The organism is Pandoraea pneumonica (assembly GCF_049918595.1).
Lineage (GTDB): Bacteria > Pseudomonadota > Gammaproteobacteria > Burkholderiales > Burkholderiaceae > Pandoraea > Pandoraea pneumonica_A.
The window spans coordinates 909305-966565 of record NZ_JBNCRZ010000001.1 but is presented as its reverse complement, the minus strand read 5'-3'; the positions used below and the strand labels follow the sequence as shown (position 1 = coordinate 966565).

The following is a 57261-nucleotide window of genomic DNA, read 5'->3' as shown; positions in this document are numbered from 1 at the left end:
GATGCCCGCTTCGCCGATCACGAGCGCGACAACACCATGACCGGCGCTCGCATCGCGCACGCAGGCGTGTGCGGCGGCGAGCTCAGCCAGGGCCGAGTCGCGTCCGAAGAGCATGGCGGCGCGGCGGCGGGAACGGCGCTCAGGTGTTGGGTCAGGGTTGACGCGAAAGACTGAAATAGTGCGATTGGCATGGCGCTCGCGCACGCTGCCGTGCGGGGTGCTGGCGAGGGCTACGCCAATCAGCCGTTGGGTGGCGTCGCACATCAGCACTTCGCCGGGCTGCGCCATCTCGGCCAGTTGTACGGCGGAGCGCGAGACGCGTCCACCGGTGTCGGGGCTGTCGTCGGCAGCCGAGCTGATGACGATGCCAGTGTGAACGCCCACACCGATGCTCACGCGCGCGGTGGTGGCTTGTGCACAGCGCATGGCGGCTTCGACGGCGTGACGGCCTGCGCCTTCGAGCGCGGTCGGGTAGCCGAAGTAGCCGAGCAAACCGCCGGTCGGCGTGCGCAGCGTGTAACCCCATGACTGGCGCAGGATCGTTTCACATTGCACCAGCGGCGGGCGCAACACGCCGACGAGTTGATCGGGGTCGTCGACACCGTTCGGGGCGAATTCGACGGCGACCACCGTTACCTGGCGTCGCTCGGGGCCGGTCGCGCGTTGTTCCATGCGAGCCGGCGGCGTTTCGAGCAATTGCGTCAGCGCTTCGCCTGGCAGCTCGCCGAGTTCGTCGCGCAGGATGTCGCACAAGCGGCGGTATTCGTTTTCGGCTTCGTCGCGACGCCCGGCACGCAACAGCAGTGCGAGCAGGCATTGCCAGCCCGATTCGTCGAAGGGGGCGAGCGAGACGAGTTGGCGCGCGTGGGCGAGCGCTTGATCGAGATCGCCTAAGCGCGCGTAGCCGTCGGCCAGCAGACGTTCCCCGAAAACCCGGCGGCGCTGGTATTCGTCGCGCTGCAATTCGATCCACTGATCGAGGTCGGGCGTATCGCGCACCGACAGGCCGTGCAAGAACGGGCCCTGATAGAGCGCTACCGCGTCGGCGAGTTGTTGTAAGTGAGCTGCGAGGTCAAGGCCGGTCACGCCATCGAGCGTGCGGCTCGCTTGCGTGATCATGCTCGCGAAGACGTGTGCGTCGATCCATAGCCCGGTCTCGGGACGCAGACGTACGACCTGGCGGTCCGACTCGAAGAGTTCGTCGCCGAGGGTGTCGCGCAGATGGAAGAGCATGCGCTTGAGCTTGTCGCGCCCGCCCTGACCGTCTTCATCGGGCCAGAACAGGTCGGCCAGCGCGCCGCGTGTGTGGAAGCCCGGTTGCAGGGCGAGATAGGCGAGCAGGCCGCGCGCCTTCGTGTACTTCACGGCACACGCTTGTTTGCCTTGTTCGACCCGCATCGGACCGAGCAGGTAGAGCGATCTGGTGGCTTGCATTGTCCCTGGACGGCAAATAGGCAACGCCGGCGCCCGCCCGGAGGCGAGTGCCGACGTTGCGAATTTCATGATGTCGTCGTGCCTGGCTATCGCGCAGTCAGCCCACGGTGCGTTTCCGGCGAACCCGGGAACCGGCGTGAGCGGTGCTGGGCGAATCTGGCACAACGCCAAGGGCCGTTCCGGGGGGGCTCCGGCCGTCTTTGTTCTCGTGTTGCAGGCCCAAGTATAAACACGTGTATGAATCTCGTCGGCAATACCCGAGAAATCCGCACGTTATTGCGAGCATCGGGGCCCGCACGCGTGGTTTTTGCAACAACTCACTGCGCACGAGTGCAACGGGCGAAACGACCACTGGCAAGGGCTGCAATGGCCCTAAGGCGCCGCGCTAGGGCGGTGCCGGTGGTCGGTCAGGCAGGGGCGTGCCAGAGGGTGGCGTCGGCGGCGTCGATGCGCTTGGGCAGCAACCCGGCTTGTGTGAAGACGTCGGCAATGCGCTGCTGCTCGGCGATGGCCTCGCGCACCACGGGTTGCACGTCGTAACTACGGCGGCGGTTCGCGGCTTCCACGATCGCCGCATCCAGCCCCCACACCGGCGCCAACTGCGCGGCGGCTTCGCGCGGGTTGGTGCGTACCCACTGACCGGTTTCGCGCAACGTTTGATAAACCGCGCGCAGCACGGTGTCGTGATCGCGCGCGAATGCCGGGGTGGCAAGGTAGTAGCGCTGATAGCCCGCCAGTCCGCGCGCCGTCGAGAGAATGCGCACTTTGTCCTGTTGCTCGACGCTCGCGAAGAACGGATCCCACGTGACCCATGCATCGACGTTGCCGCTGGCGAATGCCGCACGTGCGTCGGCGGGGGTGAGATAGGCAGGCTGCACGTCACTGAATCGGAGTCCGACACTTTGCAATGCGGCGATCAGCAGGTAGTGCACCCCGGCGCCCTTGGTGACCGCCACACGCTTGCCCTTCAGATCGGCCAGCGAACGGATCGGCGAATGCTGCGGCACGAGAATCGCTTCCGCGTCGGGCGACGGCGTCTCGCGAGCGACGTAGGCGATGCGGGCACCCGCGGCCTGTGCGAAGACGGGGACGGTGTCGGCCACGTCGGCCGAAAAGTCGATGCTGCCGACGTTGAGCGCTTCGAGCAGTGGCAGGCCGCTGGTGAACTCGTGCCAGGTGAGCGTGACGTTGTGCGGCGCCAATGCCTTCGCCAACGTGCCACGGGTCTTCGCCAGCACGATCAACGTGGACGACTTTTGGTAGCCGATGCGCAATGTCAGCGGCGCATCGGCCGCGTGTGCGTTCGCACTATGGGTGAGTGAACCCAAAGCGCCAGCGGCAGCGCCGAGCGTGCCGAGTGTAGACACCGCGCTGCCAGCCAGCAGCGTGCCGGCAGTGCGTTGGAGAAAGTGACGTCGATTCGTTGGCGTGGACATGATGTGTGAAGTCGAGGCGCGTTGCGCAAGCTCGACTTGTAACGCGATGCCCCGGCGATGCGCCAACAAGTTATTCGGATTTGCTTAGTGACTGCGTGCAGATATCGATATGCACGACCAAAACGGCGTGACGTCATCGCGTCGGTATTTACCGTCAACGTTCGTGATATCGCCAGATGAAACCGCCACGTCGACTCGGAACCCTCCAAAAACTGTCAGGCTTGCTCATAAATTCAGCAGCCGTTGCATCTGTGGTTCTAGGGAAAACCCGCGGGTTGCGAGGGCATGGCGCGGCAATAGCGACTTGGTGTCGAAAAAGCATTCTCCGTGCTTTCATTGCCTTACCCACTACACGCACGATGTTGGTGCAAACGTATTACGGCGTATTACAAAAAATCCCGCAATTTCATAGCGTTACCCCCCTTTCGGATGCTTGTAATGAAAATCATTCCTATTTATATTCGCGCCGCAATTAACGACTACGCTCACCGACTCCGATCATGATGCAACGCAAGCCGCTGGCCCTGGCGATGATGGCCCTCTTCGCGACCCCGCTCGCCACCACCTTTGCGACGCCCGCGATGGCCCAAAGCGCCACTTCCAGCACGGCGTCCAGCGCACCGGCTGCCGCTGATAGCACGCCGCCGGCGCCGGCCGCGAACGCGCCTGCGGCGGCGCTGCCGCAGACGGAAGTCTCGGGCACCTCGATTCGCGACGAATATCAGCGCGACATGTCGACCGTCGGCGGCAAGGTGCCGACCGCCATTCGCGACATTCCGCAGTCGGTCACCGTCATCGACAAAGCGGTGATGCAGGCGCAGGGTGCGACCTCGTTCGCAGATGCGCTACGCAATTCGCCGGCCATCACCATCGGCGGCGCGGAAGGCGGCCAGATCGGCAACAACATCAATTTGCGCGGCTTCACCGCTCGCACGGATATTTATCTCGACGGTTTCCGCGACCGCGGTCAGTACTATCGCGACACGTTTTATCTCGATTCGATCGAAGTGCTCGAAGGCCCGTCGTCGATGCTGTTCGGCCGGGGATCGACCGGTGGCGTTATCAATCAGGTGAGCAAGCAGGCGAACCTCAAGCCGCTCAACGAAATTTCGGGCACCATCGGCACGAACGATCGCTACCGCACGTCGTTCGACGTCAACCATCCGCTCTCCGACACGGCCGCGTTTCGTATCAATGGCTTCGCGCAAGACATTCACACCACGCGCGACGTGATGAGCAATCAGGACTTCGGCATTGCGCCGACGCTCAAGCTCGGTATCGGCACGCCGACGCAAATCACGCTCTCGGCGCTTATCGAGCATAACCACGACATGCCCGACTACGGCACCGTGGGCTACAACGGCCATCCGCTGCCGATTCAGAAGAACCAGTTCTACGGCCTGACTACCGATCGCACGGTGCAGGACGTGATGAGCTTCTCGGCCAAGATCGAACACAAGGTCGACGACAGCCTGAAGATCAGCAATCAGACGCAGTACAGCCGCTATGTCATCGACGCCATCGAAACGGCGCCGCATGCGGTGGGCGTGCCCAACGGCTCGGGCGGCTTCACGGCGCTGCCGGTCGGGCCGACGGCAGGTATTCCGTCGTACTCGCTCGATCAGCTTTGGGTGCAATTGCAAAGTCACGACCGCAAGATCACCGATACGTCGCTCTATAACCAGACCGACGTCGTGAAGAAGTTCGACACTGGGCCGTTCAAGCACACGCTGATCGCCGGTGCGGAAATCGGCCGCGATACGTACGAGAATCAGACATATCTGCGAACCGGGGCGGGGCAGGCGTCGGGTTACCTCGGTTGGATTCCGGCCGATAGTCAGGCGTATTACTCGAACCTGCCGAACGTGACGCAGTCGGTCGGCAACCTCGCGCAAGGCAGTGCCGAAACCGTGGCGTTCTACGCGAACGACACCATCGAGCTGAACAAGCAATGGAAGATTGTCGGCGGCTTGCGTTGGGATCGCTACAAGGCGCAGCTCTCGAACACGATCAGCGCGCCGGGCTACGCGACGCAGACCGTCAACTACACGAGCGTGCGCACGGGCTTGATTTATCAGCCGAGCGAAGCGCAGTCGTATTACTTCTCGTACGGCACGTCGTTCAATCCGTCGCTCGAACAGCTCACGGTCACGAACAACACGCAGGCGCTGCCGCCTGAGACGAACCAGTCGTTCGAAGTGGGCAGCAAGTGGAATCTGTTCGACGACAACCTCTCGATCAATACAGCGTTGTTCCAAGTCACGCAGAACAACTCGCGCACGCAGACTGGCACCAGCGGCGAATACACCGACGCGGGCAAGGTGCGCATTCGCGGCGCCGAGGTCGGTGTGACGGGCCACATCACTTCGAACTGGCAGGTGATGGGCGGCTATATGTTCCTGAACTCGCAAGTGCTACAGGCGAACGACGGCACGCAGGGCAACGTGCTCGCGAACACGCCGCGCCACTCGGTCACGTTGTGGTCGACTTACACGCTGGGGCATTGGGAAGTGGGCGGCGGCATGAACTACATGTCGATGCGCTATGCCGCGAATACCAATCTGATTCGCGTAGGCGGCTACACGCGCTGGGACGCGACCGTGGCCTATCACCAGCCGAAGTACGACATTCGTTTCAACCTGCTGAACGTGTTCAACAAGAACTACTTCGACGCATTGATTCCGTCGGACGGCGGGCGTGCGGTGCCGGGCGTGGGACGCACGGCAATGCTCACGGGTACCTATCGGTTCTGAATTTGACGGACAATACGGGGCGCGAGCCGGCGATGCTGCCGGGCTCGCGCCTTGCTATTTCACGAGGGATGCCCGCCGATGTTGCTGCATATTCCAAATGTTCTCAGCGCCGATCAGGTGCGCTGGGTCCGCGCCAAACTCGATAACGCAGGCGACGCCTGGGTGGACGGGCTGGCGACGGCCGGTTATCAGGGCGCGCCCGTCAAACAGAATCAGCAGATCGACGAGCGCTCGGCCATCGCGCGCGAGTTGGGCGATGTGATTCTCGGCGCGCTCGAACGCCATCCCCTGTTCATCAGTGCTGCGCTGCCGAACAAGGTCTATGCGCCGATGTTCAATCGTTACGGCGAGGGCATGCATTTCGGTAACCACGTCGACGGCGCGATTCGGTTGCAGCCGGGCAGCGGTATGCGCATTCGCACCGACGTGTCGGCCACGCTGTTTTTGGCGGGGCCAGACGAATACGACGGCGGTGAACTGGTGATCGAAGACCAGTACGGCGCGCATCAGGTGAAGTTGCCGGCGGGCGATATGGTGCTGTATCCGGCGACGAGCTTGCATCGCGTCAACGCGATTACGCGTGGCTCGCGCGTGGGTTGCTTCTTCTGGGTGCAGAGCCTGGTGAAGGACGACACGCAGCGCACGCTGCTGTTCGATATGGACAACGCGATTCAGCGGCTCAATTCGTCGGAAGCCGACGAGACGGCGCGCCGTACGCTGATCGGTTGTTATCACAACCTGCTGCGCATCTGGAGCGAGACCTAAGCCGCGGGACATAAAAAAACGCCCGGTCCCAATGGACCGGGCGTGTCACGAAGCGCCGGACTATCGCGTCCGGCTGCGCTGGCCTCGCGCTTATTGTTACTGAGCGGCCGGCGGCGTCGCTGCCGGGGCACCCGGGGCGCCCTTGTGCATCTGCTGGCGATGTTGCATCGCCTTGTCGTGCCAAGCCTTCATCTTCGACCAACGTGCCTTGATGGCGCTGCTTACGAGGGTCTTCTGACCGTCGTCGAGGCCGTTGTACACATTCAGCCAAGCGTCCTCGGTCTGGCTACGAAGCTGACGGTTCTGATCGAAAACCTTCTCGCGGGCGGCGCGCATGCCGGCCAGGTCGAGAATCTTCTGATCCTTCGCTTGCGCGATCATCTGACGGAATTGCTGGCCGTTCTGGCGCATCGCATCACGGTTCTGCTTCGACGTGGCGACGGCTTGCTGCCAAGCTTGTTCCTGCTGCGCATTGAGCTTCAGTTGATCGTGCAATTTCTTGATATCGCCCAGCCCCCACGGACCGTGTTCGCCGCGCATGTGGTGCATTGCGGCTTGCGGACCCGTGGCCGGCGCAGCGGCGTCGGCGGCATGGGCCACGCCAAGCATCGAGGTGGCGACGAGGATGGCCGACGCTGCGGCGATCTTCAGTTTGCGCATGGTGTTGACTCCTGTTGATACTGCCGGAATTGGCAGTTTCAGAGTAAGTCATTGCCCCGCTGAACAAGTTGCAAAGTGCAACGTCCGTATTACTTGACGTTACCAGCGCCCGCTCTCGCAATATTCCGAAACGACTCGGCCCGCCGGTGTCGTTTGTGTTCGACACCGGCGGGCCGTTGTGAAAATCGCATGACAGTTTGCAGCGCCTACAGTTCCCGAAATCTAGGGGCTTGGTGGCGTGAAGCTGTCATTCTGCCAACGCTCAATCCCACGCGCCGCGACCGCCCGACACGCTGTAGCGGCCAGCACCGAAGAGCATCACGCACAGGCCCATGAACAGGTAGAAGCCTTGCAGTTCGAGTGCCCAGCCGCCGGTGTTCGACAGTTGGCCCAGTTGCGATGAGTGCACGAGCGTGAACGCGACGAGCATATTGCCCACGACGAGCAGGCCACCCAGACGGGTCAGTACACCGAGGATCAACAGCACGGGTGCCAGCACTTCGCCGAGATAGGCACCGTAGGCGAGAAAGCTCGGCAAGCCATGCGAGGTAATCATGCCTTCGATGAAACCGACGCCATTGATCACTTTGCTCACGCCGTGAAACAGCAGCAGGATACCGAGGGTAAGACGCAGGATCAGTTTGCCAAGATCGTCTTTGGTGCTCTGCATGGTAAGGCTCCTTCCTTTCTTGCGGATGTGCGCAACGGGGGCTGATGGGTTCGAGGTTCCGTCGACACGCCGGGGTAGGGTGGCGCGCCGGTCAAATCGGCACCACTGTATCAAATCGTTACCGCGCTGTCTGCGGCAGTCCCAACCTTTTCAGGCGCTTAGCGCGAAATCTCCCGGGCGTGCCGATTACAGCCGGTTACTTTTGCGGCTAAGCCGTTACACGGCGGCTGTCGGCGCGCTGAGGGGCGACCCCGTTATTCGGCTTAAGGGCACGGCAAACGTTTCGGCAATCCCGCCGACGGTGCCAGCCCCGACCGGCATCGGGCCGACGTGGTGAGGCAGCCGCCCATCGCGCAAGCAAATAAGGAATCCATCATGAACTTCCGCAAAACTCTGATTCTGAGCGCCGTGACCGTTGCCCTCGGTGGTGTGTTCGCCGGGCAAGCCTTCGCTCAGAGCACCGCGACGGAAACCTCGCGCGACATCAATCAACAGCAACGCATCGAGAACGGCCTGAAGAGCGGTCAGTTGAGTACGAAGGAAGCGTCGAAGCTCGAGAAGGGCGAAGCCAAGATCGATCGTATGCAGGCTCACGCCGACCATACCGGCGACACGGCAGCCGAAAAGGCTCGCATCGCGGCGGCGCAGAATCACGAGAGCGCCAAGATTTCGCAGGCGAAGAGCAACGGTGTGGTGGCCAACCCGGATTCGAAGTCATCCGAGCGCATGCAGGCCGACGTGCAACGTAACGTGAATCAGCAAAAGCGCATTGCACAAGGGCAGGCGGCGGGTACGCTGAACAACCGTCAGGTCGGCAATCTCGAACACGGGCAGGCGCATGTCGATACGGCGGAAGCGCATGCGGGCCAAAACGGTCATGTGAGCGCAGGCGAGCAGGCCGGTGTTCAACACAAAGAGAATCATCAGAGCAACCGCATTCGTCACGATAAGACGAACGGATAAGGTGCTGCGTTCGAGCACGGCGACCTGGGTCGCGTAGTCTCACTTGGTCCGCCAAAATCACACGCTCAGGCTGGACGAACGCCGTACTGACATAAGCGCCGACAAAAGGCGCTTGCGCCACCCCTCACCGGGTGGCGCTTTTGTTTTGGGGCCCGCCCGGGGTGCGGATGGCGCTATCATCGTCGTCATCAATTAAGCAGCTAACGAAAAGGATGATCGCGATGGAGCTGGTGCAAGCGCAGAAGATGTTGGAGGAGCTCGTCTCCCCGTGGGTACGGCAACTGAATTTGCAGGTCGTGGCGACGGGGCCGGAACAAAGCGAGTTGCGAATGCCGTTCGATGTGGCGTTCAAACATGCCGGCGGCGTCATCTGCGGTCAGACGTTCATGGCGGTGGCCGATACCGCGATGGTCGTGGCGTTGTCGGCGGCGCTGGGCGGCTTTCAGCCAATGACGACGGTCACGCTGAACACGCAATTCATGCGCCCGGTGACCGATGGCGATCTGCGCGTGATCGCGCGTATTTTGCGCAAGGGAAAGAATCTGGTGTTCGGTGAGATCGAGATTTACGACGCGTCCGGCAAGATGGCGGCCCACGCGACAACCACATACGCGTTGCTCTGAGCGTAGCGTCGGGCGTTGCATCGATATGACATGCCATCACACCAGCAAGCGGTAGGGAGGTCACAGTGTTCGATCAGATCGTTTTTGCCGGTGGCGGAAATCGCTGCTGGTGGCAGGCAGGGTTCTGGGAGCGCGTGACGCGCGACGTGCCGTTGCGACCGCGCGTCATCGCGGGTATTTCTGCCGGGGCGGCGACGGCGTGCATGCTGCATATGCGTGCGTCGACGTGGGTGATGGATTACTACCGGCAAGCGCTGGCGGACAATCGCAAGAACGCCTATTGGGGGAACCTGTTGCGACGCGAGCGCGTGTTTCCGCACTACCGGATTTATCGTCAGGCGCTGCTCGACATCTACGATGGTCAGTTGGAGAAGTTGGCCGCAGGGCCGGAGATTCGTGTGGGGGTGTCGCACATTCCGCGTTGGCTCGGGCCGAGATCGGCGACGGCAGCGGGGCTTGTCGCGTACAACATCGATAAGCATGTGCGACGCACGCTGCACCCGACGCTCGCGCGCAGTCTGGGGTTCCGGCCGGAGTTTGTGAGGGCGCAGGATTGCGCGACGACGTCGGATCTGGCGGACTTGATGCTGCAATCGTCCTGCACGCCGCCGTTCACCCCAATTCTGCGCCGTGGCGGACGCGCCGTGCTCGATGGGGGCATGGTGGACAACGTCCCCGTCGATGCGCTGGATGCCACGCCGGGGCAAGTGCTGGTGCTGGTGACGCGGCGTTATCCGCGCCCGCAGATATTCACGCAGCATCACGCGGGGCAAGACCGGCTCTATGTGCAGCCGTCAGCGCCCGTGCCGATCTCGAGCTGGGACTACACGCGGCCCGACATGATGGGGCCGGCGTATGACCTCGGAAAACGGGATGGCGAGACGTTCTTGCGCCATCTGGAGACGCTGAGGTAGTCCCGCCCGTGCGCGACCTTCCGCGACCTTCCGCAAAAAACGACCGTTTAGCGCCCGAAGCCCAGCAAAGCGGCCGGGTTGGCCACGTGCGCGCGATCGCCGTTCAGGAAGTCGACGATGTTCTGGAACGCCACGCGGAAGTACAGCTCGTAGCTTTCGTGCTCGACATAGCCGATGTGCGGCGTGCAGACGCAATTCTCCAGACGCAGCAGCGGGTTGCCTTGCAGAATCGGCTCGCTCTCGAAGACGTCGATGGCGGCCATGCCGGGGCGGCCGCGATTGAGCGCGGTGATGAGCCCGTTTTCTTCCACCAGCTCGGCGCGGCTCGTGTTCACGAAGAGCGCCGTGGGCTTCATTTGCTGAAGGTCTTCGAGCTTGATGATGTGACGCGTCTCGTCGTTCAGGCGCAGATGCACCGAGAGCACGTCGCTTTGCGTGAAAAGTTCTTCCTTGCTGCCCGCCACACGCAGGCCATCGGCGGCCGCCGCTTCACGTGAGCCCTCACGGCCCCACACCATCACTTCCATCCCGAATGCTTTGCCATAACCGGCGATGAGCTTGCCGATCTTGCCGTAGCCCCACAGGCCGAGCGTCTGGCCGCGCAGCACTTGGCCAAGACCGAAGTTCGGCGGCATGCTCGACGACTTCAGGCCCGACTGCTGCCAGGCGCCGTGTTTGAGGCTGGAGACGTATTGGGGAATGCGGCGCTGGGCGGCCATGATCAGCGCCCAGGTGAGTTCGGCGGGGGCGATGGGGGAGCCGACACCTTCGAGCACGGCCACCCCGCGGGCGGTACAGGCGTCGATATCGATGTGATTGCCCGCACGCCCGGTTTGGCTAATGACGCGCAGACGGGGCAGCTTATCGATGAGTTGAGCGGTGATTGCCGTGCGTTCGCGAATCAGTACCAGCACCTCGGCTTCGCCGATACGGGCACTGAGCTGGCCGACGCCCTTGACGGTGTTGTTGAAGACTTTGACGTCATGACCGGCCAATAGGGAAAAGCAGTCGAGCTTGCGAACGGCGTCCTGATAGTCGTCGAGAATGGCAATTTTCATGGCAAAACGTAATCGGTTCGGCGCGCGGCTGGTGGGCGGTGCGCTGACGTAACAGTTATCGGAGGCCGCCGGGTTCGGCGGGCGCACTGGTCGTTGACTCGGCTGGGTCGGTACGGCAAAGCCCGGCGAAATGCCGGGCATAAATCGGGCAAAACCCGCGCCAGCCTTGTTGCGACGCAGCACCGGCGTATTTTGCTCGGTGGTATGCTGACGCCTCGTTTTGCATAGTATGGCAGGTGTCCTGGCAACCATGGCGAAACCGCCCAAACACGATGGCAAAAAATCGAACCCACCCCGCAAAAGCAAGTCGGACCCGGTGAGCGAGACGCCTGCTGCGCACTTACCCGTGCGCATGTTGCCCCCTGCCTTTCCGCGTGTGTCGCATGAGATGCGATGCATTCAAGCTTTCACGCGGCCCGTGCCGGTGGGCGCCGGATTTTCCGGTGCGCACGGCAAGCGTCGGTGCAATGTTGCTCGTCCGGTATCCCCAACCGGGCGCGCCGCCCCGACGCTCAGCGGTGCCCGCGCGTCGAACGCCAAACGTTCGCCCCGATTTACCGACTCTGCATGGAGACAACTCCCATGACGCAAGCCAGTAGCGCGACAGCGCTCAATACCCCCTCCTCGTCCAATGTCGTCACCCGTGATCTGCCCTCGTGGGTGCGTCACCGCAAGCTGATCGACTGGGTCTCGCAGATCGCTGCGATCACTCAGCCCGCGCGCGTTGTGTGGTGCGATGGTTCGCAAGAGGAATATGACCGTCTGTGCGAACAGATGGTCGCCGCAGGCACGATGAAGCGGCTCAACCCGGCCAAGCGTCCGAATTCGTTCCTCGCGTTGTCCGATCCGTCGGACGTCGCGCGCGTGGAAGACCGCACGTTTATCTGTAGCGAGAAGCGTGAGGACGCCGGCCCGACCAATCACTGGATCGATCCGCGCGAGATGCGCACGACGCTCGACGGCCTGTTCGAAGGCTGCATGCGCGGTCGCACGATGTACGTGGTGCCGTTCTCGATGGGCCCGCTGGGCTCGCCGATCGCACACATCGGTGTCGAACTGTCGGATACGCCGTACGTGGCGGTGAACATGCGCATCATGACGCGCATGGGCCGTGCGGTGTACGACGTGCTGGGCGACGACGGCGAGTTCGTGCCGTGCGTGCACACCGTCGGCAAGCCGTTGGCCGATGGCGAGAAGGATGTGGCATGGCCGTGCAACAACACGAAGTACATCGTTCACTTCCCCGAGACGCGTGAAATCTGGAGCTACGGCTCGGGCTATGGCGGCAATGCGCTGCTGGGTAAGAAGTGTTTCGCGTTGCGCATCGCATCGAAGATGGGCCGCGACGAAGGCTGGCTCGCCGAGCACATGCTGATTCTGGGCGTGACGTCGCCCGAGGGTAAGAAGTATCACGTGGCGGCGGCATTCCCGTCGGCCTGCGGCAAGACCAACTTCGCGATGCTGATTCCGCCTAAGGGCTTCGAAGGCTGGAAGGTCGAGACCATCGGCGACGACATCGCGTGGATCAAGCCGGGCAAGGACGGCCGCTTGTACGCGATCAACCCGGAAGCCGGGTTCTTCGGCGTGGCACCGGGCACGAGCCAGAAGACCAATCCGAATGCGTTGGCAACGCTCGGCGAGAACGTGATTTTCACCAACGTCGCACTGACCGATGACGGCGACGTGTGGTGGGAAGGTCTGACCGACACGCCGCCGTCGCATCTGATCGATTGGCAGGGCAAGGATTGGACGCCGGAGAGTGCGAAGGAAACGGGCCGCAAGGCGGCGCATCCGAACTCACGCTTCACGGCACCGGCTTCGCAGTGTCCGTCGATCGACGCCGACTGGGAGAATCCGGCGGGTGTGGCGATCGATGCGTTCATCTTCGGTGGCCGTCGCTCGACGACGGTGCCGCTGGTGACCGAAGCCCGCGACTGGACCGAAGGCGTGTACATGGCCGCGACGATGGGCTCGGAGACCACCGCTGCGGCGGCCGGTCAGCAGGGCGTGGTGCGTCGCGATCCGTTCGCCATGCTGCCGTTCTGCGGCTACAACATGAGCGACTACTTCCAGCACTGGCTGGATACGGGCGCGCATCTCGACAAGACGGGCGCGACGCTGCCGAAGATCTATTGCGTGAACTGGTTCCGCAAGGGCGCCGACGGCAAGTTCGTGTGGCCGGGGTTCGGCGAGAACATGCGCGTGCTGGCATGGATGCTGGGCCGCATCGACGGCACGGCACAGGGTGTTGAGAACGCGTTCGGCATCACGCCGCGTTACGAAGATCTGAACTGGGACGGCGTGTCGTTCACGCCGGCACAATTCGACGACGTCACGTCGATGGACCCGGCTGCGTGGCACGAAGAACTGAAACTGCACGCCGAATTGTTCGAGACGCTCAAGCACAACCTGCCGCAAGCGTTGCTCGACACGAAGGCTGATATTGAGCGCCGGTTGAAGGCGTAATCGATGGCGTCGTGCACTGCGTAGGCAGTGCCGACGCATGAAAGTCATCGCAGAATTATCGCGAAGATTGAATCCCGTCGGGGGCGACTCCGACGGGATTTTTGTTTTTTGTGATCCTTCCGAAAGGCTTGTTGCGTGGGGATTTAGGCGTCTTTTTTCTCTCATGCGGTGCTAGCATTTCCTTCGCCACCCGAGCTTGGATGGCGATGAATCATTTACAGGAAGGGGGCGAATATGCACACCATGTTGATTGCAGGAATCGATGAGTCGCTGATGAGATCAATTCGTTCGCGCGCCGCGTTGCATGACCGAACGCCGGAGGAAGAGGCGCTGGCGATTTTGGAGGGGGTGGCGCATCGACCGGGCTGGCGCTCGTTTGGTGAGGCGTTGATGAGCATGCCCGACGTCGGTTTGGATAGCGACTTCGCGCGCGAAAATTGAGGAGGCAGGGTTGATGTATTTGGTCGACACAAACGTCGTTAGCGAAATGCGTAAGCGAGGGCGCAGCGATCCTGGTGTAGTCGCCTTTATTCAATACACGATGGAACGCAGTCTGCCGCGCTATCTCTCGGTAATCAGTATTGGTGAGATGCGTCGTGGCGCTGCGTCATTGCGTTGTCGCGGTGACGCGCCACAGGCGACGTTAGTCGAGAATTGGCTCGAGTCGATTTTGTACGACTACAGAGGTTTCGTGCTCCCGGTGACTGAGGAGATCGGTCACGCATGGGGACGCTTGCGCGCGAAACACAAGGAGCACGCCATCGACAAACTGATCGCTGCGACGGCGTTGGTGCATCGTCTTGTGGTTGTCACGCGCAACGTCAAAGATTTCACGGATACCGGCGTTGAAGTGCACAACCCGTTCTTGCATTGAGGGCGCGGGCGCTCGTCGCCCCCGCTCAGCTTCACTCAGAGGGCTGCTAAATCGCAGCAAATTGACAGCCGAATGGCAGCCGAACTACCAACGAATCACAGCCGATTCTCCACCGCAAACTTAATCAATTCCGCCTGCCCTTCGATACCGAGCTTACGTTTGATATTGAGCCGATGCGTCTCGACGGTGCGCACCGACAAGTCCATCTCCGTCGCGATCTGTTTGTTGGCGAGCCCGCGTGCGATGCGGGTGAGAATCTCGCGCTCCCTCGGGGTAAGCGAATCGATCGGACCATGCGAAGTCGATGCCTGCACCACGCGCGCCGCAATGGCTGCGCTGTAGTAGGCCTCGCCTTTCGCCACACGCTCAATCGCCGTCACAATCTCATGCGCCGGCGCGTCCTTCAGCACATAACCGCGTGCCCCCGCACGTACCGCTTGACGAACATACTCCGCGTTGTCGTGCATCGACAGAATCAACACCGCGATGTGCGGAAACTGCTCGCGAAACAGCGCCGTGAGTTCGATCCCGTTGCTGCCCCGCATGCTGATGTCCATCAGCGCGAGATCGGGTGATGCGGTCTTGGCTCGCGTGAGCGCTTCCTGCGCATTGCCTGCCTCACCAACCACCTGCAAGTTGGGGGCGGCATCGAAGCGCGCGCGTAAGCCGTCGCGCACCAGCGGGTGATCGTCGATCAACAACAATCGAATAGGGTGAACTTGAGTCATGAGCGTGAAGCGTTAAGCGCCGCTTTGGCGGCTGCGGGCGTGAGCGGCACCCACGCACTAATCGTCGTGAGGCCGGGCCACGATTGAATGCCGAGCGCACCGCCCACGGCGTCGAGCCGCTCGCGCATATTGCGCAACCCGATGCCGTGACGCGGGTCGTGATGCACGTCGGTCACATCGAAACCCCGGCCGTCGTCGGCAATCGACAGATGAATGCCGTCGGCCTTGAACACCAGCAAAATCGACACGCGCGACGCGTTGGCGTGCCGCTCGATATTCGTGAGGGCTTCCTGTGCAATGCGGAACAGCATGGTCTTGATGTTGTCGTCGAGCATCGGCGCTTCGCCTTCCACATGCATCTCGACCGGCAACCCCGCATGCGACCCGAACTCACGCGCGAGTTGATCGATGGCTGCCGCCACACCGAGATCGTCGAGCATCGCCGGGCGCAACGCTTGCGAAATACGCCGCACTTCCCCCAGCGTGCCATTCAGGCGTTCGATGGCCACCCCTAGCGTCGTGCTTGCCGCCGCGGGCGACCCCGGCAAGCGCATCGACGCCGATTCGAGCAGCAGCTTGACCGAGACGAGCAACTGACTAATGCCGTCGTGCAACTCGCGCGAAATACGTGAGCGCTCGACTTCCTGCGACTCCACCACCTGTCGCGCGAGCTGGCGCAGCTTCGCATCGGCAGTCTTCAATTCGGTAATGTTCACCACCAACCCGCACAGGCCGACAATCGCCAGGCACGTCGACGCAATCATCGTGATCCAGATCAGCGTGCGATCGATGTTGCTCTGCGCTCGCTCGTCCGACTGACGCAGTGTTGCTTGCACATCGTCGAGATAAATGCCCGTGCCGATCATCCAGTTCCACTTCGGCAGCGCGATCACATAACCCAACTTGGGCGCCGTCTGTTGCAGCGACGGTTTCTCCCATGAGTACTCCACGTAGCCGCCACCGGCCCGTGCCGCTGAGATCAGGCGTTGAATCGTCGGCGCCCCGGCCGGGTCTTTGAGCGACCACAAGTTGTGCCCCACCAATTCCGGCTGACGCGGGTGCATCAGGCTGTTGCCGTCGAGGTCGTAGACGAAGAAGTAGCCGTCTTTGCCGAACTCCATGCGCGCGAGTGTGGCAAGCGCTTCGGTGCGTGCAGCGGGAGTGTCCGGGCCGTTATATAGCGGCTCGATGGCATTGCGTGCGAGCCCCACGTAATGCAGCAGCTCGGCACGCTTGTTGGTGAGCGATGCGGTCTGCACGGCCTCGTGCTGCGCACGGGCCAGTTCATTGCCCTGATAGCGCACGGCCAATGCGATGGCGACCATCGCCAGCGCCACCGGCAAGAGGGATAGCACGAAGAATTTCTGTCGGAGATTCATGACGTTCGAGAGCCTGCGTTGCCGCTTTTTCGCGGCATTCGCTACGTACTATCACGTAGCGTGCCTGCGTAGTTTCGCGCTTGTGGCACGTCAGGCAAACGCCAATACTACACGGCGAATCGTGCCCCGGTGGCTATCAGACCCTCGCTTCAAGTGGGCAATACCGTGCGACACGCTTCGCGGCATCTGCGTGATGTCAAAAAACAAAGGCGGGATCGCGCTGCCACGGCGCCGTCCCGGGTCGCTGCCCGAAGGAGGCAGTTCCGAGGAGAGACAATGAATCGTATCTGGCAACAACTGCCCTGGGCAGCGGTGGCCGTCGTCGGCGCGTGCGCGCTCGGCACGGTCGCCCTATCGCGCGGCGAAACCATCAGCGCACTCTGGATCGTGATCGCAGCCATCTGCGTTTACCTGATCGCCTACCGTTTCTACAGCAAGTTCATCGCCACGCGCGTCGCGCAACTCGACGGCTCGCGCATGACGCCCGCATGGCGTCATAACGACGGCCTCGACTACGTGCCGACCAACAAGTACGTGCTGTTCGGTCACCACTTCGCTGCCATCGCCGGTGCCGGGCCGCTCGTCGGCCCCGTGCTGGCCGCGCAGATGGGTTACCTCCCCGGCATGTTGTGGATTCTGGCCGGCGTGGTCTTCGCCGGTGCGGTGCAGGACTTCATGGTCCTGTTCATCTCCACGCGCCGCGACGGTCGCTCGCTGGGAGACTTGGTGAAGTCTGAACTCGGCATGATCCCCGGTGTGATCGCGCTCTTCGGCGCGTTCCTCATCATGATCATCATTCTCGCGGTGCTCGCGCTGATCGTGGTCAAGGCACTCACCGGCTCGCCCTGGGGCACCTTCACGGTGGGGCTCACGATTCCGATCGCGTTGTTCATGGGCGTGTACACGCGCTTCATCCGTCCGGGCCGCATCGGCGAAGTGTCGATCATCGGCTTCTTCGGGCTGATGGCCGCCATCTACTTCGGTCAGAGCGTGCATGACAGCGCCACGCTCGCACCGCTGTTCACGTTCGACGGCAAGCAACTCACGTGGATGCTCATCGGCTACGGCTTCGTCGCCTCGGTGCTGCCGGTGTGGTTGCTGCTCGCGCCGCGCGACTATCTCTCGACGTTCCTGAAGATCGGCACGATCCTCGCACTCGCCATCGGTATTCTCGTGGTCGCGCCCGAGCTGAAAATGCCCGCGCTCACGCAGTTCGTGGACGGCAGCGGTCCGGTCTGGTCGGGCAAGCTGTTCCCGTTCCTCTTCATCACGATTGCGTGCGGTGCTGTTTCGGGCTTCCACGCACTGATCTCCTCGGGCACCACACCGAAGCTGCTCGATAACGAAGTCAACGCACGCTTCATCGGCTACGGCGGCATGCTGATGGAATCGTTTGTGGCCATCATGGCGCTGGTCGCCGCGTCCGTGATCGACCCGGGCGTGTACTTCGCCATGAACAGCCCGGCTGCCGTGATCGGCACGACGCCGGAAGCCGTGGCGCAAGTCGTCTCGGGCTGGGGCTTCACGATTACGCCGGATGTGCTCACCGCGACCGCGAAGGCCGTGGGCGAGAACACCATCATTTCACGTGCGGGCGGCGCACCGACGCTGGCTGTCGGCATGGCGCACATCCTGCATCAAGTGGTGGGCGGCGAAGCGATGATGGCCTTCTGGTACCACTTCGCGATTCTGTTCGAAGCGCTGTTCATCCTGACCGCTGTCGACGCCGGGACGCGCGCTGGCCGCTTCATGCTGCAAGACTTGCTCGGCACGTTCGTGCCAGCGCTCAAGCGCACCGAGTCGCTGCCGGCCAACCTGATCGCGACGGCGCTGTGCGTGGCGGCGTGGGGCTACTTCCTCTATCAGGGCGTGGTCGATCCGTTGGGCGGCATCAACACGCTGTGGCCGCTGTTCGGCATCTCGAACCAGATGCTCGCCGCGATTGCGCTGATGCTCGCCACCTGTGTGCTGTTCAAGCTCAAGCGCGAACGCTTCGCGTGGGTGACGATTCTGCCGACCGTGTGGCTGCTCGCCTGCACGCTGACCGCTGGCTGGCAGAAGATGTTCGATCCGGACCCGAAGGTGGGCTTCCTCGCGCACGCCGCCAAGTATCAGGCCGCGCTCGCCGACGGCAAGCTGCTCGCCCCGGCCAAGTCGGTCGCGCAGATGCAGCAGATCGTGTTCAACGACTATGTGGACGCCACGCTCGCCGGTGTGTTCATGTTCGTGGTGGTGGCGGTGGGGCTGTTCGGCCTGCGCACCATCCTGCAAGCGCGTCGGGCCAACAAGCCGACCGCACAGGAAACGCCGTTCGAACCCATGCCGTCGGGCCCGCGGGTCTGACGCGCAGGAGTCGCCATGTTCGAAGACGTCGGCAAAGTCGGTCGTTATCTGGGGCAGGCCATGCGCCTGATGGTCGGACTGCCCGATTACGACACGTATGTGGCGCATATGCAGGCCACGCATCCGGACAAGCCGGTCATGAGCTACGAAGCGTTCTTCCGCGAGCGTCAGGAGGCGCGCTACGGCGGCAAGAGCGGCGGACGCTGCTGCTAGCCTGTCGTCGTGCACCGACCCGCTCTGCACCTCGCCTGAGCGCCTCAGGCGGGTGAGATCGCGGGATGCCTGATGGAACAACACCCCAAATGTCGGACACTTCAGTCCTGACCTTTGGGGTGTTTTCATTTTCGGCATTAGTGGGGCGTCACATCACCTTCGCGCATCGGGCGTTGGCGGCGCTGCGTCGATAGCTGTCGAACACCTGGGCGACGACACGCACGAGCAAGCGGCCTGCGGGCAGTACACGGATGCCGCGCGCGTCGATGGCGACCAGTCCGTCTGTTGCAAGGTCGGCAAGTTCACCGAGTTCCGCCGCGAAATAGGCGACGAAATCGATCTCGTGTGCCTGCTCGATCGCTTCGAAATCCAGCGACATGTGGCACATGAGATGCGAGATCACGTCGCGTCGGAGCCGGTCGTCGTCGTTCAGGCGCACGCCACGGTGAGTGGCGAGACCACCCGCGTCGATGGCTTCGTAGTAGGTTTTGAGCGTCTTGGCGTTCTGCGCATAACTGTCGCCGATTCGGCCAATCGACGACATGCCCACGCCGATGAGATCGCAGTCGCCGCGCGTGCTGTAGCCCTGGAAATTGCGGTGCAACGTGCCCGCTGTCTGCGCGATGGCGAGTTCGTCGTCGGGGCGAGCGAAGTGATCCATGCCGATGTAGACGTATCCCGCTGCCGTCAGCCGCGCAATGATGGTCTGCAACAACGCCAGCTTCTCGGGACCGGCGGGCAGGTCGTCCGGCAGACAGCGTTGCATCTTGAACTGCTGCGGCAGATGCGCGTAGCTGAACACCGATAGGCGCTCGGGGGCCATCTCGATGACCGCGTCGAGTGTTTGCGAAAACGATTCCGGGGTCTGATGCGGCAAGCCGTAAATCAGATCGAAGTTGACCGAGCGGATGCCGCAACCGCGTGCGGCGTCGAGGGCCGCTTCAACCAGTGCGCGCGGCTGCACGCGATGAATGGCCTGCTGCACGCGCGGATCGAAGTCCTGCACGCCAATCGAGAGGCGATTGAAGCCGAGCGAGCGCAATGCGCGAATCGACGCCGGTCCTGCGCTGCGCGGATCGATTTCAATGGAATATTCCGCGCTGTCGTCGGTGCTCAGCACGAACTGGCGGCTAATGGTGTCGATGAGCGACGCGATCTGTTCCAGCGAGAGAAACGTGGGCGTGCCACCGCCCCAGTGCATTTGCGCGAGGGTACGCCCGGCGCCGAGCAGCGACGCCTGACGGGCGATCTCGGCATGCAGACGGGCCACATAGGCGTCAGCATGCGCCCGGTTGCCAGTCACGATCTTCGTGCACGCGCAGTAAAAGCACACGGTGTCGCAGAACGGAACGTGCACATAGAGTGAGAGCGGTTTGCCCGAACGTTTCGACTGCGCAGCCGCACGCGCGTAGTCGCTTGCACTGAAGTCGTCGTGAAATTGCAGCGCGGTTGGGTACGACGTATAGCGGGGCCCGTTAATGTCGTAGCGGCCGAGCAGTTGTGCGTCGAAACGTAGCGGCGTGGCCGATGTACCAGACGCCGGAGGTGGCGACGAGAGCGACGAGAGTGAGGCTGGCGGCGCGACGATTGTCGAGGTCACCGATGACGCATTCGATGCGTGGGAGGCGCAGGAAGGACATGTGCCCTGACATTTGCGCTCGGCGCTTACGGGGGTGTCTTCGGCGCGGGGCGCCGATAACGGGAGCGAGGTATGCATGACAAAGCCTGAGACAAGAGCGATTTCCCCACTCTAGTCACGCTGCGGCAGTTGGGCCGTGACCTGCGTCAAACCGTGCGCTCAAGCCCAGAAATTGCGACATTTGGTCGCATTCGGCCCAATTTTCGACGCGTGTTGAGACTGACGCGCTATGACGGCGACGTTTCTGCGGGCATTCCTGCACGAGACGCATGCCTGATGTGCAGCGAAATCATTGTCACGTCGGGCAAATTTTGGCGGCGTACGGTAAGCTAGCGCCTTATCGAAGTCCCCGCCGCGTCGACGGCCCTGGCGGCACGTACGCGGCCCACCCTGGAAGTTTCCGGGGCGGCGGGTCTGCCGGTGCCCCGACGAGCCGTAGCTGCCCGCTACCCTTGGGTGCCGGGCGTTGCAGGTTCGCCCCATGCTCGCAGGTGCGCAATGCATCTTCGCCGGAACGACGCGGCACATCACGATTGGAAACAACATGGACCGTCTGCAATCGATGCGCGTTTTCGTCAAAGTCGCCGACAACGGGAGTTTTGCCCGTACGGCCGCTCAGATGGATCTGTCCGCCGCTGTGGTGACCCGCCACGTCGCAGAACTGGAATCGCACCTCGGCGTTCGCTTGCTCAACCGCACCACCCGCAGCCTGTCGCTCACCGGCGCGGGGCAGGTGTATCTCGAACGTTGTCGGCAGATCATCGACGAAGTCGACGAGGCCGATGCCCTGATCTCTAGCGCGTCGCGCGATCCGAAAGGTACGCTGAAGGTCGTCGCGCCTGTGTCGTTCGGTTTGCGTAACCTCGCACCGCTCATCAAGAAGTATCAGGAAATGCACCCGAAGGTCGTGGTCGACCTCACCCTCACCGATCGCGCGATCGATCTGGTGGAAGAGGGCTACGACTGCGGCATTCTGCTCACCCGCATGATCAACAGCGAAAGCCTGATTTCGCGTGTGCTCGCCGAGACGCGCGTGATGCTGTGCGCTTCGCCTGCCTATATCGCCGAACACGGTGAGCCGGTCACCCCGCAGGAACTGAGCGAGCATGGCGTGCTGGGCCTGCCCAACGACTTTTGGAGCGACGACCGCGTGTTCTCCGGCCCGGACGGCGAAGTGCGCGTGCGGGTGCAGAACAAATTCATCTGTAACAACACGGCACTGCTGCGTCAGTCGGTGCTGCTGGGGCATGGCATTGCGTTCTTGCCGTCGTACCTCGTCGGTAACGACGTGCGCGATGGCGACTTGGTCGCGCTGCTGCGCAACTTCACGCAAACGCCGATCGACGTCTCGCTTGTCTACCCGAGCCGCAAGTATTTGTCGGCCAAGACGCGCGGCTTCATCGACCTGACGGTCGAGTACTTCCGCCAGAACGAAGGCATTTCGGCCGCCGAGCGCTGGGTGCCGCCCAAGCTCCCGTCGCCGACCACGCCGAACGCCGAAATCCCGGTGTAACGACGCCGCGCCCGCCCGGATGTCCCGGATGTGGCGGGCGGTGCCTTTCAGCACCCGAAAAGCCAAACGGCCACTCCCGCGAGGAAGTGGCCGTTTTTCATTGACCCCGTGGGGTCAGTGAACGAACAACTGGCAATCAGAACGGCGGATCGTCGTCTTCGAAGCCGTTGTCAGCGGCAGCCGATTTGGCCGTCGCAGTCGTCGACTTGGCGGCAGCTTTCTTTGCCGGGGCTTTCTTGGCAGCCGCCTTCTTGGCCGGTGCCTTGGCGGCGGCGGTCTTGCGTGCCGGTGCGGCAGCCTTCTCGTCACCCGCGTCGCCTTCGGCATCGCCTGACTTGGCAGCCGTCTTCTTCGGGGCCTTGGCCTCGAATTCAAAGCCGATCTTGCCGTCCTTCTGCTGCGCCAGATAGGCCTTGAAGTTGCGGCCCGTGCGCGACGACTTGAAGTTCGTCAGCAGGTCGGTCTTGCCTTCGGTGAGCAGCTTGTGAATCTGCTCGCGCGAAATTTCCTGCTGCAAAATCACCTTGCCCGACGTGAAGTCGCACGACTTCGGGTTGGCAACAGCGTTTTCGCACACGTAGCGCATGCCATGTTCGAACACGCGCCCACCGCACTTCGGACACTTGCCCACCGGCTCCTGACCCGTGAAGTCCGGCGCTTCGCCGTCTTCGTCGCCGTTGTCCTGACCGAAGTCGAACTCGAGCTTGTAGCCCATCTCGTCGTCGGGCGAGAGCTTGAGGATCGCCGAGAACGGACGGCCCATCTTGCTGCGGAAACCCGACAGCGGCCCGATCGTCTTGTTCTTGAGCAGCTCTTCGACTTCCGGAATTTCGAACTGACGTCCGCCCGGAATCTTCGAGATCGAGAAGCTGCAATTCGTACAGGCGAAACGGCGGTAGTTCTCTTTGACCACGCCGCCGCAATGCGGGCAGGGCGTGCTAAGCGTCGCGTAATCGCCGGGAATCGTGTCCGAGTCGTATTCCTTCGCGCGCTTGACGATGGTCTGCGTCATTTGCGCGATTTCGTGCATGAACTCGTCACGCTTGAGGCCGCCGCGCTCGATTTGCGAGAGCTTGGCTTCCCATTCGCCGGTCAGTTCGGGCAGCGTCAGTTCGTCCACGCCGAGTCCGCGCAACAGCGTCATCAACTGGAACGCCTTGGCGGTCGGATGCAACTCGCGGCCTTCGCGCACGAGATACTTTTCCGTCAACAAGCCTTCGATGATGGCCGCGCGCGTGGCTGGTGTGCCAAGACCCTTGCCCGCCATGGCTTCGCGCAGTTCGCCGTCTTCGACGAGCTTGCCCGCGCCTTCCATCGCCGAGAGCAACGTGGCTTCGCTGTAGCGTGCAGGCGGCTTCGTTTGCAAGCCAACCGCCTCGACCTTGTCGACGCCGACCTTCTCGTCCTTGGCAACCGGCACGAGCGTGGGGGCGTCTTCCTTGCCGTCCTTGTTGTCCTTCGCGTCGCTGGCCGCTTCCTTACCGTAGATGGCGAGCCAGCCCGCTTGCGTGAGCACCTTGCCTTCGGTCTTGAAGTGATGGCCGACCACTTCCGTGATCCGGGTGGTCACCTGGTACTCGGCGGGCGGGAAGAACACGGCCAGGAAGCGCTTGACCACGAGGTCGTACAGCTTCTGCTCCGGCTCGGACAGGTTCTTCGGCGCTTGCAGCGTCGGGATGATTGCGAAGTGATCGCTGATCTTGCTGTTATCGAAGATCCGCTTGTTCGGCTTGACCCAGTCCTTAGCCAAAACTTGGCTCGCGAACTGGTGATAGTTGTTGCTCTCCTTGAGTACCGCCATCGTTTCTTTGACGGTCTCGAGGTAGTCTTCCGGCAGGGCGCGCGCGTCGGTACGCGGGTACGTCAGCACCTTGTGCTTTTCGTACAGGGCCTGTGCCAGACCGAGCGTGTTCTTTGCAGAGAAACCGAACCGGCCGTTGGCCTCGCGTTGCAGGCTCGTTAAGTCGAAGAGCGCGGGCGAGAGTTGCGAAGTCGGCTTCGACTCTTCCGTCACCGTCCCGTGCTTGCCGCGCGTGGCCGCCACGACCGATTCGGCCGCCGCCACGCTCCACAAGCGCGAGTCGCGCTGTTCCGGATCGAATTCGTTGCGCTTGAACTTCGGGTCGAACCAGCGGCCTTCGTAGAAACCGGCCGCGCAGACGAACTCGGCACGCACTTCCCAATAGTCGCGCGAGACGAACTTGCGAATCTTCTCTTCGCGCTCGACCACGATCGACAGCGTGGGGGTTTGCACCCGGCCCACGGTCGTCAGGAAGAAGCCGCCACCCTTGCTGTTGAAGGCGGTCATGGCGCGCGTGCCGTTGATACCGACCAGCCAGTCGGCTTCGGCACGGCTGCGCGCGGCATCGGCCAGCGGCAACATGTCGTTGTCGGAGCGCAGGCGCTTGAAGCCGTCGCGAATCGACTGCGGCGTCATCGATTGCAGCCACAGACGCTGCACCGGCTGCTTCGCCTTCGCATGCTGGGCAATCAGACGGAAAATCAGTTCCCCTTCGCGCCCCGCGTCACACGCATTGATCAGCACGTCGATATCTTTGCGCTTGATCAGCTTGGTGAGCACCTTCAGGCGCGATTCGCTCTTGGCGATCGGCTTGAGGTCGAAGTGGGGGGGAATCACGGGAAGGTTGGCGAAGCTCCACTTGCCGCGTTTGACTTCATAGTCTTCCGGCGCGCCGATTTCGACGAGGTGGCCAACCGCCGACGAGACGACGTATTCGTCGTTCTCGAAGTACTCGTCATGCTTGGTAAAGCCGCCCAGCGCCCGCGCGATGTCATTCGCGACAGACGGTTTCTCGGCAATGATCAGAGCTTTTGACATGACGTTAGGTAATGTTGAGGGGGTGTCGCCAAGCGACATTCGTTGGCTTTATAACATATAGCGAATCCGGCGTTGCCGTCGGATCGGGCACAAGGCGGCCCTGAAAGCGGCACATCATAAGCGCGTCGCAGGCCGGCGGCAAGGCCACCGGTACCCGCAGAGAGTGCGCGCCCGTCACCCAAGCAGATGGGCGCGTAGCGCAGGCGCTGCCACGCGGGTGTCGCCCAGCACGCCAGCGTCGAGCATGCGCTCGAGAATGCCGATGGCAGGCAGCAGCGGCCCGAAAAAACGGGCTTCTTCGCCGGTTTGCTGTGCGTCCTGCACAAGAAGGGTCGGAAAGTTCTCGATATCGTGATCGTCCAGCCAGTCGGCATGCGTCTCGATGTCCACCCAGACGAAACACAAGTGCGGATGGCTTGCCGCCAACTGCTCGAACGCCTCCCGATACTCCCGACAAGTGCCGCACCACGCCGCGCACAGACAAGCCACCAGTCGCGTGCCGTCGCCGGCCAGCGCCGTAGCAAGAGTGGAACGATCGGCGACAGGGTCGAGAACAGGCATGGTGTTGGGTTGTCTGGGGTGTCGGGTGAATTTTCGGAACAAGGCCGGCTAGACCGGTCTGCGCGGGGGCACGTTGTCATGCGGCCGTCATGCGCGAGTCTCACGCGTCAAACCTCACGCGTCAAACGGACAAAGCACGCGCCCGGTGCCCGGGCGATCCAGCCGTCGAGTTCGAGCACGCTCAAGTGCTGGAGGACCGTGACGATGTTCAGTCCGGTGCGAACACGAAGCGTGTCCGCGCTCGATGGATCATAACCCAGCGCTTCCAGAATCGCTGCGGCAGGCGGTGACAGGCCGGTCGTCGGTAAGCTGGCGGGGGATGAACGCTTGTCTCGGCTGACGGTGGGGCGCCCGGCGAGACGCGCCGCGGTGACCTTGCTAAGGCCACCCTCCGGTGATGAGGTCGCCACGTTCCCCGGCGTATTCGTCGACACATCCTCGGCAGTGGGCACCCGCTTTCCGGTCAGGCCGAGGGCTTCGAGCACGTCCTCGGGCGACGTGACGAGGGTCGCGCCGTCGCGAATCAATGCATGACACCCGGTGCTTTGCTGGGCATGGATCGAGCCGGGCACGGCGAGGACATCGCGGCCCAGTTCACCGGCCAGCCGGGCGGTGATGAGCGAGCCGGACTTTGTCGCGGCCTCCACGACGAGGGTGCCCCGCGCCAGTGCGGCGATCAGCCGGTTGCGTTGCGGGAAATGCGATGGCCGGGGCGGTGTACCGACGGGAAACGCCGACATGACGAGGCCGTTGGCGGCGCACCCGATCCGTTCGGCCAGTGAGCGGTTGCGCGACGGATAAACGAGATCCGGGCCGGTGCCGACGACCGCGCACGTTCCGCCGGGGGTGTTCAGCGCCCCGTCGTGGGCCGCGGCGTCGATGCCCGCCGCAAGTCCCGAGACAACGGTGACGCCTGCTTCGCCCAGCCGCCGCGCGAAATGCCGTGCATTCTCCCGCCCCTGCGGCGATGCGAGACGGCTGCCGACGATCGCCACCGACGCTGCCCCGATGCGATTGGGAAGATCGATATCCCCACGGCAATAAAGCATGGGCGGCGCGTCGCCAAGGTCGAGCAACGCACGCGGATACGCAGTGTCGGCCAGCGTCAGTACGGTGCAGCCGGGTTGCGCTGCCCAGTCGAGCGTGCGTGCGATCAGATCGGCGAGTTCCGGTGACGGGCGCGTCAGCAGGCAGGCGACGACATCGCGCGGTAAGACCTCGGCGAGTTGTGCCGGGTCGGTGCGGAAGATGACCTCGGGCAGCCCGAACGCCTTCAGCAAACGCCGCACAGCGGCGCGCGGTACCCGGGGTGCGGCGCACAGCCGCAGCCATGCCTTGATATCTTCCGCGGTTGCCCCGACTTGAGAACTATCGATGCAGGCGTGCGCCGCGTCACTGCGGTCGATGGGTTTCACGCCGTTAGCGGCAGCAGAAATATCGTGGCGAAGCCCGTCCGGCACGGAAAGTGCGGTGCCGCCCGTCAGCGGTGAGAGGGGCGCTGTGCTAAAATTTTTCATCATCCGGTAAGCATTGACCGGGGGGCCAAGGCTGGCGAAGCCTGCGGCGCGTGTGTCGCGACGCGTTTCGCCATCGCTCGATTGTGAGTTGGCGTGCGCCCCGATGGCAATGCGGCGATATCCCGTTTTCACCATGGCATTACTGAACATTCTTCAATACCCCGATCCGCGTCTGCACAAAGTGGCCAAACCCGTGGCCCAAGTGGACGATCGCATCCGTCAACTCGTCAAAGACATGGCCGAGACCATGTACGACGCCCCCGGCATCGGCCTCGCGGCCACGCAGATCGACGTTCACGAGCAAGTCATCGTGATGGACCTGTCGGAAACGCGTGACGAACTTCGCGTGTTCATCAATCCGCAGATCGTGTGGCGCAGCGACGAGCAGAAAGTCTACGAAGAAGGCTGCCTGTCGGTGCCCGGCATCTATGACGAAGTCGAACGTGCCGACCGTGTGCGCGTGCGTGCGCTCGACGAGAACGGCGAGAAGTTCGAACTCGACGCCGACGGCTTGCTCGCCGTGTGCATTCAGCACGAGATGGATCACCTCAAAGGCAAGGTATTCGTCGAATACCTCTCGCCGCTCAAGCGCAACCGCATCAAGCAGAAGATGAAGAAGCAGGTCGAGCGCGCGTAATCCCGGCGGGCCCTGCGGCCCCATCGCCGCCTGTGGATCCCCCCTCGGTTTTCGAGGCATCCACCGCTATGGGCGAACCACGAAGTCATCTATACTTGCAGCGATTTTTGAGCCGGCCCTGGCCCGAAACCCCGCTGCGACGGCGCGTCTACAGGACGTTTACCGTCGGGCGCAACCCGATTGGTTTGCCTGGATGTCCACCGTCATCGCCTCGTCGTCGTCCCGCACGCGCAAGATTTATTGGCTGAGCGCCGCGCTCCTTTTCGCGTTCCTGCTGGCAGGATTGTTCGACCGTGATCCCTGGAAGGCCGACGAACCGTACTCCGTCGGCATGGTGCTCAACTTCTTCCGCGGCCACGACCTGATCGTGCCGCGCGTCGGCGCCGACCCGTTCGTCGAGAAGCCCCCCGTCATGTATTGGACCGGCGCGATCTTCGCGCGCCTCACGTCCGCTGTGCTGCCTGTTTTCCAAGGCGCACAGCTGGCCGTGCTGGCGTGGCTGTTGATTGCCGTGTTTTGCGTGGCCCGGCTGGCGCAGCGTCTGCATGCGCCCGCGGCGGCAGCCGACGCGGGCATCGCTACCAAATTCAACTGGCTCGCGCCCATGCTGATGGTGGGCAGCTTCGGGGCCATCGAAAACATTCACAAGCTCACCGCCGACGTGCCGCAAATGGCCGGCGCTGCCCTGGCGCTCGTCGCACTGGCGCGGCTGGCGAGACCGACGGCGACGTCGTGGCGTTGGGGCTTGCTGCTCGGCACGGGTGCCGGGATTGCCTTTCTGAGTAAGGGGTTGCTTGTCCCGGGCGTACTCGTGCTCACCGCGCTAGCTGTGTTCGCTGTGCCCGCCTACCGCACGCGTCGCTACGCAGCGGCCCTAGGCTGGGCTGTGTTGGCGGCGCTGCCTTGGGTGGTCATCTGGCCAGCGCTGTTCTGGCGCGCATCGGAGCCGCTCTTTATCGAATGGTTCTGGGACAACAACTTCGGCCGCTTTTTCGGCTTCGTCCATCTGGGCGGCGAGCGCAAATCGTATTGGAGCGACTTCCGCAGCTTGCTGGCGTTGACATTCCCGGCAGGCTGGCTCGCGGTAGGGGCATTAGTCGCACAACTGCGTGAGCGCCGTGACGGTAATGACGGCGGCAACAACACGATGCGTGGTCGTCTGTGCCGCTTTGTGACCGAGCGCCCCGAACTGGCCATGCTGTGGCTGTACGTCGTGCTGTTCGTGCTCACACTCGTGACGTCGTCCGCCATTCGCGACATCTACATGTTGTCGATCTTCCCGGCGCTGGGTGTGCTGGGCGCCGGTGCGTGCCTGCCGAAGTGGCTGGAGAAGACATGGTCGATCGTCGCGCTGGTGCTCATGAGCGTACTCGGTGTATTCCTCTGGGTGCGTTGGGGGCTGCAACTTGGCGGGCATGGGCACGTGGCCGCCGGTCCGATCGGAAAATGGCTGCCGCTCGACTATGTGCTGCCGTTCTCGCCCGGGCTGGTGTTGGGCGGGGTGATCGTCGCGGCGCTATGGGTAACGGCTATCATCTATCGTCGCCAACTCGGCGCGCTGGTGTTCGGCTTCGCTGGCTTGCTGTTCGTGTGGGGTACGCTCTCGACACTGCTGCTGCCATGGATCAACGAGGCACGCAGTTACCGCACGCCGTTTGTCGCGATGATGAAATCGTTCGTCGACGCGGGCGGAACACTGAATGGCACCTGCGTGGGTTCCTTCAATGTTGGGGAGTCGGAGCGGGCGATGCTCGATTACTTCGTGTCCATTCGTCCCGTGCAATTGCCGAGTCTGAATGCGGCGTCGCAGTGCCGGGTGTTGTTGGTGCTCGACAAAGCCGCCGCGCGTATCGACGCCCCCGACGGGTGGCGCGAGGTCTGGCAGGGCGGCCGTGCAGGCGATACGAACGAGCGCTTCCGGTTGCTCGTCTCCCCCGAATTCAGCTTCACGCCGCTCAGCCGCTACGCCACTAAAAAGCCTTAAGCAGGACGCAGGAGAAAGTTCGTCATGACGCTTCGTATCGTATTCGCCGGCACGCCGGAATTTGCACAAACCGCGCTGGCCGCCATCGATGCGGCGGGTTTTCCTGTCGAACTGGTGCTCACCCAACCCGATCGTCCGGCGGGTCGCGGCATGAAGCTGCAAGCCAGCCCGGTCAAACGATATGCCGAAGCGCACGGTATGCCGGTCGCGCAGCCGCCGTCGCTACGTCGCAACGGTAAGTATCCGGAGGCCGCCGCGGCGGCAATCGAGCAACTACGCGCGCTGGCCCCCGACGTCATGGTCGTGGCCGCATACGGTCTGATTCTGCCGCAGGAAGTGCTCGACCTGCCGCGCTACGGCTGTCTGAACATTCACGGATCATTGCTGCCGCGCTGGCGTGGTGCGGCGCCGATTCACCGCGCGATTGAAGCGGGCGACGCCGAGACTGGCATCACCATCATGCAGATGGATGCGGGCCTCGACACCGGCGCGATGATTCTGCGCGAAGCCGAACCCATCGCTCCCGACGACACCACCGCGACCCTGCACGACCGCATGGCGGCGCTGGGCGGCAAATTGATCGTCGACGCGCTGCGCCAACTGGCCCGCGACGGCAAATTGCCCGCCGAGCCTCAGCCTGAGGCGGGCGTGACCTATGCTGAGAAGATAGCCAAGCAGGAAGCGGCGCTCGATTGGCGCCGTCCGGCCGAAGCGCTGGCGCGTCAGGTGCGGGCGTTCGATCCGTTCCCTGGCGCGTTGGGTACGCTGCACGGCACGGCCGTGAAGCTGTGGCGCGCAAGTGCGGTCGCCGGCAAAGCCGGTGCAACGCCGGGCACCGTGCTCGAAGTGAGTGCTAACGCGGTGGTCGTCGCGTGCGGCGAAGGCGCGTTGAGCGTGACGGAATGCCAAAAACCTGGCGGCAAGCGACTGCCAGTGCGCGAATTTCTCGCCGGATTTGCCATTGCGCCAGGCGATACCTTCGACGCGGCACCGGCTGTCGACGCCTGACATCGGCGCGACAAATGCGGGTTTTATTCTTCAAAATGCACTAAAAGACCCGGAAACGTCGGCGAAAGCGTCTGCAAGCTGCGGTAACCGCGTGGAAATACCCCTGAATTTGCACGCAGGCATTGAATTTTCGATGCGCTGCCTCATCTAACGCCCGAGGACACGCAAAGTGCGTGGCATCCTCAGGTCACCCAGATTTGCAGAGGAGAACACCATGTTCAATTGGATGAAGACCACCCTGCTGATGGCGGCCATCACCGCGTTGTTCATGGTGGTGGGCGGCATGATCGGCGGCAAGCAGGGCATGATGCTCGCGCTGGCGTTTGCGCTCGCGATGAATTTCTTTTCGTACTGGTTCTCGGACAAGATGGTGCTGCGCATGTACAACGCGCAGCAAGTCGACGAGACCAGCGCACCGCAGTTCTACAACATGGTGCGCGAGCTTTCGCAGCGGGCGGGCTTGCCGATGCCGAAGGTGTATCTGATCAATGAAGATGCCCCTAACGCCTTCGCGACCGGCCGCAATCCGGAGAATGCCGCCGTGGCGGCCACCACCGGCATCTTGCGCGTGCTCTCCGACCGGGAGTTGCGTGGCGTGATGGCGCACGAGCTGGCCCACGTGAAGCACCGCGACATTCTGATTTCCACCATCTCGGCCACCATGGCCGGTGCGATCTCGGCGCTCGCCAACTTCGCGATGTTCTTCGGCGGACGCGACGAAAACGGCCGTCCGACCAATCCGATTGCGAGCATTGCCGTGGCGATTCTCGCGCCGCTGGCCGCGTCGCTGATTCAGATGGCGATTTCGCGTGCTCGTGAATTCGAGGCCGACCGGGGCGGTGCAGAAATTTCAGGCGACCCGCAGGCGCTGGCGGCGGCGCTCGACAAGATTCATCGGTACGCACAAGGCATTCCGTTCGCGGCCGCCGAGCAGCACCCGGCCACGGCGCAGATGATGATCATGAACCCGCTCTCGGGCGGCGCGATTGCCAACCTATTCTCGACCCACCCGGCGACCGAAGAACGTATCGCGCGCCTGATGGAAATGGCGCGCACAGGGCAATACCCGGCCTAAGTGGGGCAGGCCGCCGGCCGTATCGCCGCGTTCTGCGGGTTGCCGTGGGTCGGCAGACAGTCTGCTATCCTGTCGCCCGACAGCCGTCCGATAGCCTCACATGCCCGCCGTCGCGCGGGCATGTTCGTTTGTAGAATGCCCATGCCGCAACCCACTCTGCCCACCGAATCTCTGGCGTACGCGCTGCAACGTGCCGCGCAAGCCCTCGAATCTGTCCAGAAGGGCATGGCGTTACCGCAGGCGCTCGCACAGGCCACCACGCAGTGCCCCCCGCCCGCTCGCGCCGCCGCGCAGGATCTCGCCTACCGCTCGGTGCGCCGTCTTGGCAGCAGCCGCGCCTTGTTGGCCGTGCTGGTCAAACCCGCGTTGCAAGCCCGCGTGCGCGACATCTTGTTGTGCGCGCTTGCGCTGCTGCAAGATGCCGCCGAAGACGCTGCGTACACCGAATTTACCGTCGTCGATCAGGCCGTCGAAGCCATTGCCGCACAACGCCGCACGGTCGCCGCGAAGGGGCTGGCCAATGCCGTGTTGCGCCGCTTCCTGCGCGAGCGCGAGACCTTGATGGCGCAAATCGCCAGCCAGCCCGAAGCGCGTTGGAACTACCCCGCATGGTGGATCGACACCGTGCGCGCCGCGTATCCCGATGAGTGGCAGGCGTTGCTCGAAGCCGGTGACAGCCGTGGCCCGATGACCCTGCGGGTGAACACGCGTCGCGTCAGCGTGGCCGAGATGCAGGCCAAACTGTCGCTCGCCGGCATGGAATCCGAAGTGATCGGTCCGGTGGCGCTGCGCCTCGCGCAGGCCGTGCCGGTGGAGCGGTTGCCCGGTTTCGCCGACGGCTGGGTGTCGGTGCAGGACGCCGGTGCGCAGTTGGCCGCGCCGCTCGTGCTCGGCGAAAACCCGCGCGCAGGCATGCGCGTGCTGGATGCTTGCGCTGCGCCCGGCGGCAAGACCGGTCACCTGCTGGAGATGGCCGACGTGCAGGTCACGGCGCTCGAGTCGGATCGCACGCGCGTACCGCGCATCTATGAAAATCTCGAACGCCTCGGGCTCGCTGCCGACGTGCGCATCGGCGATGCGGGCACGCCGTCGAAGTGGTCGGGCGGCGGCTGGGACGGTGTGCCGTTCGATCGCATTCTGGCCGACGTGCCGTGCTCGGCGGCGGGCATCGTGCGCCGTCATCCGGACATTCGTTGGCTGCGCCGTGCCGACGACATCCCGGCGTTGGTGGCCGAGCAGCAGCGCATCTTGCTGGCGTTGTGGGACACGCTGGCGGTTGGCGGCGAACTGATCTACGCCACGTGCTCGATCTTCCCGTCGGAAAACGAAGCGCAAGCCCAGTGGTTTGAACGGGTTCGCACAGATGCGGTACGATTGGACGCTCCCGGGCAACTGCTGATGACCCCCGGCGGTGCCCACGACGGTTTCTATTACGCTCGCTTCCAGAAACGGTGACTTTCTCCCAACGGCTACTGGCCTGCCTGCTGCCGCTGCTGTGCGTTGTTGCGCTCGGCTTTGCGGGGCCGGCACGCGCCGACAACGAAATTCAGGTGCGCGAAGCCCGGCTCGAACCCTCCGAGGGGGGCTGGACGCTCGACGCGCGCTTTGCCTTCGAACTTAACGGTAGCCTGGAGGACGCGGTCAATCGCGGCGTCTCCCTCTACTTCACGACCGACTTTGAGCTCACGCGATCGCGTTGGTACTGGTTCGACGAGAAGGTCGTCACCAGCTCGCAAAGCGTGCGGCTGTGGTTCCAGCCGCTCACGCGTCAGTACCGTGTGTCGAGCAATAACGGCAACAGCAGCAACAGCGGCCTGCAACTTGGCTTCGGCTCGCTGCGCGAGGCGCTGGCGCTGGTGCGCAACGTGAGCGGCTGGCGTGTGATCGACAAGGGGGTGGTCAAGCCCGGCACGCAGTATCAGGCGTCGGTGCGCATGCGTCTCGACAATGCCCTCATGCCTAAGCCGTTCCAGATCGATGCCGTGAACAACCGCGACTGGAATTTGAGTTCCGATTGGGCGCGCTTCCTCTTTTCTCCGCCGCAGCCACCCGCCGCAGCCAGCTTGCCGGGTCCGGCCAGTGCCATGGCGTCTGCGGCACCGGCGGCGACGCCGACGCCCGCGTCGGGCACGGCTTCGAGCCTTTCGTCGAGCCTCTCGACGGGCATCGTGCCCACGAATGCAGCGCCGTCGATCCCGATTGCCCTCATCGCGTCGCCGACGGATGATGACGCCGCCGCAAGCTCCGACGTGCGGCTCATCGGCCGTCTGCCGCTGGCGTTCAGCGCGGCATTGCCGCCAGGGGCGTCTCGTGTCAAGTAACGGCGGCGGCGGCCTGCTCAAGCGCATTGTCATTCGCACGCTGATCGTCACGATGGCGCTGGTCGCCATCGGGCTGTTCGGCCTGCTCGCGCTTGCGTCGGCCAACACGGAATTCTTCGATCGCTACTATTCGCTGCTCTATACCGCGAACATCGCGGTGGCGATCATCTTCATCTTCATCGTCGGCGCGCTGATCTGGATCATTCTGGTGCGCCTGCGTCAGCGGCGCTTCGGCACGCGACTGCTCGCCAAACTCGCGATCTTCTTCGCACTGGTGGGGGTGCTGCCCGGCGGCATCATCTATCTGGTGTCGTTGCAGTTCGTTTCGCGCAGTATCGAGTCGTGGTTCGACGTGCGTGTGGAGACCGCGCTCGACTCGGGGCTCGAACTCGGCCGCGCCATTTTGAATAACGGACTGTCCGATCTGAGCGCCAAGGCGCAGCTCGTGGCCGATAACCTGACGGCGAGCGGCGACAAGGGCGCCACGCTCACACTGCTGCGCATGCGCGATCAGTTCGGCTTGCAGGATGCGACGATTGTCGACGGTAACGGTCGTGTGCTGGCGTCCGCATCGGGCAACTTCAATGCGCTGGTACCTGACTTGCCCACGCCGCTCATGTTGCGTCAGGCTCGCACGCAATCGCGCGGCTACACCGCTATCGAGGGGGGCAGCGAAGGCTACGACACGCACAACTCGAACGACCAGTTGCGTTGGCGTGTGGTGATGCGCATTCCGTCGGGCTTTACGTCGTCGTTGCAAGACGAAGAGCGTTTCCTGCAAGTCACGCAACTGGTGCCCGTGAATCTCGCGCAGAATGCCGAGGCGGTGCAGAGCGCGTATCGCGAATATCAGGAAAAGGCGCTTGGCCGGACCGGCTTGCGCAAGATGTATATCGGCACGCTGACGCTTTCGCTGTTTCTCGCCACCTTCGTGGCCATGATGCTGGCGTTGGCGCTGGGGAGCCAGTTGGCGCGTCCGTTGTTCCTGCTCGCGCGCGGCACGCAGGAGGTGGCGGCTGGCGATCTCTCGCCCAAGGGCGAAGTGCGCACCAACGACGAGTTGGGCTTTCTCACGCAGGCGTTCAATGCGATGACGCGTCAGCTCTCCGATGCGCGTGCCACGGTTGAGCGCAACCGACTGGCGCTCGAAAGCTCGAAGGCTCACTTGGAAAGTATCTTGTCGAGTCTGACGGCCGGGGTCTTCGTGTTCGACCGCGATTTCCGTCTGACGACGGCCAACGCGGGCGCCGAGCGCATCTTCAAGCAGAGTTTTCAAGGCGAGCTGAACCGCTCGCCTGCGCATATTCCGGCGCTTGTCGAGTTTGGCGAGACCTTGCGCCGCGCATTCGCCGATCGCGATGCCAACGCCGACCTCGGTCCCGGCGGACACTGGCAGCAGCAAATCGGTTTGACGCTGCCCGGCGAAACCGATTCGGTGACCTTGCTCGTGCGCGGCTCCCATCTGCCGGAGCCGACGATGGCGGTGGCGGGTGTGCCCACGCGCTCGGGCGGCGGGTACGTGGTGGTGTTCGACGACATCAGCGATGTGATTTCCGCACAGCGCTCGGTGGCGTGGGCCGAAGTGGCAAGGCGTCTTGCCCACGAGATCAAGAATCCGCTCACGCCGATTCAGCTCTCGGCGGAGCGCTTGCAGATGAAGCTATCGGACAAGTTGCCACCCGCTGACGCCGAGGTGTTGCGCCGCGGTGCGACGACCATCGTCAATCAGGTGGCGGCGATGAAGCGCATGGTCGACGACTTTCGCGATTACGCGCGGTTGCCGCCGGCCATCATGCATTCGCTGCAACTCAACGAGTTGATCGGCGAGGTGTTGACGTTATACGGTGTCGACGAAGGGCGCGGGGCGATCCGTCCCTACCTCGGTGCAGATCTGCCGGAAATACGCGGCGACTCGACGCAATTGCGCCAGGTTATTCATAATCTGCTGCAAAATGCTCAAGATGCGGTGAGCGGAACCGAAAACCCTCTTATCACGGTGGAAACGAAGACAGTAGAATACGCAGGAGCGGACGCGCATCCCGGAGAACCGAAACGCACGGCAGTGCGTCTGACGATCACGGACAATGGACCGGGCTTCCCGGCGCGCATCCTGACCCGCGCATTTGAACCGTATGTGACGACCAAGGCAAAGGGCACCGGGCTCGGGCTGGCGATGGTCAAGAAGATCATCGACGAACATCAGGCGCGCATCGACATCCGCAATCGCACATTGCCTGAAGGCGAGGGTAGTGCGGGAGCGCAGATCTCGATTTTGTTTACTCAATTGGCTGACGACCAGGATCTGTCGCGCAACAAGCCGACAGAACACACGAAGGTAGCGTAAATGGCAACCATTTTGGTGGTGGATGACGAAATGGGAATCCGGGAGCTGCTCTCGGAGATTCTGAGCGACGAGGGGCATGTCGTCGAGGTGGCGGAGAACGCACAGGAGGCTCGCGCCTATCGTGCGGCGCATACCCCCGACCTCGTGCTGCTCGACATCTGGATGCCCGATACCGACGGCGTGACATTGCTCAAGGAATGGGCGGCACAGCAACTGCTGACCATGCCGGTCATCATGATGTCGGGCCACGCGACCATCGATACCGCCGTCGAGGCGACCAAGATCGGTGCGCTCAACTTCCTCGAAAAACCGATTGCCTTGCAGAAGTTGCTGCAAGCGGTCGAGCAGGGACTCGTGCGCGGCAAGCGCGACGCTGCCGGCGGTGCGCCGAGCGCGTTCGATGCCGCGGATGACGATCTCGAAACCGGCGTGTTCGGCGAGAGCGAGCCGCGCCACACGGCGGCAGGTCTTAACGGCACGGCTGTGCACGCCCCGCTGGGTGGACACGATGTCGACGGCAGCGTGAGTGCCGGTGGCAGCGGACTGGCCGCCGACATTTCTTTCGACGTGCCTCTGCGTGAAGCCCGCGACGCTTTCGAGCGCGCGTACTTTGCTTATCACCTGGCGAAGGAACACGGCAGCATGACGCGTGTGGCCGAGAAGACGGGGCTGGAACGCACGCACTTGTATCGCAAGCTCAAGCAACTGGGTGTCGAGCTTTCCAAGAGCAAGACCTGACACGACAAACGGGATTCCGGCGTCCCCGGGAGACCGACGCGCAATTCCCGCAGGTTTTTTCGACAAAGGGCTTGCGAAAATCACGTGGGGTCTCTATAATCGCTTTTCTCTTGGCCCGGTAGCTCAGTTGGTAGAGCAGCGGATTGAAAATCCGCGTGTCGTTGGTTCGATTCCGACCCAGGCCACCAAATTCGAAGGGCTTGCGCACAGCGCAAGCCCTTTTTGCGTTTCACGGAAACGCTCCCGGATGACGGGTATAACGCCCCGCTGATATCGCGTTATCCACGTGACCTCCCGCACGCGGGCTGCCCCGGTGGCCTGAATCGCGTGCCCGGCCCCCGTCGTCCTGACGGCGAGGGCGATACTGCTAGCGCATGATCATGACGACAAGCACCGATTCCGCTCTGGTCCTGTTCTCCGGTGGACAGGATTCGACCACTTGCCTCGCGTGGGCGCTCTCGCGCTATGCGCGCGTCGAGACGCTGGGCTTCGATTACGGCCAGCGTCACAGCGTCGAGCTGGAGTGCCGCACCGACGTACTCGCCAAATTGCGTGAACGTTTTCCGCAGTGGGCGCCGCGCATGGGTGACGATCACATGATCGATCTGTCGATTCTCGGCCAGATCAGCGAGACCTCGCTCACGCGCGAGACCACCATTGCGATGGCGGCCAATAACTTGCCGAACACGTTCGTGCCGGGCCGTAATCTGCTGTTCCTGACCATCGGTGCGACCATCGCCTATCGTCGTGGTTTGCGCGTGTTGGTGGGCGGTATGTGCGAGACGGACTTCTCGGGCTACCCCGATTGCCGCGACGACACGATGAAGGCGTTGCAAGTCGCGCTCAATCTGGGCATGGACCAGCGCTTCATCGTCGAGACGCCGCTCATGTGGATCGACAAGGCCGACACGTGGCAAATGGCGCAGGACCTCGGCGGCAACTTGCTCGTCGAGACCGTGCGTGAAGACACGCACACGTGTTATCTGGGCGAGCGCAGCGTGCTGCACGCATGGGGCTATGGCTGTGGCGAATGCCCGGCGTGCCAATTGCGCCAGCGCGGCTACGAGCAGTGGCAGGCACGCAATCAGGCAGATCGCGATCAAACGCGCGGCGCTGCCTGACTTTTCAAGAACCAATCGAGAGCATCATGACGTACGCGGTTAAGGAAATCTTCTACACCTTGCAGGGCGAGGGCGCGAATGCCGGTCGCCCGGCGGTGTTTTGCCGATTCGCAGGTTGCAACCTGTGGACCGGTCGGGAAGAGGACCGTGCCGACGCCGTGTGCCAGTTCTGCGATACCGAATTTGTCGGCACCGATGGCGAGAACGGCGGCAAGTACCGCACGCCAGCGGACCTCGTCGCACAGATCGTGGCATTGTGGCCGGAAGGTGACCGTGCGCACCGTTTCGTTGTTTGCACGGGCGGTGAGCCGCTGCTGCAACTCGATGCACCGTTGATCGACGCGCTGCATGCCGAAGGTTTTCGCATTGCTGTGGAGACGAACGGCACGCAGGTGGTGCCGGACGGTATCGACTGGGTGTGCGTGAGCCCGAAGGCCGATGCCGAACTGGTGGTCACCCGTGGCGACGAACTGAAGGTGGTCGTGCCGCAAGATCGTCAGCGTTTGGCCGCTTACGAGACGCTCGACTTCACGCACTTTTATCTTCAGCCGATGGATGGTCCGCTGCGCGACACCAACACCAGGCTGGCGATCGATTACTGCAAGTCGCATCCGCGCTGGTCGCTGTCGATGCAGACGCACAAATACCTGAATATTCCCTGAGCCGTTGCCGTGATTACGATTACCCGGAAACTTGAATTCGATGCGGGCCACCGCATTCCCGATCACCGCAGCCAGTGCCGCAATCTGCACGGGCATCGCTATGTGCTCGAGATCACGCTCGCCGGCGAAGTGAGCCGCGAGAGTGGCGCGTCGGACAACGGCATGGTGATGGATTTCGCCGATGTGAAGGCGCTGGCCAACGAGCATCTCGTCTCGGTCTGGGACCATGCGTTTCTCGTGTACGAAGGCGATGCGGCTGTGCGCGATTTTCTGGCGACGATGCCCGATCACAAGACGGTCGTGTTCGATCGTGTGCCGACGGTCGAGAACCTCGCCGCCGCCGCCTTCGACAAACTGAGCGGTGTGTTCGATGCGCATTACGGCCGCGATCTGCGACTGGTGCGCCTGCGTTTGTACGAGACGCCGAACTGCTGGTCGGAAGTGACGGCGTAACGCGCGCTAGCGTTATCGCGTCGATCCTCACGCATCAAAGCCCGCCGGACGTCACGTTCTGCGGGCTTTTGTTTTTCTAGGACACCGGTCAGCACGATAGCCGCAGCAAGCTATCATGCGGATTGCACACCGTAACTCCTAGGGGACAACTCAAATGAAATCGTTTCTGCGCGGCTTGTTCGCCGCTTTGCTGTTGACGGCTTTTGCCTTGCCTGCCACGTCGGCGTTCGCGAAAGACAAGGTCGTGTACCACATCAATGACGCGGACAGCCAAGCCATTGCCGGGCTGCGCAATATTCGCAATCAACTCGATACCGTGCCGGATACGGAAGTGATCGTGGTTGCGCACGCGAAAGGCGTCGATTTCCTGATGAACGACTACAAGGCGAAAGACGGCGTCGATGTGGCGAGCCTCGTGACAGGCCTGCATGCCCGTGGCGTGAAGTTCGAGGTGTGCGAGATCACCATGAAGCAACGCAATCTGACCAAGGATCAATTCGTACTCGATGCGGACTTCACGCCGTCCGGTGTCGTCGAACTCACGCGTCTTCAGCAGAAGGGCTACGCGTACATCAAGCCGTAATTCGAAGACACAACGAGCACTGCTGAAAGCCACACCCCGAAGCACCGGAGATCGAGCCGGTTTTCGGGGTGTTTTTCATGGCGCGCAGCCTCGCCGACGCGCGCGACCGGTTTGGCGCACAATAGGCGCGTGCCCGTCCTCGGAGGTCCCTCATGTCGACGTCTAACGCCATGCGCTGGCTGCTTGCCAGTGCCGCGCTCACGCTGGTGAGTGTCGCCTGCGAATCGATTCCGTATGCCGTGGCAGCCGCTCAGGCGCCCGCACAGGCACTCACGGATCAGGCAGTCCACGACTACGAAGCGGGGCAGCAGACGCAGGCGCTCGACGAGTTCCGCCGCGCAGCGCAGCAAGGCAACCGGCTGGCGCAGTTCGACTACGCGATGATGTTGCTCGCAGGCGAAGGCGGCGCGCCCGATCCGCAAGGGGCTGTGCAATGGCTCGACCGCGCAGCGAACGCGGGCATGACGCAGGCCCAATACGTGTACGGCAAGATGTACGACGATGGCTACGTCGTGAACAAGTCGATTCCGCAAGCCAATCACTGGTACGAAAAGGCCGCACAGCAGGGCCATGTGCAAGCGCAGGCGGCGATCGCCAACGAGTACTTCATCGGGCGCGGCGTGCCCAAGGACTACAAGATCGCCTTCGGCTGGTATGAAAAAGCGGCGCGAGGCGGCGACCTGCCGTCGCAGTACATCGTCGCGAGCTACTTCGAACGCGGCTATGGCGTCGTCACCCCCGATCTCGACCGGGCACGTTTTTGGTACGAAAAAGCGGCGGCGCAGGGCGATATTGCCGCGCAAGGCAAACTCGACGCATTCAAGAAGCAAGGCACATCGGACAACGCAGCGTCCGCCCGGTGATCGCCTGAACTAATACGCGCGACCTTTCCAAGGCGCACGGCACCGCTCCACACGCGCGTGACGCCGCGCTACACCAAATCCGTCTGACAGACGGTAATCCCGCCTCGCCTCTCCATCCCCCACCGCACCTCGCGCCGCACGGGAAATGCCGTATGGCGGGCGATATGCGGTAACGCAGCCGCGTCCGCAAATCATGATCGCGCCTGCGGAAAATGCGAAGAATCCCATCATGACTCGATAAAGCCGCGTCAGTAGCATCGGCGTCAACGATGTTACTCATAAGGAGCGCGAACGCCGCATGTCGCGGGGGACTCGCGGGAAGCCATATCCCGCAGCTACCGCACACTTCGCCCGCTCGCGAACAAGCGATGAAGCCAGACACTTTGCCGGATGCGATCGAAAGCGTGCAGCACAGTGCCGTGCTGCGTTTGCTCACCGGGCCGATGCGCGGCTGCGAATTCACGCTGACCGATGGCGTCACGTTGTTCGTCATCGGACCGAGCGATCCGGCGATCGACCGCGGGTGGCAAGCGGACATCCCGCCCAACGCCATCTACGTCCCGATGGACGGCGAGGGCGATAACTTCGAAGTGTTGGTCGACCATGACGGGCGTGCAGGCGTGTTCGTCAGAGTGCTGGGTGATGCCGCGGGGAGAGAAATCGCCATCGATGCAACGCAGATCGTAGAAATCGGCGATGTGCGCGTTGGCGTGCGACGCGTGAGCGAATCATGGTCGGAAGATGTGTCGCGCAGTATGTGCGCGCCGGTTGGCACGGCGGACACGGCCATGCATCCGGGCAAGCATCGCCGCCGCTGGCATCGGGTGTTTTGGGTGACGTTGCTGCTCGTCGGACTGGTGGGCGGCGCGTGGTTCTACATGCGCAGCGCACCGCAACGGCAAGCGCAAGGCATTGCCGATTATCTCGAGACCATTGGCGGGCGTGCGCGGGTGCTGCCCGGCACCGACGGCATGATGTACGTGCTCACGGAGGACAGCGCACAGCGTCTCTCCCTGACGCGAATCCTCGGCGCTGCGGTGATCCAGCGCGAAGGGCTGGTCGTGCTCGCGCTGGATGAAGAGAACGATCGCATCACCCAATGGATCGATGCGTCGCGCAATCAGGTGCCCTATTTCAAACTTTATTTCGACGACCCGGCGACGCCCGAGTTGTGGGTCGGCAAGCAACACTTCCGGCTCTCCGCGCCCGAAGCCGCGCAGTTCCGAAACCTGCTGCACGAAAAGATGCCGTACGCCAGACGCGTGAACATCGTGCCGCACGACGAGGCCGATGCCAGCAACGAGGCCGAAGACGCGCTCAAGCGGCAGATGGTGCCTTTCTTGCGCACCGACACCCCCGAAGGCGTGACATTCCACATCAGCGCCGAACTCGACGACGTGCAACTGCGCCGTCTCTACAGCTTCATGCAGACCTTCGCCAAGCGCTGGGGAACCAAGCTCGTGCGATTCAACGTCGACTTGCGCGACGACTGGAGCGGACAGAAATCCTATTCCTATGGCGCGATGGCTTACGTCAAGGAAGGTCCGCAGCAATGGCAGTTCATGCAGCGGCAGTAACCCCCCTCACCTCACCAACCCAGGAGTACACCATGGCAGAGATCACCCCCCCGGACGGCTACAGAACGCTCGAAACCATGTCGTGGGCGTTCAACGACGCCGCCAAAGATCTGGATAAGCGTGTCCAGGAAGCGTTTGAAAAAGTCAAAGGCAGCGCGAGCAATTCCGGCGCACTCGCTGAATATCAGGCGGCGCTTGGCGAAAAAACACTGGTGCTGAGCGCGCAGTCGTCGACGGTGAAGACCTGGCGCGATACGGCGGCCGGCATCATCCAAAAGTTCTGACGCGATGCACTTTTCCCCTCGACGCTGAAAGGAGACCCGTCATGACAACCGCCATTGCGCCACTGCAACGTCCCGACGTGCTCGAAGTGCCGACCTCGGTCATCGCCGGTGACCCCGGCACTGGCGGCTCACTGGAGTCGCGATTCATCCATGCGGCGGCCGATCTTTCGGCCAGGTACGAGACCGAGCGCATCGGCATGACACAAGATGTCGGCCGCATGGATGCGTCGGACCCCGTCGCCCTGAATGCCATGCAAGTTCGCCTGGCGGAGTACAGCCTGGAGGTCTCCATGACGGCGACACTGGCGCGCAAGGCCGTCGGTGCGGTGGAGGCCCTGCTCAGGTGAAGTGGCGTCATGTCCTCCTCGCGTGTGTCGTGCTCTCGCTCGCCGCTTGCCGGCGCAGCGAGACGCTCCTCACCTCGCTAGACCAGCAGCAAGCCAACGAAGTGGCCGCCGTATTGCTGCGTCACGACATTGCGGCGGAAAAGGTCGATGCGGGCAAGGCGGGCTACACGATCAAGGTCGACACGGGCGACTTTCCGTCCGCTGTCGACTGGCTCAAAACTTACGATCTGCCGTCGCGCCCGCGCATGGAGATCGCGCAGATGTTCCCGCCCGATGCGCTGGTGGCATCGCCGCGCGCCGAGCGCGCTCGTTTGTACTCGGCCATCGAGCAGCGGCTCGAACAGTCGTTGCGCTTGATGAATGGGGTGCTCGCCGCCCGTGTTCATCTGAGCTACGACGTGGAGGGCTTGGCGATGGATCAGGCGCAGACGGCACCGCATGTTGCCGCGGTCGCGGTCTATCAGAAAGGCGTCGATCCGTCTGTGCTCATCAACGACGTAAAACGCTTCCTCAAGAACAGCATCGACGATGTGCGTTACGAAAACATTTCGGTCGTGCTGTCGCCGCAACCGGACGCACTGGATCTTCCCGCGCCGCCCCCGGTGAGCCGCAGCAATGGCAGTAGCAACACTGCGTTTTGGACGATGGGCCTGATCGCGTTGCTGCTGGCGGTTGCGACGTTGATTGGCGTCAGTGCGCGGGTACTCGCGCGCTCGGGCAAGCCGCGTGTGCCCGCCGCTGCGGAGGAGACACTGTGACGCTGCACTCGAAACCCGGTTTGCACGAGTCATCCAGCGCCGTTGCCGTGGGTTGGCGGCTGATGATGTTCGATCCGGTGTCGTACATCCACCCGGGGCACTTCGCGCTGCCTGAATCGTTTGCGTCGCCGCGCCAGCGTGCCGTCGTCAACGAAATCCTGATCGTCGCGCTGCGGCTCGATACGCACTGGCCTTTCGATCGGGTTGGCATCGCCGAGCGTGCGTGGTTGCTCAACTGGCAGCGCTTGCCGCAAGTGGCTTATCTGATGGGATGTCAGGCGCTCAAGGCCGGGTTGTGCCGTCGCGCCGCGTTGCTGCGCTTGCCCGCGTGGGCCACGGCGTTCGCCCGCTTGCCGCTGCTTGAACCCACGACGCCGACGGGGCCGCAGCCGCCTTCGCATGCGGATCTGCTGGCCGAGGGCTTTGCCCGTCTGACGGCAATGGCCGCGCCACTCCCCGAGCCGGTACGTCAGCGCCTGCCGTTGTTGTTTGCTTCGAACGTTGCCCGGCTCGGGCACTGCCCCGGCGCGTTCGATTTACGTCTGTTCGTGACTGCCTTGCAATATGCCAAAAAGCATCCCCATTCCCCCCCAGACACCCGTCGTTGACGGCGTAGTCGTCAAGCGGCGGCATCTCGAACGAGGTGCGGTGCACGCGCGCGTCGATCGCGATATCCGCCAGTGGGCGAATCAACATGTGCGCGAGTCGCAGGCGCGCACGTTGTCGCTGCAACAGCGCGCGGTGCGCAACGGATACGCACGCGGCATTGCGGCGGCGCTCGAAGCTACCGTGGCGCAGATCATGCAAACCGAGCAGATGTGCCGACAGTGGCGCAGCGAGATGGCCAAGCAAATGCAGGCGCTGCTCGCGCAAGCCGCTCGGCACCCGCAAGCCCTGCTCGCAGCCATCGACGATGCCTTCGAAGCGTTCGCTGCGCACGCGAGCGATGTGCCGTTCGTCGTTGCATTACCTGCATCGCTGCGGACACAACGCGAATCGATTCGCGCAAGACTGGAAGTCATCTGCCCGGCCCCGCTGACGTTTGAATGGCGCGCCGACGACGCGCTCGCCGTTCGACGTGGCGACCACGTTTTCGAGTACGACCCGGCCGAGTACATCGCGCGCGCCACGCAGGCCATCGAGCATCACCCCGGTGCGACGCCTTGCGAACTTCACACGATGCTGGCCGCAGCGCTGTTGCCCTTGCAGGCGCAGGTAGACGCGTTGGCACGTGACGCGTGCACCGATACACCGACAGCTGCGCCGGTATCCGACGCCGATCGTTTGTCCCATGGAGCCCATCTATGAATGTCGTATCGCGAGCCGATCTCACCGTGCCAGTTTCGCGGGCGCAAGACGAAATCAGAACGCCGCCGCCGACCCTGCTGCAACGTATCCGGGGTGCGAGCGAAACGAACGTGTCCGAATCGATGCCCCCGGCCTCGACAAGCACGTCGAACGACGACGAGACAGTCCCGCCGGGCGATAGCAGCGCCGACGACGTCGAATCGGTGTTTCGGGAGGCTTGGATACGAAACCTCTGGATCGAATGGCTCGACACAGGCAAGGCGCGTTACGAAGAAATCGGCGGGAGTTAGTCACGCAGGCGAGCGAAGTGCCGTAGCAATAACCCGGACCAATGAATTTGGCGTGACTTGATGTGAGGTGGGCGATGAGAGGTATGGAAATTATGGGAACGCAGCAGGAACTGTGTGCGAACGATTCCCGCGCATTGACGTGCGATGGCGTGTGGTTTGTCAGGCAAACGGCGGGTGCAGGCGATCTCTCGTTGGAGTTGCATGCCTCGCACGCCAGTCAGTCGACACGCGTGCCGCTGCCGTCGGGCTACTGTGGCCTGTTGATGTTCGGGCGCGGGCAGATGCGCGTGAGCGGCGGCGTTCTGCAATACCACCCGTTGCACTGCGACGTGCTCGTCAAACTGCTCGCGTTCATGGACGAAGCCAGAGTCGCGCAGCCCTGCGAGGCCGATCGCTATGCGGGCGTTCCCGCTTTGCATCGCGTGCCCGTGGACACGCCGTGGACCGACCGGCGTCAGTGCGAAATATGGTTCCTGAGCCAGTTGGTGGCCCCCAACGACGCGTTCTACACCATGTTGACCATGCTGCGGCGCGGCGAGTCGTACAAGCTTGTGCGCTTTTTACTGTCGCGCTCGCACACGGGCGGCACGCTGCGCCACATGTGTGCGAAGTACGGCGTGTCGTACTCGCATTTCCGACGGCTGTGCCGCTGTGCGCTCGGCGAGTCCGCAAAGATCGTGTTGCGCGACTGGCGCATGGCGCGCTCGATGCTGGAAGTCGCGCAGGGCAGCGATAGCTATACCGAAATCGCGCTTCGGAACGGCTACGCCTCGTCGTCGCATTTCTCTACCGAGATCAAAGAACTGATCGGCATGTCGCCGACAAGTGCGGCAAGTGCGCTGCGGACATCGGCACGATGACGCGTCGGCACTCCCTCGTATGCGCGTTGCTGTGCGCCGTGGCGACTGGGCCGGTCAGTGCTTCGTGGGCAACGACGCTGGCGTCGGCCGGTACGCTCGACGCGCCGGCGGCCACGGCGTCGCCGGCGCCACGCGTGAGCAGCACCGGCAACGGCAGTCCAACCGCACGCGGCGGCTACGTCGCACGCAACGACAACTTGCGCGTATTCTTCGACGCGCTCTCGCCCTATTTGGGCAAACCGGTCATCGTGAGCAAGGCCGCAGCGAAGAAGCAGGTGTCCGGCGATTTCGATGTGTCGAACGCGCGCGGGTTGCTCGAATCGTTGGCGGGAAAGCTAGGCCTCATCTGGTATCACGACGGGCAATCGATTTACGTCTACGACGCCTCGGAGGTGCGCAGCGCTACCGTCTCGTTGCGCTATGCCCGCGTGGCCGACGTGACGGCATACCTGCGAACCACCGGCCTCTATGACCGACGCTATCTGGTGCGCGGGGACACCCGCAGTGGCGTTTTCTACGTGTCGGGGCCGCCGGTGTATGTCGATCTGGTGCTCGCCGCAGCGAAGTCGCTGGATCGCGTCAGCCGAAGCGACGAGGCGCAGGCGTCGGCACCCGAACAGATCGGTGTCGTGCGCATGGACAATGCTTTCGTCTCCGACCGGACTTACGCGCTGAGAGAAGAGAAGATCGTCATCCCCGGGATGGAGACGATCGTCCGGCAACTGGTCGCGACGGGCGAGGTCTCGCCGTCACAAGAGGCGCCTGAGAAGACACCTCGGAAGGACATGGCTACCGAAGACGCCGGCGATGAAGCGTCGATGACTTCACACGATCAGGATGTCTCATCGGACACCGCACCTGCCACGCAGACGCCGGTGGTCGTGCGCGCCTATCCCGCCGGTAACAGCCTGATCGTCAAGGGAAGCGCGCAGCAAGTCGAGCGCATCGAGCGGCTGGTGACGCGGCTCGACGTGCCGCGCCGACACATCGAACTCTCGTTGTGGATCATCGACCTTCGCAAAGAAGCACTCGACTCGCTCGGCATCGATTGGTCCGGTGGCGCGAACCTTGGCTCGAAGGTCGGTTTGCTGCTTAACGCCACCACGCCGTTGAGCACGCTCGACGGCGTGCGCTTTCTCGCACAGATTCACGCGTTGGCGTCCAACGGCCGGGCGACGGTGGTCTCGCGGCCGGTGATTTTGGCGCAAGAGAACATCCCGGCGTTATTCGACGGCAGTCAGACGTTCTACGTGCCGCTCGAAGGCGAGCGTTCGACCGATTTGCGCAGCGTCACGTACGGCACGATGGTGAGCGTGTGGCCGCGTTTTGCCGGGGACGACGAGATCGAGATGACGCTCAATATCGAAGACGGCACGAGCGCCCCGCCCCGAGACAGCGACAGCAAATACACGTCGCTCCCCACCGTTTCTCGCACGCATATCAGCACGATCGCTCGCGTACCGCAGGGCAAGAGCCTGCTGATCGGCGGCTACACCCGCGACAGTGGCGATACCGTCGAGAAGAAGATCCCCCTGCTTGGCGATATCCCGCTACTGGGAAGATTGTTTCGCTACACCAGCAGCACCCAGAACAACAACGTACGCGTGTTCCTGATTCAACCGAGAGAGATCGGTCAGGCACTGGCGCGCGATGCGAGCGATATCGGCGCGGATACCGTGAAGACGCTGCCCTATCCCCAAGATGCCGGGGTTCAGGCTGTGCGGGCGGCGACGGAACTCGACGCGCCGCAGCGTGAGAACGAAGAACGCAGCGACCCATCCGGCCCGGACGCGTCTCACGTCATCGACGCGGGCGACGAGGCAGCGCCCGCTGTCCCATCGAAGAGGAGCGTCTATGAGCGGGCTTGAAGCCATCCGCCCCTTCTCTGCGCCGGCGTCTTTGGCGCAGACCAGTGACAAGACGGGCAACAAGGCCGCGGCGAGTCATCACAATGCGACGCGTATGGCCGACGATGACGACGACGGTAAGTCGCAGCGAATCCTCGGCGGGCCGGTGGCCGACGTACGGCGCGCGCAGGACGCGTCGGACGAAATGTCGTCGGCGATGGCCCAATTCCGTTCACGTGCATTACGCAGCGCCGAGGAGCGGCGCGGCTTGGACGATAGCTATGCGCACCTGCTAGACGACTCGGCACCCGACAGGATTCAGCGGATTCTGGCGGCGTCGTGGGCCTCGCCGGAGGAGCTGGCCCGCATGCTGCAGACCGAATTCCCCGACGTGAGCGACCGTTGGCTTGCGCTCAAGGTGCTGATTTCGCAACGCGATCACCTCTCGCCGGAACAGCAAACGGCGCTCGATGCTGTGCTCGCCCGTGCCGAAGCCGCACCACCGGAGGAAGTCCGTCATCGGCTTGCCGGGATCCACTGTGCGATCAAAGCGCGCCTGTGCAGCAATGAGATGCCCTTGGCCTACACGCCGTCGATGTTGCGTGCGGCCTATCGCAATTTCTTGTGCGGCGAAGCGAGCGACATCGAGATCTACCAGAACTGGATCGGCGACTTCGGCTTCGCGCGCCGCGCGCAGGTACTGCACTTCATGGAGGGCGCACTGGTCGACGACATGTGCGCGAACGATCCCAGCAGCACGGCGCATGAGTTTCTGTCGCCGCTCTCGCAGCTCGGCACCTTACGGCGTTTGCGCACCTGCGAGAGCACGTTCGTCGCCCAGGTCAGCACCAGTCCGATGGCCCGGCCGTTCAACGATCGGGAACAGGACTGGCTGCACTTTCTGCTGGTGATTCTGACGGACCCCACCGAGCTCGACGGCGCCTTGCGCGATGTGACCGGCGACGCGGCGATGCTGCAAGGGTTCGACGCGCACAGTCGACTGATCGGTTTGCTGCAACGGGCGTGCTCTGCGCTGCCGGGCGAACCGCTGCAAACGCAGGAGGCTCGCGACGCGGTGCTCGATGGCCTGAAGACGTTCGCAGATGCGGCGTATCGACGCGAGATGGTGGCCATCAACGCCGACCCGGTCTCGCGCGACCGCAGGAGCGCCTGATGCCGACCGTGTTGCTGGGCAGTCTGCGCGAGCGGCCGGAAATCATCATCCTGATGCTGATGACGTGCGTCATCGCGATGCTGGTGGTGCCCTTGCCGACGTTCCTGGTCGACTTCCTCATCGGCATCAACATTGCGATCTCCGTGCTGCTCTTTCTCGGCGCGTTTCACATCGAGAAGATTCTGAGCTTCTCGTCGTTCCCGTCGATGCTACTGATTACGACGCTATTCCGGCTGGCGTTGTCGATTAGCACCACGCGTTTGATTCTGATCGATGCGGACGCGGGCAAGATCATCGATTCGTTCGGCGACTTCGTGATAGGCGACAGCCTCGCGGTGGGCTTTGTCGTTTTCGCGATTGTCACCATCGTGCAGTTCATCGTCATTGCGAAGGGTTCGGAGCGCGTGGCGGAAGTGGCCGCGCGCTTTTCGCTCGACGGCATGCCGGGCAAGCAGATGAGTATCGATGCCGACGTCAAGGCGGGCACCATCGACACCGAGGGCGCGCGCGAGCGCCGCAGCGTGCTTGAGCGGGAGAGTCAGTTGTACGGCGCATTCGACGGCGCGATGAAGTTCGTCAAGGGCGACGCCATTGCAGGCATTGTCATCATCTTCGTCAACTTGATCGGCGGCATCATCGTCGGCGTCACGCAGCGCGATATGGACCTGAGTGGTGCCGTGACCACCTACTCCACGCTCACCATCGGCGACGGACTCGTCGCGCAGATTCCGGCGTTGCTGATTTCGGTCGCGGCCGGTTTCGTCGTGACACGGGTGAACGGTGAAGTGAGCAATATGGGGCGCACCATCGTCAGCCAGCTCATGGGCAACCGGTTCGTACTCGGTGCGACGGCGTTGCTCACGCTCGCCATTGGCACCCTGCCGGGGTTTCCGATGATCACGTTCACGGTGCTCGCCGCGCTACTGGCGGCAGCCTGCTATTTCGCGCGCCCGACGGCGGCGAATGCGGGGCAGGCCGGTGGGAGTCAAGCGAGTAAGGGCGAAGCCACGGGAAAGGACGGTGGCAAACCCGCCAAGGCCGGACCGGGCAGCGGCCTGATGCTGATCGACGATCTCGATGGCGTGGCCCCGGCCACAGCGCCGCTGGCGGTGGTGGTGCCGACCGCGCGGGTTGCGGCGTTCGAAGCCGACGCGTTTGCGCGCCGCATCCGCAGTCAATTCTTCAACGACTTCGGTGTGCACTTGCCCGAGGTGTTGCTGCAAGGTTCCGAACAGATCGACGACGCCCGCGCTGCCGTCTACATCAACGAAGTGCGCGCCGACGAGTTCGGCATTTACTACGACCGGGTACGCGTCGAGGCCTATACCCAAGAGGTCGCAGCATTAGCGTTAGATCCCGTCTTCTCCGGCCCAGACCGTGGCCGCTGCGCTTGGGTGACACCGGAGCAGGGCGAGATGCTCGCGCAACTGAAACACGCGACGCTCGCGCCTGCCGACGAGTTGTACCAATGCCTCGCGGTGCTGCTCACGCGCCACGTGAACGAGTTCTTCGGCATTCAGGAAGCGAAGAAGATGCTCGACCTCGTGGAAGGTCACTACCCCGATCTGGTCAAGGAAGTGCTGCGTCACGTGGCGTTGCAGCGGGTGGCGGAAATTCTCCAGCGGCTGGTGATGGAGCGCATCTCCGTGCGCAACATGAAGCTCGTGATGGAAGTGCTTGCGATGTGGGCGCCGCGCGAAAAAGACGTGCTCAATCTCGTCGAGCATGTGCGCAGCGCGCTGGGGCGCTACATCTGCAACAAGTTTTTGCGTAACGGCGAACTGCGTGTCGTCATGTTGTCCGCCGAACTTGAGGAGACCGTGCGCCGCGCGATCCGTCAGACGGCCGGTGGATCGTTCGTCAACATGGAGCCCAGAGACGCCGAGACGCTGCTCGATCGGGTCGGCGTGGCGCTCGACACCTCCGGGCGGGCGCATAAGGAAGTGGTGTTGCTCGCGTCGGTCGACGTGCGGCGCTTCGTCAAGAAGCTCGTCGAGACCCGCTTTCGCGATTTGGAAGTGTTGTCGTTCGGCGAGTTGGTCGACGGCGTGTCGGTCAACGTGATCTCCACCATTTGAGCCACCCGCCCATGCCCGCTCACCTCGCCCGCCGTGCCCATCATGCCCACCGTACCCATGAGGTCCCTTGCTCGTGGAGATCTCGATGAAGCACATCCCCCCCGTGGGTCCGCCGTTTATCCGGCGTATGGCGCTTGTCTCGCGCATTGCCGGACACACCGCGCAGGCGCGGCTGCCGGGCGTATCGATTGGCGAAATCTGCGAGATTCGCCGCACTTGGCGCGCCACTGCGGCGGTGGGGCAGGCACAGGTCATTGCCGTTCACGACGAACACGCCGTTCTCAGCCTGTTTGCGGCCACCCAGGGCCTCTCGCGCGACTCGGCGCTGGTACCGACAGGGCGGCAGGCCACCTGCCGGCCACAGGCCGCATGGCGCGGCGCGGTGCTCGATGCCTGCGGCGAGATCGTCGACCGGATCGATGGGGTGTCTGGGCTGTCGCACATGCCTGCGGCACCGGACACGTTGCCCGCCGAGCGCGAACTGCTCGCCCCGGCGTTGGCTTACGACAACCGGGTCGGGATCGATACACGGCTGCATACGGGGCTGCGTGCCATCGACGCTTGTCTGCCGTGCGGACGCGGGCAGCGCGTCGGTATCTTCGCGCCTGCCGGATGCGGCAAGACGTCGTTCATGAATGCGCTGATGGCGGGGGTGGACGCGGATACCACCGTGGTGGCCTTGATCGGTGAGCGCGGGCGCGAGGTGGTGGAGATCGTCGACGAACTGCGCCGCTCGCCCGGTGCGAATCGCTGCGTGGTCGTCTATGCCACATCGGATGCGCCTGCCGTGGCGCGGCGCAATGCGGCGTTGCTCGCTACTACCGTCGCCGAGTATTTCCGCGAGCAGGGCCATCACGTCGCGCTGTTTGTCGACTCGCTCACACGCTACGTGCGCGCGTGCCGCGATCTGGCGCTGGCGACCGGCGAAGCGCCGATGCGCGCGGGCGTGCCCGCTTCTGTCTACAGCAGCCTGCCGCAGTTACTCGAGCGTGCGGGGGCGGCCACGTCGGGAAGCATCACGGCGTTCTACACGGTGCTCATCGAAGACGACGATTCGACCGACCCGATGGCCGAAGAAATCCGTTCGATTCTCGACGGGCATATCCATCTGAGCGCGCGCCTCGCGCAACGAAGTCACTACCCGGCCATCGACGTGTTGCGCAGTGTGAGCCGAGTTGCAACACGCGTGGCGACGCCGGAGCACCTGCGCGCGGCAGGCGAGTTGCGGGCGTGGCTCGCGCGTCTGGAGGCGTTGCAAACCCTTGTCGATCTGGGCGAATACCGTCCCGGTGTCGATGCAAAGGACGACCGCGCGATGGCTGCTAAACCGGCGATGGAGGCGTTCTTGCGGCAGACGCGGGACGAATGGTCGTCCGAAGACGAGACCCTGAGGAGGTTGCATGACATCGTGGACTGATCTGCATCGGTTGCAGCAGGGGGCCGGGCAAATGAAGCAGTTGCAGGAGCGCGATCTGCGCGATCTCTCTGTGCAAGACGTCAAGTTGGCGGCACAACGCGACGCGCTCAACCGGCAATGCGATGCCATCGCCGGCTTGATCGAATCGTCGCGACTCTCGCAAGTGCAGATGAGTTTGACCGAGCTTCGCCGCGAACTGCGCAACGGTGCGTTGCTACGTCAGCAAGCACGCGAACTGGACGTACGCGCCAAATCGCTCGATGAGGCGCGTGATGAACTCGCGGCGCAACGTGAACGCTGCGAGGCGCTTCGCAGACGGTGGTGGCGCAAGGAAACCACGTACACGCGGATGACGGTCGCACTGCGTAAGGCCGCACTGCTGCGTATCGAACAACGTGAAGTCACCGAATTCGAGGAGCGACTGGCATGGATAGCGCTGTGATTGGCGTCGCAACGACACTCCCCATGTCCGTCGAGACCACGCAATCGGCGGAATCGGCCGACGCGGCGCGTGCGTCGCGAGACGACAGCGAGGCGGCGAAGGCATTCGAGTCGGCGCTGCGGCGTCGCGATGCGCAGCGCAAGCGTGATGAGGTGTGGCAAGGCGGTGGGCCAGGCTGGCAGATGCTCGTTCGTCCGGAGGCTCACTTGCCAGTGGCTTCGGCAAGCGGGGCGGAGGATGCCGCCACGGCGGCGGAAATCGAGCGTCACTCAACTGAGGAAAGACGCGACGGCGATCGCGCGGAAGTGCGCGTCATACCGAAGGAGAACGGCGCCGACCGGCATATGGTTCGACCCCCACACGCATTGGTTGAAGCGGCGGACGCCGCGCTGCTATCCCCTCGCCATCAGACACCCACGGACGCTGCCGCGTCGCTACCCACGGCCCTCACGGCAGGCTCGACGCACACGCCCTCCACGCTCCCGACGCCGCAGGATCATCGCAAGTCGGACCGAGGTGCACCGGAGGGCGTGCCTGCGTGGGGCGTCACGGGTCACGCGCCGCGTGATGCCGCACCGACGGCAGCGCTCTCGCAACAGGCACCACGAGACCGGCCGGCGCACACCTTACCGGGCGGTAGTGAGCCAGCTTGGACGCCGCCGGGCAGCGACGGCATGCGTTATTCGTTCGGCAGTTGGGGCAAGGGGCATTTCGTACAGGTACAGGCCGTACAAGTCGACGGACATCAGCGCTTCGTCCTCGGTGCGTCAGACGCGCTGGTGCAGCGTCGCTTGCAGGCGATGTGGCCGGCTACGTCCACAGGTGGCGCGGCGCGCTGGCAACTGAGTGGGGCCGGGGTGTCGATTGTCACCGCCGTTGCGCCGCCGGATGACGCGACGCAAGAGGAGCGCGAATGCTAAGGCTGCGCCGCGTCGACGAGACGCTGTCGCGGCTGACCCGGGCCGAAGCTGTCTGGCGGGCGAGAGGCTTGCGAGTGTCGCTAGAACCCCTGCCGCGCATGGGCACATGGATCTGCGTGCACGACGCGGCCAGAACCTGGCAGGCGTGGATCGAGCCCGGTATGTGGCTCGAAGGGGTGTCGCACGAACTGGCGTCGCTGGCGTGCTGCGCCGACACCGAGCGGCTGGCCGCCCGCCTGTTCGCCGCAAGCACGCATCCGCTGCAAATGCCGGTACCCGAGTTGGCGTACTACGCGCTCGATGTCGACGCCCCCATCGATGGGAGCGCGTTGCCTGAAGGGATGCTGCTCAAGGTGCGGGCGGACGAGTGTCCGGTATGGCTGGCGCGTGCCCCTGTGGTCGACGGCGAACTGGCGCGCGATGTGGATGGCGTGCGGTTCTGGCTGAACGCCGAGCTTGGCAAAAGCCGCGTGTGCGCACAGACGCTGCGTGAGGTCGACAGTGGGGACGTGCTGCTCATTCGTGAACGACGCCGCGCGCTGACTTGTGGCGGACTGACATTGGGTGGTTATCGAAGGGAAGAAGGAGCGCTAATGCTGCAAACGTACACACAACCTGAGACGGTGCAAGACATGGACGACGGCGTGCCGGCGCCGGCGTCGCTGGAACAACTGCCGGTAGACCTTGTTTTCGTTTTGCAGCGTCAACGCCTCTCGCTCGCCGAGCTGCGGCAGTTATGGCAGACGCCGGTGCTGCCGTTGCAGCCGGAAGCCGAACAGCGTGTTGAGGTTCGCGTCAACGATGCGCTGATTGCGCGCGGTGAACTCGTGCAGTTGGACGGGCGGCTGGGCGTGCAGATCAACGAGTGGTTCGGGAGCGCAGGACATGTGGAGTGATGTACCGGCGATCGGCGTACTGAGTCTGTTTACGCTGCTGCCGTTTCTGATTGCGTCGGGCACCTGTTACGTGAAGTTCTCCATCGTCTTCGTGATGGTGCGTAATGCGCTCGGCTTGCAGCAAGTGCCGAGCAACATGACGCTCAATGGCGTGGCACTGCTCGTCTCGATGTTCGTCATGCTGCCGGTTGCCACGGCGGTGTTCAACGCCTACGAGGCGAATCCGGTGAACTTTGCCGATGCGGCCTCGGTGCGTTTATTCATCGACGAAGGTCTCGCGCCCTATCGCGCGTATCTCGTCAAATATGCCGACCCCGGGCTGACGCAGTTCTTCGCGCGCGAGGAAGTCAGCCGCGATACCGGGACCGCTTCGAACGAGATTGTCGAGCCGTCGCTCTTCGCGCTGCTCCCGGCTTATGCACTCTCCGAAATCAAGAGCGCCTTTACGATCGGTTTCTATCTATATCTGCCGTTTGTGGTTGTCGATCTGGTGGTGTCGAGCGTCCTGCTCTCGCTCGGCATGATGATGATGAGCCCCGTCACGATTTCGGTCCCCATCAAGTTGATTCTGTTCGTGGCGATGGACGGCTGGTCGTTGTTGTCGCAGGGTCTAATCCGGCAGTACATGCCATGAGCGGCGTACACAAGGGGTTGCCATGGACAACTTGATCTTCGCGGGTAACCGAGCGTTGTATCTGGTGCTGATTCTCTCGGCGGGGCCCGTGGCCGTCGCCACGCTGGTCGGCGTGACCGTGGGCTTGCTCCAGACGGTGACGCAGGTGCAGGAGCAGACGCTGCCGTTCGGACTGAAGCTGCTGGCGGTCTCGTTGAGTCTGTTCTTGCTCGCGGGGTGGTACGGCGAGATGCTCGTGACATTCGGTACCACCGTCATGCGGCTGGCCATGACCGGAAAGGCATGACATGAGCGCGCCGCTTGGTCCGCTCTCGGCGCTGATATCCGATCACTTCGACGGTGCGATAGCGGCGGGTATTGCGTTTGCACGCGTGGCACCCGTGGTGTATCTCCTGCCGTTGCTCAACGGTAATGTGATGTCCGGTGTGCTGCGCACCGCCGTTGCCATGTGGATCGCGGTGGGTGTGTGGCCCTACGCCTACGGCGCGCCGCTCGATAACACCATGCCGATCTGGTCGCTAGTGCTTCGCGAAGCCGTCGTCGGCCTGCTGCTGGGGTGCGCGCTGGCGTGGCCGTTCTGGGTGTTTCACGGGCTGGGCGCTTATATCGACAATCAGCGCGGCGCGACGCTAAGCAGCGTGATCGACCCGGCCAACGGCGTCGATACCTCCGAGTTGGCGAACTTCTTCCAGTGGTTCGGCGCTGTCATCTACTTGCAGCTCGGTGGCATGACGCGATTGCTAGAGGTGATGGCACAGAGCTACCGTGCGTGCGAGCCATTTGGCCCATGCACGTTATCGGCCGAGCGTGTTCACTCGCTGCTCGATACGATCATGAGTCACGCGATCTCGCTGAGTGCGCCGGTCGTCGGCGCACTGCTGCTCTGTGAACTGATGCTTGGCCTGCTGTCTCGCTTTGCGCCGCAGGTTAATGCGTTCGCTCTGTCGCTCACGGTGAAAAGCCTGATCGCGTTTGCCGTGCTGTTGATCTACTTCTCTGCGGTGTTACCGGACGGGCTGAGCGCGCTCACGACGCGCCCGCACGAAATTGCGCGCTGGTTCGCGCCGGGCGGCCAATAGCATGGCCGCGAAGACCGAGAAACCGACCCCCAAACGCCTGCGCGACGCCGCCAGGAAAGGGCAGTCGTTCAAGAGCAAAGAACTGACGATGGTGACGCTCGTCTTCGTCGGTCTGGTCTTCGTGCTATCGACCGACCCGCTCGTCTGGCTGATGCAGGAATATCGGCAGGTGCTTGCCGACGGCACGTTCGCCAATCCACAGGCCTATGCCGT

52 protein-coding genes, 1 tRNA gene and 2 pseudogenes (2 of these 55 only partly in view) are annotated in these 57261 nt (G+C 63.1%); 44 read left to right on the top strand and 11 right to left on the bottom strand.

Features of this window, described 5'->3' with window-relative positions; all coding sequences use genetic code 11:
- Together ACPWR9_RS04535 and ACPWR9_RS04530 are read right to left on the bottom strand one after the other, a co-directional pair.
- Positions 1–1233: pseudogene (locus tag ACPWR9_RS04535) on the bottom strand (BTAD domain-containing putative transcriptional regulator) (its annotated part extends 375 nt beyond the left edge of the window); the annotation flags it as partial.
- A gap of 608 nt (positions 1234–1841) precedes the next feature.
- The gene (locus ACPWR9_RS04530; protein WP_426296284.1) at positions 1842–2870 is read right to left on the bottom strand and encodes an aliphatic sulfonate ABC transporter substrate-binding protein; all 1029 of its coding nucleotides are present in this window, start codon (positions 2868–2870) and stop codon (positions 1842–1844) included.
- 500 nt (positions 2871–3370) lie between these two features.
- On the opposite strand from ACPWR9_RS04530, the gene ACPWR9_RS04525 reads away from it, so the two are divergent.
- Both ACPWR9_RS04525 and ACPWR9_RS04520 read left to right on the top strand, forming a co-directional pair.
- Positions 3371–5623 (top strand): TonB-dependent receptor, encoded by a 2253-nt coding sequence (locus ACPWR9_RS04525; RefSeq protein WP_426296285.1) that lies wholly within the window; start codon positions 3371–3373, stop codon positions 5621–5623.
- A gap of 78 nt (positions 5624–5701) precedes the next feature.
- Positions 5702–6388 (top strand): Fe2+-dependent dioxygenase, encoded by a 687-nt coding sequence (locus tag ACPWR9_RS04520; protein ID WP_426296286.1) that lies wholly within the window; start codon positions 5702–5704, stop codon positions 6386–6388.
- A 96-nt stretch (positions 6389–6484) separates the two neighbouring features.
- Here ACPWR9_RS04520 and ACPWR9_RS04515 read toward each other — a convergent pair whose 3' ends face one another.
- A complete protein-coding gene (locus ACPWR9_RS04515; RefSeq protein ID WP_426296287.1) occupies positions 6485–7048 on the bottom strand; it encodes a periplasmic heavy metal sensor in 564 nt (187 codons plus the stop codon).
- Positions 7049–7310: 262 nt separating this feature from the next.
- Positions 7311–7718: a DoxX family protein gene (locus tag ACPWR9_RS04510; protein WP_150679572.1), complete on the bottom strand. Its 408-nt coding sequence runs from the start codon at positions 7716–7718 to the stop codon at positions 7311–7313.
- Positions 7719–8093: 375 nt separating this feature from the next.
- On the opposite strand from ACPWR9_RS04510, the gene ACPWR9_RS04505 reads away from it, so the two are divergent.
- From ACPWR9_RS04505 to ACPWR9_RS04495, 3 genes are all read left to right on the top strand, one after another.
- Positions 8094–8681 (top strand): hypothetical protein, encoded by a 588-nt coding sequence (locus ACPWR9_RS04505; protein WP_426296288.1) that lies wholly within the window; start codon positions 8094–8096, stop codon positions 8679–8681.
- A gap of 221 nt (positions 8682–8902) precedes the next feature.
- Entirely contained in the window at positions 8903–9304 is a 402-nt protein-coding gene (locus ACPWR9_RS04500; RefSeq protein WP_426296289.1) for a PaaI family thioesterase, read from the top strand.
- A 65-nt stretch (positions 9305–9369) separates the two neighbouring features.
- Positions 9370–10218, top strand: coding sequence for a patatin-like phospholipase family protein (locus ACPWR9_RS04495; RefSeq protein WP_426296290.1), 849 nt, complete (start codon positions 9370–9372; stop codon positions 10216–10218).
- Positions 10219–10265: 47 nt separating this feature from the next.
- On the opposite strand, the gene ACPWR9_RS04490 is transcribed toward ACPWR9_RS04495, so the two are convergent.
- A complete protein-coding gene (locus ACPWR9_RS04490; protein WP_426296291.1) occupies positions 10266–11276 on the bottom strand; it encodes a D-2-hydroxyacid dehydrogenase family protein in 1011 nt (336 codons plus the stop codon).
- A gap of 582 nt (positions 11277–11858) precedes the next feature.
- Between ACPWR9_RS04490 and ACPWR9_RS04485 the strand changes: the two genes are divergently transcribed.
- From ACPWR9_RS04485 to ACPWR9_RS04475, 3 genes are all read left to right on the top strand, one after another.
- Complete coding sequence (locus ACPWR9_RS04485; RefSeq protein ID WP_426296292.1) at positions 11859–13742, top strand: phosphoenolpyruvate carboxykinase (GTP); 1884 nt, start codon at positions 11859–11861, stop codon at positions 13740–13742.
- A 273-nt stretch (positions 13743–14015) separates the two neighbouring features.
- Positions 14016–14183 (top strand): DNA-binding protein, encoded by a 168-nt coding sequence (locus tag ACPWR9_RS04480; RefSeq protein WP_246185467.1) that lies wholly within the window; start codon positions 14016–14018, stop codon positions 14181–14183.
- A gap of 13 nt (positions 14184–14196) precedes the next feature.
- Positions 14197–14616 (top strand): type II toxin-antitoxin system VapC family toxin, encoded by a 420-nt coding sequence (locus ACPWR9_RS04475; protein WP_426296293.1) that lies wholly within the window; start codon positions 14197–14199, stop codon positions 14614–14616.
- Between the two features lie 95 nt (positions 14617–14711).
- Here the strand turns inward: ACPWR9_RS04475 and ACPWR9_RS04470 are convergent, their stop codons facing one another.
- Both ACPWR9_RS04470 and ACPWR9_RS04465 read right to left on the bottom strand, forming a co-directional pair.
- Positions 14712–15344, bottom strand: coding sequence for a response regulator (locus ACPWR9_RS04470; RefSeq protein ID WP_426296294.1), 633 nt, complete (start codon positions 15342–15344; stop codon positions 14712–14714).
- Positions 15341–16723, bottom strand: coding sequence for a cache domain-containing protein (locus tag ACPWR9_RS04465; protein WP_426296295.1), 1383 nt, complete (start codon positions 16721–16723; stop codon positions 15341–15343). Before ACPWR9_RS04465 ends, ACPWR9_RS04470 begins: the two co-directional genes overlap by 4 nt.
- Before the next feature lie 276 nt (positions 16724–16999).
- Between ACPWR9_RS04465 and ACPWR9_RS04460 the strand changes: the two genes are divergently transcribed.
- The gene (locus tag ACPWR9_RS04460; RefSeq protein WP_426296296.1) at positions 17000–19066 is read left to right on the top strand and encodes a carbon starvation CstA family protein; all 2067 of its coding nucleotides are present in this window, start codon (positions 17000–17002) and stop codon (positions 19064–19066) included.
- Positions 19067–19081: 15 nt separating this feature from the next.
- Positions 19082–19279: a YbdD/YjiX family protein gene (locus ACPWR9_RS04455; RefSeq protein ID WP_150679581.1), complete on the top strand. Its 198-nt coding sequence runs from the start codon at positions 19082–19084 to the stop codon at positions 19277–19279.
- Positions 19280–19427: 148 nt separating this feature from the next.
- Here the strand turns inward: ACPWR9_RS04455 and hemN are convergent, their stop codons facing one another.
- Complete coding sequence (gene hemN / locus ACPWR9_RS04450) at positions 19428–20879, bottom strand: oxygen-independent coproporphyrinogen III oxidase (RefSeq protein WP_426296297.1); 1452 nt, start codon at positions 20877–20879, stop codon at positions 19428–19430.
- Between the two features lie 583 nt (positions 20880–21462).
- On the opposite strand from hemN, the gene ACPWR9_RS04445 reads away from it, so the two are divergent.
- Positions 21463–22431, top strand: a complete 969-nt coding sequence (locus ACPWR9_RS04445; protein WP_426296298.1) for a LysR family transcriptional regulator — start codon at positions 21463–21465, stop codon at positions 22429–22431.
- Positions 22432–22567: 136 nt separating this feature from the next.
- Here ACPWR9_RS04445 and ACPWR9_RS04440 read toward each other — a convergent pair whose 3' ends face one another.
- From ACPWR9_RS04440 to dprA, 3 genes are all read right to left on the bottom strand, one after another.
- Entirely contained in the window at positions 22568–25270 is a 2703-nt protein-coding gene (locus tag ACPWR9_RS04440; RefSeq protein ID WP_426296299.1) for a DNA topoisomerase III, read from the bottom strand.
- Between the two features lie 174 nt (positions 25271–25444).
- The gene (locus ACPWR9_RS04435; RefSeq protein ID WP_426296300.1) at positions 25445–25831 is read right to left on the bottom strand and encodes a thioredoxin family protein; all 387 of its coding nucleotides are present in this window, start codon (positions 25829–25831) and stop codon (positions 25445–25447) included.
- Between the two features lie 107 nt (positions 25832–25938).
- Positions 25939–27498 carry a DNA-processing protein DprA gene (gene dprA / locus ACPWR9_RS04430; protein WP_426330718.1) on the bottom strand — a complete coding sequence of 520 codons (1560 nt, stop codon included), beginning with the start codon at positions 27496–27498 and terminating at the stop codon, positions 25939–25941.
- Here dprA and def point away from each other — a divergent pair.
- The 33 genes and pseudogenes from def to ACPWR9_RS04265 form a co-directional block, all read left to right on the top strand.
- On the top strand, positions 27482–27985 hold the full coding sequence (gene def, locus ACPWR9_RS04425; protein ID WP_150679585.1) for a peptide deformylase: 504 nt from the start codon (positions 27482–27484) through the stop codon (positions 27983–27985). The genes dprA and def overlap by 17 nt on opposite strands.
- A 193-nt stretch (positions 27986–28178) precedes the next feature.
- On the top strand, positions 28179–29969 hold the full coding sequence (locus ACPWR9_RS04420; protein WP_426296302.1) for an ArnT family glycosyltransferase: 1791 nt from the start codon (positions 28179–28181) through the stop codon (positions 29967–29969).
- Positions 29970–29993: 24 nt separating this feature from the next.
- A complete protein-coding gene (gene fmt, locus ACPWR9_RS04415) occupies positions 29994–30977 on the top strand; it encodes a methionyl-tRNA formyltransferase (protein ID WP_426296303.1) in 984 nt (327 codons plus the stop codon).
- A 214-nt stretch (positions 30978–31191) separates the two neighbouring features.
- On the top strand, positions 31192–32052 hold the full coding sequence (htpX, locus tag ACPWR9_RS04410; protein WP_150679588.1) for a zinc metalloprotease HtpX: 861 nt from the start codon (positions 31192–31194) through the stop codon (positions 32050–32052).
- A gap of 120 nt (positions 32053–32172) precedes the next feature.
- The gene (rsmB, locus tag ACPWR9_RS04405) at positions 32173–33507 is read left to right on the top strand and encodes a 16S rRNA (cytosine(967)-C(5))-methyltransferase RsmB (protein ID WP_426296304.1); all 1335 of its coding nucleotides are present in this window, start codon (positions 32173–32175) and stop codon (positions 33505–33507) included.
- A pseudogene (locus tag ACPWR9_RS04400) lies at positions 33504–34088 on the top strand (DUF4390 domain-containing protein); the annotation flags it as partial. The gene rsmB and the pseudogene ACPWR9_RS04400, both read left to right, overlap by 4 nt.
- A 337-nt stretch (positions 34089–34425) precedes the next feature.
- Positions 34426–36717, top strand: coding sequence for an ATP-binding protein (locus ACPWR9_RS04395; RefSeq protein WP_426296624.1), 2292 nt, complete (start codon positions 34426–34428; stop codon positions 36715–36717).
- On the top strand, positions 36718–37455 hold the full coding sequence (locus ACPWR9_RS04390) for a response regulator (RefSeq protein WP_426296305.1): 738 nt from the start codon (positions 36718–36720) through the stop codon (positions 37453–37455).
- Positions 37456–37567: 112 nt separating this feature from the next.
- Positions 37568–37643: transfer RNA gene (locus ACPWR9_RS04385), tRNA-Phe, on the top strand.
- A gap of 186 nt (positions 37644–37829) precedes the next feature.
- Complete coding sequence (gene queC / locus ACPWR9_RS04380; protein ID WP_426296306.1) at positions 37830–38576, top strand: 7-cyano-7-deazaguanine synthase QueC; 747 nt, start codon at positions 37830–37832, stop codon at positions 38574–38576.
- 26 nt (positions 38577–38602) lie between these two features.
- On the top strand, positions 38603–39238 hold the full coding sequence (queE, locus tag ACPWR9_RS04375; RefSeq protein ID WP_426296307.1) for a 7-carboxy-7-deazaguanine synthase: 636 nt from the start codon (positions 38603–38605) through the stop codon (positions 39236–39238).
- Between the two features lie 9 nt (positions 39239–39247).
- Positions 39248–39691, top strand: a complete 444-nt coding sequence (gene queD, locus ACPWR9_RS04370; protein WP_426296308.1) for a 6-carboxytetrahydropterin synthase QueD — start codon at positions 39248–39250, stop codon at positions 39689–39691.
- Between the two features lie 154 nt (positions 39692–39845).
- Positions 39846–40274 (top strand): DsrE family protein, encoded by a 429-nt coding sequence (locus ACPWR9_RS04365; RefSeq protein WP_150679594.1) that lies wholly within the window; start codon positions 39846–39848, stop codon positions 40272–40274.
- A gap of 152 nt (positions 40275–40426) precedes the next feature.
- Positions 40427–41137, top strand: a complete 711-nt coding sequence (locus tag ACPWR9_RS04360) for a tetratricopeptide repeat protein (RefSeq protein ID WP_426296309.1) — start codon at positions 40427–40429, stop codon at positions 41135–41137.
- A gap of 368 nt (positions 41138–41505) precedes the next feature.
- Positions 41506–42714: a PrgH/EprH family type III secretion apparatus protein gene (locus tag ACPWR9_RS04355; protein WP_426296310.1), complete on the top strand. Its 1209-nt coding sequence runs from the start codon at positions 41506–41508 to the stop codon at positions 42712–42714.
- A gap of 32 nt (positions 42715–42746) precedes the next feature.
- Positions 42747–42998: an EscF/YscF/HrpA family type III secretion system needle major subunit gene (locus ACPWR9_RS04350; RefSeq protein WP_426296311.1), complete on the top strand. Its 252-nt coding sequence runs from the start codon at positions 42747–42749 to the stop codon at positions 42996–42998.
- Positions 42999–43039: 41 nt separating this feature from the next.
- Positions 43040–43345, top strand: coding sequence for a type III secretion system inner rod subunit SctI (sctI, locus tag ACPWR9_RS04345; protein WP_426296312.1), 306 nt, complete (start codon positions 43040–43042; stop codon positions 43343–43345).
- A complete protein-coding gene (locus tag ACPWR9_RS04340; RefSeq protein WP_426296313.1) occupies positions 43342–44103 on the top strand; it encodes an EscJ/YscJ/HrcJ family type III secretion inner membrane ring protein in 762 nt (253 codons plus the stop codon). Before sctI ends, ACPWR9_RS04340 begins: the two co-directional genes overlap by 4 nt.
- Positions 44100–44711: a type III secretion apparatus protein OrgA/MxiK gene (locus tag ACPWR9_RS04335; RefSeq protein WP_426296314.1), complete on the top strand. Its 612-nt coding sequence runs from the start codon at positions 44100–44102 to the stop codon at positions 44709–44711. Before ACPWR9_RS04340 ends, ACPWR9_RS04335 begins: the two co-directional genes overlap by 4 nt.
- Positions 44668–45411 (top strand): hypothetical protein, encoded by a 744-nt coding sequence (locus tag ACPWR9_RS04330; protein WP_426296315.1) that lies wholly within the window; start codon positions 44668–44670, stop codon positions 45409–45411. The genes ACPWR9_RS04335 and ACPWR9_RS04330 overlap by 44 nt, the downstream gene beginning before the upstream one ends.
- Positions 45408–45701 carry a hypothetical protein gene (locus tag ACPWR9_RS04325; protein WP_426296316.1) on the top strand — a complete coding sequence of 98 codons (294 nt, stop codon included), beginning with the start codon at positions 45408–45410 and terminating at the stop codon, positions 45699–45701. The genes ACPWR9_RS04330 and ACPWR9_RS04325 overlap by 4 nt, the downstream gene beginning before the upstream one ends.
- A gap of 83 nt (positions 45702–45784) precedes the next feature.
- Positions 45785–46561 carry a helix-turn-helix domain-containing protein gene (locus ACPWR9_RS04320; RefSeq protein WP_426296317.1) on the top strand — a complete coding sequence of 259 codons (777 nt, stop codon included), beginning with the start codon at positions 45785–45787 and terminating at the stop codon, positions 46559–46561.
- The gene (gene sctC, locus ACPWR9_RS04315) at positions 46558–48429 is read left to right on the top strand and encodes a type III secretion system outer membrane ring subunit SctC (protein WP_426296318.1); all 1872 of its coding nucleotides are present in this window, start codon (positions 46558–46560) and stop codon (positions 48427–48429) included. Before ACPWR9_RS04320 ends, sctC begins: the two co-directional genes overlap by 4 nt.
- The gene (gene sctW / locus ACPWR9_RS04310) at positions 48416–49582 is read left to right on the top strand and encodes a type III secretion system gatekeeper subunit SctW (protein ID WP_426296319.1); all 1167 of its coding nucleotides are present in this window, start codon (positions 48416–48418) and stop codon (positions 49580–49582) included. Before sctC ends, sctW begins: the two co-directional genes overlap by 14 nt.
- Positions 49582–51660: an EscV/YscV/HrcV family type III secretion system export apparatus protein gene (locus ACPWR9_RS04305; protein WP_426296320.1), complete on the top strand. Its 2079-nt coding sequence runs from the start codon at positions 49582–49584 to the stop codon at positions 51658–51660. Before sctW ends, ACPWR9_RS04305 begins: the two co-directional genes overlap by 1 nt.
- An 85-nt stretch (positions 51661–51745) precedes the next feature.
- Positions 51746–53077, top strand: a complete 1332-nt coding sequence (locus tag ACPWR9_RS04300) for a FliI/YscN family ATPase (protein WP_426296321.1) — start codon at positions 51746–51748, stop codon at positions 53075–53077.
- Positions 53061–53519 (top strand): hypothetical protein, encoded by a 459-nt coding sequence (locus ACPWR9_RS04295; protein WP_426296322.1) that lies wholly within the window; start codon positions 53061–53063, stop codon positions 53517–53519. Before ACPWR9_RS04300 ends, ACPWR9_RS04295 begins: the two co-directional genes overlap by 17 nt.
- The gene (locus tag ACPWR9_RS04290) at positions 53504–54439 is read left to right on the top strand and encodes a hypothetical protein (RefSeq protein WP_426296323.1); all 936 of its coding nucleotides are present in this window, start codon (positions 53504–53506) and stop codon (positions 54437–54439) included. Before ACPWR9_RS04295 ends, ACPWR9_RS04290 begins: the two co-directional genes overlap by 16 nt.
- Positions 54433–55335 carry a YscQ/HrcQ family type III secretion apparatus protein gene (locus ACPWR9_RS04285; protein ID WP_426296324.1) on the top strand — a complete coding sequence of 301 codons (903 nt, stop codon included), beginning with the start codon at positions 54433–54435 and terminating at the stop codon, positions 55333–55335. The genes ACPWR9_RS04290 and ACPWR9_RS04285 overlap by 7 nt, the downstream gene beginning before the upstream one ends.
- The gene (locus ACPWR9_RS04280) at positions 55325–55969 is read left to right on the top strand and encodes an EscR/YscR/HrcR family type III secretion system export apparatus protein (RefSeq protein ID WP_426296325.1); all 645 of its coding nucleotides are present in this window, start codon (positions 55325–55327) and stop codon (positions 55967–55969) included. Before ACPWR9_RS04285 ends, ACPWR9_RS04280 begins: the two co-directional genes overlap by 11 nt.
- A gap of 22 nt (positions 55970–55991) precedes the next feature.
- Complete coding sequence (locus ACPWR9_RS04275; protein ID WP_426296326.1) at positions 55992–56255, top strand: EscS/YscS/HrcS family type III secretion system export apparatus protein; 264 nt, start codon at positions 55992–55994, stop codon at positions 56253–56255.
- 1 nt (position 56256) lies between these two features.
- On the top strand, positions 56257–57048 hold the full coding sequence (sctT, locus tag ACPWR9_RS04270; protein WP_426296327.1) for a type III secretion system export apparatus subunit SctT: 792 nt from the start codon (positions 56257–56259) through the stop codon (positions 57046–57048).
- Between the two features lies 1 nt (position 57049).
- Positions 57050–57261, top strand: the 5' portion of a protein-coding gene (locus ACPWR9_RS04265; RefSeq protein ID WP_426296328.1) for an EscU/YscU/HrcU family type III secretion system export apparatus switch protein. The gene runs 919 nt beyond the window's last position; the window shows 212 of its 1131 coding nt (coding positions 1–212); the start codon lies at positions 57050–57052; its stop codon lies beyond the right edge, outside the window.

Coding starts and splice junctions, on each gene's coding strand:
- ACPWR9_RS04295 (WP_426296322.1), top strand. CDS start 53,061: ATGACATCGTGGACTGATCTGCATCGGTTGCAGCAGGGGGCCGGGCAA.
- ACPWR9_RS04330 (WP_426296315.1), top strand. CDS start 44,668: ATGCCAAAAAGCATCCCCATTCCCCCCCAGACACCCGTCGTTGACGGC.
- ACPWR9_RS04325 (WP_426296316.1), top strand. CDS start 45,408: ATGAATGTCGTATCGCGAGCCGATCTCACCGTGCCAGTTTCGCGGGCG.
- ACPWR9_RS04305 (WP_426296320.1), top strand. CDS start 49,582: ATGCCGACCGTGTTGCTGGGCAGTCTGCGCGAGCGGCCGGAAATCATC.
- ACPWR9_RS04275 (WP_426296326.1), top strand. CDS start 55,992: ATGGACAACTTGATCTTCGCGGGTAACCGAGCGTTGTATCTGGTGCTG.
- ACPWR9_RS04320 (WP_426296317.1), top strand. CDS start 45,785: ATGGAAATTATGGGAACGCAGCAGGAACTGTGTGCGAACGATTCCCGC.
- sctI (WP_426296312.1), top strand. CDS start 43,040: ATGACAACCGCCATTGCGCCACTGCAACGTCCCGACGTGCTCGAAGTG.
- ACPWR9_RS04520 (WP_426296286.1), top strand. CDS start 5,702: ATGTTGCTGCATATTCCAAATGTTCTCAGCGCCGATCAGGTGCGCTGG.
- sctC (WP_426296318.1), top strand. CDS start 46,558: ATGACGCGTCGGCACTCCCTCGTATGCGCGTTGCTGTGCGCCGTGGCG.
- ACPWR9_RS04490 (WP_426296291.1), bottom strand. CDS start 11,276: ATGAAAATTGCCATTCTCGACGACTATCAGGACGCCGTTCGCAAGCTC.
- htpX (WP_150679588.1), top strand. CDS start 31,192: ATGTTCAATTGGATGAAGACCACCCTGCTGATGGCGGCCATCACCGCG.
- ACPWR9_RS04525 (WP_426296285.1), top strand. CDS start 3,371: ATGATGCAACGCAAGCCGCTGGCCCTGGCGATGATGGCCCTCTTCGCG.
- ACPWR9_RS04460 (WP_426296296.1), top strand. CDS start 17,000: ATGAATCGTATCTGGCAACAACTGCCCTGGGCAGCGGTGGCCGTCGTC.
- ACPWR9_RS04530 (WP_426296284.1), bottom strand. CDS start 2,870: ATGTCCACGCCAACGAATCGACGTCACTTTCTCCAACGCACTGCCGGC.
- sctT (WP_426296327.1), top strand. CDS start 56,257: ATGAGCGCGCCGCTTGGTCCGCTCTCGGCGCTGATATCCGATCACTTC.
- ACPWR9_RS04480 (WP_246185467.1), top strand. CDS start 14,016: ATGAGATCAATTCGTTCGCGCGCCGCGTTGCATGACCGAACGCCGGAG.
- dprA (WP_426330718.1), bottom strand. CDS start 27,498: ATGTTCAGTAATGCCATGGTGAAAACGGGATATCGCCGCATTGCCATC.
- queC (WP_426296306.1), top strand. CDS start 37,830: ATGATCATGACGACAAGCACCGATTCCGCTCTGGTCCTGTTCTCCGGT.
- ACPWR9_RS04515 (WP_426296287.1), bottom strand. CDS start 7,048: ATGCGCAAACTGAAGATCGCCGCAGCGTCGGCCATCCTCGTCGCCACC.
- fmt (WP_426296303.1), top strand. CDS start 29,994: ATGACGCTTCGTATCGTATTCGCCGGCACGCCGGAATTTGCACAAACC.
- ACPWR9_RS04355 (WP_426296310.1), top strand. CDS start 41,506: ATGAAGCCAGACACTTTGCCGGATGCGATCGAAAGCGTGCAGCACAGT.
- ACPWR9_RS04470 (WP_426296294.1), bottom strand. CDS start 15,344: ATGACTCAAGTTCACCCTATTCGATTGTTGTTGATCGACGATCACCCG.
- ACPWR9_RS04365 (WP_150679594.1), top strand. CDS start 39,846: ATGAAATCGTTTCTGCGCGGCTTGTTCGCCGCTTTGCTGTTGACGGCT.
- ACPWR9_RS04300 (WP_426296321.1), top strand. CDS start 51,746: ATGAAGCACATCCCCCCCGTGGGTCCGCCGTTTATCCGGCGTATGGCG.
- ACPWR9_RS04510 (WP_150679572.1), bottom strand. CDS start 7,718: ATGCAGAGCACCAAAGACGATCTTGGCAAACTGATCCTGCGTCTTACC.
- ACPWR9_RS04360 (WP_426296309.1), top strand. CDS start 40,427: ATGTCGACGTCTAACGCCATGCGCTGGCTGCTTGCCAGTGCCGCGCTC.
- ACPWR9_RS04465 (WP_426296295.1), bottom strand. CDS start 16,723: ATGAATCTCCGACAGAAATTCTTCGTGCTATCCCTCTTGCCGGTGGCG.
- ACPWR9_RS04500 (WP_426296289.1), top strand. CDS start 8,903: ATGGAGCTGGTGCAAGCGCAGAAGATGTTGGAGGAGCTCGTCTCCCCG.
- ACPWR9_RS04350 (WP_426296311.1), top strand. CDS start 42,747: ATGGCAGAGATCACCCCCCCGGACGGCTACAGAACGCTCGAAACCATG.
- rsmB (WP_426296304.1), top strand. CDS start 32,173: ATGTTCGTTTGTAGAATGCCCATGCCGCAACCCACTCTGCCCACCGAA.
- ACPWR9_RS04395 (WP_426296624.1), top strand. CDS start 34,426: ATGGCGCTGGTCGCCATCGGGCTGTTCGGCCTGCTCGCGCTTGCGTCG.
- ACPWR9_RS04445 (WP_426296298.1), top strand. CDS start 21,463: ATGGACCGTCTGCAATCGATGCGCGTTTTCGTCAAAGTCGCCGACAAC.
- queE (WP_426296307.1), top strand. CDS start 38,603: ATGACGTACGCGGTTAAGGAAATCTTCTACACCTTGCAGGGCGAGGGC.
- ACPWR9_RS04440 (WP_426296299.1), bottom strand. CDS start 25,270: ATGTCAAAAGCTCTGATCATTGCCGAGAAACCGTCTGTCGCGAATGAC.
- def (WP_150679585.1), top strand. CDS start 27,482: ATGGCATTACTGAACATTCTTCAATACCCCGATCCGCGTCTGCACAAA.
- ACPWR9_RS04280 (WP_426296325.1), top strand. CDS start 55,325: ATGTGGAGTGATGTACCGGCGATCGGCGTACTGAGTCTGTTTACGCTG.
- ACPWR9_RS04390 (WP_426296305.1), top strand. CDS start 36,718: ATGGCAACCATTTTGGTGGTGGATGACGAAATGGGAATCCGGGAGCTG.
- ACPWR9_RS04290 (WP_426296323.1), top strand. CDS start 53,504: ATGGATAGCGCTGTGATTGGCGTCGCAACGACACTCCCCATGTCCGTC.
- ACPWR9_RS04420 (WP_426296302.1), top strand. CDS start 28,179: ATGTCCACCGTCATCGCCTCGTCGTCGTCCCGCACGCGCAAGATTTAT.
- ACPWR9_RS04285 (WP_426296324.1), top strand. CDS start 54,433: ATGCTAAGGCTGCGCCGCGTCGACGAGACGCTGTCGCGGCTGACCCGG.
- ACPWR9_RS04485 (WP_426296292.1), top strand. CDS start 11,859: ATGACGCAAGCCAGTAGCGCGACAGCGCTCAATACCCCCTCCTCGTCC.
- ACPWR9_RS04455 (WP_150679581.1), top strand. CDS start 19,082: ATGTTCGAAGACGTCGGCAAAGTCGGTCGTTATCTGGGGCAGGCCATG.
- ACPWR9_RS04435 (WP_426296300.1), bottom strand. CDS start 25,831: ATGCCTGTTCTCGACCCTGTCGCCGATCGTTCCACTCTTGCTACGGCG.
- ACPWR9_RS04475 (WP_426296293.1), top strand. CDS start 14,197: ATGTATTTGGTCGACACAAACGTCGTTAGCGAAATGCGTAAGCGAGGG.
- sctW (WP_426296319.1), top strand. CDS start 48,416: ATGAGCGGGCTTGAAGCCATCCGCCCCTTCTCTGCGCCGGCGTCTTTG.
- ACPWR9_RS04505 (WP_426296288.1), top strand. CDS start 8,094: ATGAACTTCCGCAAAACTCTGATTCTGAGCGCCGTGACCGTTGCCCTC.